49 protein-coding genes and 3 pseudogenes are annotated in these 56,267 nt (G+C 70.2%); 25 read left to right on the forward strand and 27 right to left on the reverse strand.

The window, feature by feature from the left end; translation table 11 throughout:
• Both ACFWVC_RS21705 and ACFWVC_RS21710 read left to right on the forward strand, forming a co-directional pair.
• Positions 1-371 (forward strand): integrase core domain-containing protein (locus ACFWVC_RS21705; protein WP_384288294.1); only part of this gene is annotated, 371 nt, incomplete at its 5' end.
• A gap of 355 nt (positions 372-726) precedes the next feature.
• A pseudogene (locus ACFWVC_RS21710) lies at positions 727-924 on the forward strand (transposase); the annotation flags it as partial.
• 551 nt (positions 925-1,475) lie between these two features.
• Here ACFWVC_RS21710 and ACFWVC_RS21715 read toward each other — a convergent pair.
• Positions 1,476-2,120, reverse strand: a complete 645-nt coding sequence (locus ACFWVC_RS21715) for a dihydrofolate reductase family protein (protein ID WP_384288297.1) — start codon at positions 2,118-2,120, stop codon at positions 1,476-1,478.
• A gap of 548 nt (positions 2,121-2,668) precedes the next feature.
• Here ACFWVC_RS21715 and ACFWVC_RS21720 point away from each other — a divergent pair.
• A complete protein-coding gene (locus ACFWVC_RS21720) occupies positions 2,669-3,025 on the forward strand; it encodes a peptidoglycan-binding protein (RefSeq protein ID WP_384288301.1) in 357 nt (118 codons plus the stop codon).
• 166 nt (positions 3,026-3,191) lie between these two features.
• On the opposite strand, the gene ACFWVC_RS21725 is transcribed toward ACFWVC_RS21720, so the two are convergent.
• Positions 3,192-3,374, reverse strand: a complete 183-nt coding sequence (locus tag ACFWVC_RS21725; protein ID WP_384288304.1) for a hypothetical protein — start codon at positions 3,372-3,374, stop codon at positions 3,192-3,194.
• A gap of 155 nt (positions 3,375-3,529) precedes the next feature.
• Between ACFWVC_RS21725 and ACFWVC_RS21730 the strand changes: the two genes are divergently transcribed.
• On the forward strand, positions 3,530-4,546 hold the full coding sequence (locus ACFWVC_RS21730) for an alpha/beta fold hydrolase (RefSeq protein WP_384288307.1): 1,017 nt from the start codon (positions 3,530-3,532) through the stop codon (positions 4,544-4,546).
• 383 nt (positions 4,547-4,929) lie between these two features.
• Here ACFWVC_RS21730 and ACFWVC_RS21735 read toward each other — a convergent pair whose 3' ends face one another.
• Positions 4,930-6,042 (reverse strand): hypothetical protein, encoded by a 1,113-nt coding sequence (locus tag ACFWVC_RS21735; RefSeq protein ID WP_384288309.1) that lies wholly within the window; start codon positions 6,040-6,042, stop codon positions 4,930-4,932.
• 524 nt (positions 6,043-6,566) lie between these two features.
• On the opposite strand from ACFWVC_RS21735, the gene ACFWVC_RS21740 reads away from it, so the two are divergent.
• On the forward strand, positions 6,567-7,460 hold the full coding sequence (locus ACFWVC_RS21740) for an SDR family oxidoreductase (RefSeq protein ID WP_384288311.1): 894 nt from the start codon (positions 6,567-6,569) through the stop codon (positions 7,458-7,460).
• A gap of 448 nt (positions 7,461-7,908) precedes the next feature.
• Entirely contained in the window at positions 7,909-8,379 is a 471-nt protein-coding gene (locus ACFWVC_RS21745; protein ID WP_384288313.1) for a hypothetical protein, read from the forward strand.
• Positions 8,380-8,409: 30 nt separating this feature from the next.
• Here ACFWVC_RS21745 and ACFWVC_RS21750 read toward each other — a convergent pair whose 3' ends face one another.
• Entirely contained in the window at positions 8,410-8,670 is a 261-nt protein-coding gene (locus ACFWVC_RS21750; protein ID WP_384288315.1) for a hypothetical protein, read from the reverse strand.
• Between the two features lie 71 nt (positions 8,671-8,741).
• Here ACFWVC_RS21750 and ACFWVC_RS21755 point away from each other — a divergent pair, with 71 nt between their 5' ends.
• Positions 8,742-9,221: a nuclear transport factor 2 family protein gene (locus ACFWVC_RS21755; RefSeq protein WP_384288318.1), complete on the forward strand. Its 480-nt coding sequence runs from the start codon at positions 8,742-8,744 to the stop codon at positions 9,219-9,221.
• A gap of 161 nt (positions 9,222-9,382) precedes the next feature.
• On the opposite strand, the gene ACFWVC_RS21760 is transcribed toward ACFWVC_RS21755, so the two are convergent.
• Positions 9,383-11,290 carry a hypothetical protein gene (locus tag ACFWVC_RS21760; RefSeq protein ID WP_384288320.1) on the reverse strand — a complete coding sequence of 636 codons (1,908 nt, stop codon included), beginning with the start codon at positions 11,288-11,290 and terminating at the stop codon, positions 9,383-9,385.
• Between the two features lie 407 nt (positions 11,291-11,697).
• Between ACFWVC_RS21760 and ACFWVC_RS21765 the strand changes: the two genes are divergently transcribed.
• Together ACFWVC_RS21765 and ACFWVC_RS21770 are read left to right on the forward strand one after the other, a co-directional pair.
• Positions 11,698-12,141: a hypothetical protein gene (locus ACFWVC_RS21765; protein WP_384288322.1), complete on the forward strand. Its 444-nt coding sequence runs from the start codon at positions 11,698-11,700 to the stop codon at positions 12,139-12,141.
• Complete coding sequence (locus ACFWVC_RS21770; protein ID WP_384288324.1) at positions 12,138-14,768, forward strand: tetratricopeptide repeat protein; 2,631 nt, start codon at positions 12,138-12,140, stop codon at positions 14,766-14,768. Before ACFWVC_RS21765 ends, ACFWVC_RS21770 begins: the two co-directional genes overlap by 4 nt.
• Positions 14,769-14,963: 195 nt before the next feature.
• On the opposite strand, the gene ACFWVC_RS21775 is transcribed toward ACFWVC_RS21770, so the two are convergent.
• Positions 14,964-19,613: a family 78 glycoside hydrolase catalytic domain gene (locus ACFWVC_RS21775; RefSeq protein WP_384288326.1), complete on the reverse strand. Its 4,650-nt coding sequence runs from the start codon at positions 19,611-19,613 to the stop codon at positions 14,964-14,966.
• A 433-nt stretch (positions 19,614-20,046) separates the two neighbouring features.
• Between ACFWVC_RS21775 and ACFWVC_RS21780 the strand changes: the two genes are divergently transcribed.
• The gene (locus tag ACFWVC_RS21780; protein ID WP_384288328.1) at positions 20,047-20,337 is read left to right on the forward strand and encodes a hypothetical protein; all 291 of its coding nucleotides are present in this window, start codon (positions 20,047-20,049) and stop codon (positions 20,335-20,337) included.
• 236 nt (positions 20,338-20,573) lie between these two features.
• Here ACFWVC_RS21780 and ACFWVC_RS21785 read toward each other — a convergent pair whose 3' ends face one another.
• Positions 20,574-21,365, reverse strand: coding sequence for an MBL fold metallo-hydrolase (locus tag ACFWVC_RS21785; protein WP_384288330.1), 792 nt, complete (start codon positions 21,363-21,365; stop codon positions 20,574-20,576).
• A gap of 77 nt (positions 21,366-21,442) precedes the next feature.
• Here ACFWVC_RS21785 and ACFWVC_RS21790 point away from each other — a divergent pair, with 77 nt between their 5' ends.
• Positions 21,443-22,045 (forward strand): CGNR zinc finger domain-containing protein, encoded by a 603-nt coding sequence (locus ACFWVC_RS21790; protein WP_384288332.1) that lies wholly within the window; start codon positions 21,443-21,445, stop codon positions 22,043-22,045.
• Positions 22,046-22,786: 741 nt separating this feature from the next.
• On the opposite strand, the gene ACFWVC_RS21795 is transcribed toward ACFWVC_RS21790, so the two are convergent.
• Positions 22,787-23,626 carry an SDR family NAD(P)-dependent oxidoreductase gene (locus ACFWVC_RS21795; RefSeq protein ID WP_384288334.1) on the reverse strand — a complete coding sequence of 280 codons (840 nt, stop codon included), beginning with the start codon at positions 23,624-23,626 and terminating at the stop codon, positions 22,787-22,789.
• Positions 23,627-23,738: 112 nt separating this feature from the next.
• Between ACFWVC_RS21795 and ACFWVC_RS21800 the strand changes: the two genes are divergently transcribed.
• Entirely contained in the window at positions 23,739-24,572 is an 834-nt protein-coding gene (locus ACFWVC_RS21800) for a helix-turn-helix domain-containing protein (RefSeq protein WP_384288336.1), read from the forward strand.
• Positions 24,573-24,731: 159 nt separating this feature from the next.
• Here the strand turns inward: ACFWVC_RS21800 and ACFWVC_RS21805 are convergent.
• Together ACFWVC_RS21805 and ACFWVC_RS21810 are read right to left on the reverse strand one after the other, a co-directional pair.
• A pseudogene (locus ACFWVC_RS21805) lies at positions 24,732-25,004 on the reverse strand (cupin domain-containing protein); the annotation flags it as partial.
• 83 nt (positions 25,005-25,087) lie between these two features.
• A complete protein-coding gene (locus ACFWVC_RS21810) occupies positions 25,088-25,990 on the reverse strand; it encodes a LysR family transcriptional regulator (RefSeq protein WP_384288338.1) in 903 nt (300 codons plus the stop codon).
• Between the two features lie 665 nt (positions 25,991-26,655).
• Between ACFWVC_RS21810 and ACFWVC_RS21815 the strand changes: the two genes are divergently transcribed.
• The 5 genes from ACFWVC_RS21815 (at position 26,656) to ACFWVC_RS21835 (ending at position 31,542) form a co-directional block, all read left to right on the forward strand.
• Positions 26,656-27,111, forward strand: a complete 456-nt coding sequence (locus tag ACFWVC_RS21815; RefSeq protein ID WP_384288340.1) for a nuclear transport factor 2 family protein — start codon at positions 26,656-26,658, stop codon at positions 27,109-27,111.
• A 308-nt stretch (positions 27,112-27,419) separates the two neighbouring features.
• Positions 27,420-28,853 (forward strand): aldehyde dehydrogenase, encoded by a 1,434-nt coding sequence (locus ACFWVC_RS21820; protein WP_384288343.1) that lies wholly within the window; start codon positions 27,420-27,422, stop codon positions 28,851-28,853.
• A 271-nt stretch (positions 28,854-29,124) separates the two neighbouring features.
• Positions 29,125-29,577, forward strand: a complete 453-nt coding sequence (locus ACFWVC_RS21825; protein ID WP_384288543.1) for a hypothetical protein — start codon at positions 29,125-29,127, stop codon at positions 29,575-29,577.
• 126 nt (positions 29,578-29,703) lie between these two features.
• Positions 29,704-30,570 carry an oxidoreductase gene (locus tag ACFWVC_RS21830; RefSeq protein WP_384288345.1) on the forward strand — a complete coding sequence of 289 codons (867 nt, stop codon included), beginning with the start codon at positions 29,704-29,706 and terminating at the stop codon, positions 30,568-30,570.
• Between the two features lie 303 nt (positions 30,571-30,873).
• A complete protein-coding gene (locus ACFWVC_RS21835; protein ID WP_384288347.1) occupies positions 30,874-31,542 on the forward strand; it encodes a hemerythrin domain-containing protein in 669 nt (222 codons plus the stop codon).
• A gap of 482 nt (positions 31,543-32,024) precedes the next feature.
• Here ACFWVC_RS21835 and ACFWVC_RS21840 read toward each other — a convergent pair whose 3' ends face one another.
• Positions 32,025-33,014, reverse strand: a complete 990-nt coding sequence (locus tag ACFWVC_RS21840; protein ID WP_384288350.1) for an aldo/keto reductase — start codon at positions 33,012-33,014, stop codon at positions 32,025-32,027.
• A 395-nt stretch (positions 33,015-33,409) separates the two neighbouring features.
• On the opposite strand from ACFWVC_RS21840, the gene ACFWVC_RS21845 reads away from it, so the two are divergent.
• Positions 33,410-34,267, forward strand: a complete 858-nt coding sequence (locus tag ACFWVC_RS21845; protein ID WP_384288352.1) for an NAD-dependent epimerase/dehydratase family protein — start codon at positions 33,410-33,412, stop codon at positions 34,265-34,267.
• 42 nt (positions 34,268-34,309) lie between these two features.
• Here the strand turns inward: ACFWVC_RS21845 and ACFWVC_RS21850 are convergent, their stop codons facing one another.
• The 5 genes from ACFWVC_RS21850 to ACFWVC_RS21870 all read right to left on the reverse strand — a co-directional run bounded on the left by ACFWVC_RS21850 (position 34,310) and on the right by ACFWVC_RS21870 (position 39,194).
• The gene (locus ACFWVC_RS21850) at positions 34,310-35,059 is read right to left on the reverse strand and encodes an SDR family NAD(P)-dependent oxidoreductase (RefSeq protein WP_384288354.1); all 750 of its coding nucleotides are present in this window, start codon (positions 35,057-35,059) and stop codon (positions 34,310-34,312) included.
• Positions 35,056-36,255 (reverse strand): cysteine desulfurase-like protein, encoded by a 1,200-nt coding sequence (locus ACFWVC_RS21855; protein ID WP_384288357.1) that lies wholly within the window; start codon positions 36,253-36,255, stop codon positions 35,056-35,058. Before ACFWVC_RS21855 ends, ACFWVC_RS21850 begins: the two co-directional genes overlap by 4 nt.
• A 158-nt stretch (positions 36,256-36,413) precedes the next feature.
• On the reverse strand, positions 36,414-37,763 hold the full coding sequence (locus ACFWVC_RS21860) for a hypothetical protein (protein WP_384288360.1): 1,350 nt from the start codon (positions 37,761-37,763) through the stop codon (positions 36,414-36,416).
• 222 nt (positions 37,764-37,985) lie between these two features.
• Positions 37,986-38,339, reverse strand: a complete 354-nt coding sequence (locus ACFWVC_RS21865) for a DUF1622 domain-containing protein (protein WP_384288362.1) — start codon at positions 38,337-38,339, stop codon at positions 37,986-37,988.
• 207 nt (positions 38,340-38,546) lie between these two features.
• Complete coding sequence (locus ACFWVC_RS21870; protein WP_384288364.1) at positions 38,547-39,194, reverse strand: cysteine hydrolase; 648 nt, start codon at positions 39,192-39,194, stop codon at positions 38,547-38,549.
• A gap of 623 nt (positions 39,195-39,817) precedes the next feature.
• Here ACFWVC_RS21870 and ACFWVC_RS21875 point away from each other — a divergent pair.
• Positions 39,818-40,255 (forward strand): hypothetical protein, encoded by a 438-nt coding sequence (locus ACFWVC_RS21875; RefSeq protein WP_384288366.1) that lies wholly within the window; start codon positions 39,818-39,820, stop codon positions 40,253-40,255.
• Positions 40,256-40,335: 80 nt separating this feature from the next.
• Here the strand turns inward: ACFWVC_RS21875 and ACFWVC_RS21880 are convergent, their stop codons facing one another.
• The 7 genes and pseudogenes from ACFWVC_RS21880 to ACFWVC_RS21910 form a co-directional block, all read right to left on the reverse strand.
• Complete coding sequence (locus tag ACFWVC_RS21880) at positions 40,336-41,106, reverse strand: phosphatase PAP2 family protein (protein ID WP_384288368.1); 771 nt, start codon at positions 41,104-41,106, stop codon at positions 40,336-40,338.
• A gap of 34 nt (positions 41,107-41,140) precedes the next feature.
• A complete protein-coding gene (locus tag ACFWVC_RS21885; protein WP_384288370.1) occupies positions 41,141-42,094 on the reverse strand; it encodes a YihY/virulence factor BrkB family protein in 954 nt (317 codons plus the stop codon).
• Between the two features lie 43 nt (positions 42,095-42,137).
• Positions 42,138-43,835: a diacylglycerol kinase family protein gene (locus ACFWVC_RS21890; RefSeq protein WP_384288372.1), complete on the reverse strand. Its 1,698-nt coding sequence runs from the start codon at positions 43,833-43,835 to the stop codon at positions 42,138-42,140.
• A gap of 227 nt (positions 43,836-44,062) precedes the next feature.
• Positions 44,063-44,851 (reverse strand): class I SAM-dependent methyltransferase, encoded by a 789-nt coding sequence (locus tag ACFWVC_RS21895; RefSeq protein WP_384288374.1) that lies wholly within the window; start codon positions 44,849-44,851, stop codon positions 44,063-44,065.
• Positions 44,852-44,969: 118 nt separating this feature from the next.
• On the reverse strand, positions 44,970-45,749 hold the full coding sequence (locus ACFWVC_RS21900; protein ID WP_384288376.1) for a hypothetical protein: 780 nt from the start codon (positions 45,747-45,749) through the stop codon (positions 44,970-44,972).
• A gap of 259 nt (positions 45,750-46,008) precedes the next feature.
• On the reverse strand, positions 46,009-47,217 hold the full coding sequence (locus tag ACFWVC_RS21905) for a PP2C family protein-serine/threonine phosphatase (protein ID WP_384288537.1): 1,209 nt from the start codon (positions 47,215-47,217) through the stop codon (positions 46,009-46,011).
• A 126-nt stretch (positions 47,218-47,343) separates the two neighbouring features.
• Positions 47,344-47,543, reverse strand: a pseudogene (locus tag ACFWVC_RS21910) (NAD(P)-binding domain-containing protein); the annotation flags it as partial.
• A gap of 14 nt (positions 47,544-47,557) precedes the next feature.
• On the opposite strand from ACFWVC_RS21910, the gene ACFWVC_RS21915 reads away from it, so the two are divergent.
• Both ACFWVC_RS21915 and ACFWVC_RS21920 read left to right on the forward strand, forming a co-directional pair.
• Positions 47,558-47,746: a hypothetical protein gene (locus ACFWVC_RS21915; RefSeq protein ID WP_384288379.1), complete on the forward strand. Its 189-nt coding sequence runs from the start codon at positions 47,558-47,560 to the stop codon at positions 47,744-47,746.
• 73 nt (positions 47,747-47,819) lie between these two features.
• Positions 47,820-48,869, forward strand: a complete 1,050-nt coding sequence (locus tag ACFWVC_RS21920) for an NAD-dependent epimerase/dehydratase family protein (RefSeq protein ID WP_384288382.1) — start codon at positions 47,820-47,822, stop codon at positions 48,867-48,869.
• Positions 48,870-48,899: 30 nt separating this feature from the next.
• Here ACFWVC_RS21920 and ACFWVC_RS21925 read toward each other — a convergent pair whose 3' ends face one another.
• On the reverse strand, positions 48,900-50,009 hold the full coding sequence (locus tag ACFWVC_RS21925; protein ID WP_384288384.1) for a sensor histidine kinase: 1,110 nt from the start codon (positions 50,007-50,009) through the stop codon (positions 48,900-48,902).
• Entirely contained in the window at positions 50,002-50,745 is a 744-nt protein-coding gene (locus ACFWVC_RS21930) for a response regulator transcription factor (RefSeq protein ID WP_384288386.1), read from the reverse strand. Before ACFWVC_RS21930 ends, ACFWVC_RS21925 begins: the two co-directional genes overlap by 8 nt.
• A 114-nt stretch (positions 50,746-50,859) precedes the next feature.
• Here ACFWVC_RS21930 and ACFWVC_RS21935 point away from each other — a divergent pair, with 114 nt between their 5' ends.
• The 3 genes from ACFWVC_RS21935 (at position 50,860) to ACFWVC_RS21945 (ending at position 53,209) form a co-directional block, all read left to right on the forward strand.
• Positions 50,860-51,621, forward strand: a complete 762-nt coding sequence (locus ACFWVC_RS21935; RefSeq protein WP_384288388.1) for a glycosyltransferase family 2 protein — start codon at positions 50,860-50,862, stop codon at positions 51,619-51,621.
• Between the two features lie 266 nt (positions 51,622-51,887).
• Positions 51,888-52,532: a DUF2064 domain-containing protein gene (locus ACFWVC_RS21940; RefSeq protein WP_384288539.1), complete on the forward strand. Its 645-nt coding sequence runs from the start codon at positions 51,888-51,890 to the stop codon at positions 52,530-52,532.
• Positions 52,529-53,209, forward strand: a complete 681-nt coding sequence (locus ACFWVC_RS21945; protein WP_384288390.1) for a class I SAM-dependent methyltransferase — start codon at positions 52,529-52,531, stop codon at positions 53,207-53,209. The genes ACFWVC_RS21940 and ACFWVC_RS21945 overlap by 4 nt, the downstream gene beginning before the upstream one ends.
• A 7-nt stretch (positions 53,210-53,216) precedes the next feature.
• Here ACFWVC_RS21945 and ACFWVC_RS21950 read toward each other — a convergent pair whose 3' ends face one another.
• Positions 53,217-53,642 carry a hypothetical protein gene (locus ACFWVC_RS21950; protein ID WP_384288392.1) on the reverse strand — a complete coding sequence of 142 codons (426 nt, stop codon included), beginning with the start codon at positions 53,640-53,642 and terminating at the stop codon, positions 53,217-53,219.
• Complete coding sequence (locus ACFWVC_RS21955) at positions 53,642-54,775, reverse strand: molybdopterin-dependent oxidoreductase (RefSeq protein WP_384288396.1); 1,134 nt, start codon at positions 54,773-54,775, stop codon at positions 53,642-53,644. The genes ACFWVC_RS21950 and ACFWVC_RS21955 overlap by 1 nt, the downstream gene beginning before the upstream one ends.
• Before the next feature lie 106 nt (positions 54,776-54,881).
• Between ACFWVC_RS21955 and ACFWVC_RS21960 the strand changes: the two genes are divergently transcribed.
• Positions 54,882-56,267, forward strand: a 1,386-nt coding sequence (locus ACFWVC_RS21960; protein ID WP_384288399.1) for a glycosyltransferase 87 family protein, incomplete at its 3' end; no start/stop codon positions are given.

Raw genomic sequence — 56,267 nt, forward strand, 5'->3', positions numbered from 1 at the left:
GGCAGCGGGGCTACCGGCCGAACGAGCAGGTCAACGGCTTGATCCACCACTCCGACGCAGGCAGTCAATACACCTCGATCGCCTTCACCGAGCGCTTGGCCGAGGCCGGCATCGCACCCTCGATCGGAACCGTCGCCGACGCCTACGACAATGCCCTGGCCGAGTCCGCGATCGGCTTGTTCAAGACCGAACTGATCAACCGAAACAAACCCTGGAAGACCTTCACCGACGTCGAGTTCGCCACCGCCGAATGGATCGACTGGTACAACCACCAGCGCCTGCACGGAGCCCTCGGCCACACCACCCCAGCCGAGTACGAAGACGCCTACCATCACCATCACACCCACGTCGACGAACCCGTCAGCGCGTGACATCCCGCTCGGCACCAAACCCGGAACGGTTCACGGCGACGAAAGCGGTGACTGAGGGATCGGTCAGCCGGGCCAGGAAGAACGCTTCAAGGACGTCCTGCTCGGGCGAGCCGATGAACAGTCAGAACGGTGTCCCGCATGCAGCTCGTGAACGATGCCGTTCAGGCTTGCAAGCACGGGAGCATCGTCGGAGGAGGCAGTTCGCATCTTGATCGTGGCACCCTGGGCCGCCGCCGCTCCAATCGCTGTCACGCGGTTGTCGTCTGGATGAGCGCCTACTGCTCGCCCTTCAACAAATCGTCAGCCCGAAGGGCCAACGTCAGTAGCTGACGGCCTTCAGGAAAGGCTGCCGGACATGCCCCGCGCCTACCCCGCTGAGTTCCACGCCCGCGCTGTCGCGTTGGTGCGGGCATGAACAGAGCAGAAGCAGACCGCCGTTGACCTCGGCATCCATCCGGTCACGTTGTCGAAGTGGTTGCGCAAGGACGACATCGACAACGGCCGGCGCCCTCGCAGGGTCACGGAGGAGTCCGCAGAGCTGCGAGCAGCGCGCCGACTACGAGCCTGCCCCACCAGGTCGGCACGGCCCTGCTCCGCCCACACGCCCGCCTCTGTCTGCGGCCCCCGCCGCCGCACGACCGCACCCGCCCGCGCCTTGCCGGGCCGGGCCGGGCCGGGCCGCTGACAGCGACGAGGGCCGAGAACCGGCGCGACCACGCCCCGCCGAGAGAATCGGCCACCGGTATGCCCCCCCCGCCCGCACGCCGCAAGCAGCCGGGCAGGGGCTCCCTCCCGGACCCGCCGAACGTCGTCGCCGAGCTGAGCGACCCATCCGCCCATCCACCAGGCCGGCCCCACACCACCACGGCAGTCCCGCGCAGGTCCAGGCCCTGCACCGCCACCTGCGCCGAGGCCATGCCCACGCCCCAACGCACCCGGATCCGGAGCGAGAAGGACATCCGCCGGAGCGGACGCCCCTCGATCCCCTGTGGGAGCACTCGGCCGCACAATGGGGCACGGACATGGGCATCCTGCTCGGCATCGGCCTGGTCCGCGGCTTCCTCGTACTGAGACTGCTGCGGCGCCACTCGAATGGTTCCGGTTTCACCTTCGCCAGAACAGGTGGTGCGTCACCCCGCTCGGACTGGGCACGACCTCCAGGTGGAACCGGTCCAGCAGCTCATCGGGGGACTCCCACAGCCGTAGCCCGGACCCGAGCCTCACCGGCGAGACCGCCACATGCATGGAGTCGACAAGGTCAGCGTCAAGGAACTGCCGCACCGTGGTGACCCCGCCGCCGAGCCGGACATCCTTGCCCCGCGCCGCTTCCCGCGCTCGTTCCAGGATCGTGGCCGGATCGCCGTCGACGAAGTGGAACGTGGTGTCGGAAAGCGTGAACGAAGGACGCTCGTGGTGGGTCATGACGAACACCGGCGTGTGGAACGGGGGCTCTGATCCCCACCAGCCGCGCCACTCATGGTCATGCCAGGGCCCGCGCTGCGGCCCGAACTTGTTTCGGCCCATGATCTCGGCACCGATGTTGCGGGCGAAATCTCGCGTGAAGTAGTCGTCCAGGCCCCGACTTCCTCCGGGATCCGTACGATTTGGCCAGCTCGCCGTCGCGCCCGCCCAGCCGAACAGCCTCTCGGGATGGTCACAACCGAACGGTCTCTCCAGACTCTGGTCCTCACCGGCACCGATTCCGTCACTCGAGATATTGAAGTTCATGACTCTCAGCAGCTGATCCACTTCTTCCCTCACCAGGTCCTGTCGCGTCACCGTATGGCGAAACACCACACAGCATGACGTCGAACACGCCCTGCCCGAATCGACAACAGCGTCATGCGCTTGGCTTTCGCACCTCCGGCCGCCGACCCTGGCCCCTCGGCGGGACTGATCGGCACGGCCTTGTCCGTGGCCTTGCCCGTGACCGCCGTGGTGGTACTGGCCGTGGGCACAGCCGTGGTCCCCCTTCGAGACGGACACCATCGTCACCCTGTCCGGTGAGCGCCTGGTCGCCACCCACTGCGGCCGGCACAACACGATCTCAGGCCTAAACATCACCCTCCGCAACCTCGCCACGGGGGCCTGCGTGCAGTTGCCGTCCCGCACCGGCGGACCGCACATCGACAAGGCCGCACCGGTACCCGCCGGGCCGGTCCTCCCCGAGCGGGCCGGCCGGCCCCGACGGCCGGACGCAGGCCGCGTACAGGTGTCGCGGTTCCAAGACGCGGGACAAGCCCGGCACCACCATCCTGGATACAGAGCCCGCCGGGCCGCCGGAAAGGAGAGCCCAAGTGATCCGTCGCACCTGCGCCACCCTCGGCACAGCATTGCTGATGGCCGGGGCCCTGGCGACGACATCGCATGACGCCGCCGCCGAGCAGACATGCGCCTACACCCCCGCCGCCGAACGACCCACGCTCACGCCCACAGACACGGGTCTGCCGGTGAAGCAGGCCCAGTGCTTGAGCAACCGGTGGGGCGGAGTACCGAAACTGCCCGTCAACGGCATCTTCGGCCCCGCCACCGTGAAAAAGATGAGGTGGATCCAGGGATGCCACGGCCTGGTCAGAAACGACGTCGTCGACCAAAACACCTGGCAAGCGCTGTACCACCCCGCATGGGACTGCTACGACCCATACCCCCAGTAACGTCGACCGGCCCCCCTCAATGCGCCACGGTCCGCAACCGACACCCACGCGCCTTGTACCCATCACGCACCCGACCGCCGCCACCGGCACCATCCACCGCGTCCACCATGACCACCCGCGCCCGCCATGCCTCGCGGTCGCATCCTCCTGGAGCCGCCGTCACCCGTCAGGCGCCGGTTGCGAGCTGATCGACTCGGGCTGGGGGCAGCGGCCAGTAGGTCCCGTCGAGCCATGACGCGACCGGTGTCTCGAGCACGGCCACGGCTTCCGACGTCCGCGCCGCCCACGCCTCCGGGTGGTGGATCGTCTCGGGCTCGGCGATCCTCGGCGCGCCGGCCGCCTCCGGCATGACACCCTCCAGACGTCCCGCCGACACACCGGCGGCCGGCGGCGAACCGCACGGACCGGCCGCATCCGACGGGTCCACCGCACCCGACCAGCCCGCCGCGCGCTGACCTCGCCGGCCTCCACCGCCGGAGGCGCATCGAAATGTCCCGTCCCGCCATGACCGCGCACACACTCACCACCCCGTCGCACACCACGTCGTACCTAGCGGCTGGCCCGGACGGGGGTCCACTGCTCCTCTTCGTGCACGGCTGGCCCGCCCTCGCCGCCACGTGGCGGAAACAGCTGACGCGCTTCGCCGCCCTGGGCTACCGGGTCGTGGCACCCGACCTCCGGGGCTACGGCCGCTCCACCGTGTACGGCTCCCCGGACGCCTACCGCCAGGAGAACGTCGTCCACGACATGCTCGAACTGCTCGACCACCTCGGACGCGAGCAGGCGGTCTGGATCGGCCACGACTGGGGAAGCCCAACCGTCTGGAACCTCGCCGGCCACCACCCCGACCGCACCGCGGCCGTGGCCGGCCTGGCCGTTCCCTACCGCACCCTCGAACTGGGCCTGACGGCCATGCTGCCGCTGGTCAACCGCGACCTGTACCCCGAAGACACCTATCCCATGGCGCAGTTCGACTACATGGCCTACTACGAGGAGCATCCCGAGCGGGCCACAGCGGTGCTGGACGCCGACCCGGGCAGCAGCGTCAGGGCGCTGTACCGGCGCGGCGACCCGATCGCGCCAGGCACGCGGGTCTCCCCGCGGGCCACGCTGCGGCGGGACGGCGGCTGGTTCGGCGGGGCCGACCGCGCCCCCGACCTCCCCCTGGACACGGCCGTCCTCACCGAGGAGGACGCCGAAGTCCTCACCGAGTCGCTGGCGCGCAACGGCTTCGCGGGACCCACCGCCTACTACCTCAACCACGAGGCCAACGCCGTGTACGCCCGGCAGGCGGTCAACGGCGGCCGCCTGGACCTTCCCGTCCTCTTCCTGAGCGCCGACTACGACGCCACGGCCGACGTCTTGACGACGCGCCTCGCCGAGCCCATGCGCGCGTACTGCTCCGACCTCACGGAGGCGCGCGTCCCGGCCGGCCACTGGCTCCAGCTCGAACGCCCCGACCTCGTGAACGCGCGCCTGGCCGACTGGCTGAGCCGCATCGGCATCACCCCGGCCCCATAAGCGAGGACTTCCAGGGCGGCGGTGCACCTCGGGAGAGGGGCAGTGGCCTACATCCGCAGTTCACCGCGGTCTCAGCGCGTGTTCTTGCGGACATGCCGCAGGGCCTGCACACCACAGAAGCGTCACGGAGATCAACAGGCACACAACCGTTGAAGAGGGGGGAAGGACACAGCGGAGCTCTGTCGGTCGTTCCACCCAGCAAGAACGCAAATCTCGTCGACGTCGGCCGGCCGGCGCTGCCGTTTCTTGACGATCTGCGGCTCGAGCTGCCCTCCCAGTCCCGTAAAACGCCGATCTCCATCGCTCCAGACTGGCACGACATCACGGGACGCCAGACGGAGTAAGGGGCGGTCACCCCTGGCCGCTTTCGGAGACTCCCGCCATCAGGCCGTTTCGGCGTAGCGCTCTCCCGCGTACGCCCGGATGACCGGGACCACCTTCTCCGGGCCTCCGGGCAGGCGGTCCAGCCGGACCAGGGCGTAAGCCGGATGGCCGTCGATCAGGTAGCTGTGCGGGGAGTCTGTGGCGGCGCCCGGCAACGGCCAGACCACGAGCCAGGGTCGCGTGTCCTTGCTGCCCGGGTACCGGGAGCCGACCGTGACCGCCGCGATCTGCGCCCAGTGGAAGTACTGCTCTTCCTCGGTGACTTCGCGCATGCCGATCCCGGAGGGGCCGATCCGCAGCCGCAGCGGCCGGAGCCATCGGAAGAAGGACCGGCCGGCGAGGGGCAAGCAGGCCACGGCCCCGCCCAGTGAGCAGAGCGCGATGAGGGATGCGAGACCCGCGGTGGAGTTGTGAATCAACTCCCAGAACGTGTACATGAGGACGACGGCCGCCGCGGCCCAGACGATGGTCCAGGTGCGGGCCTTGCGGGCGTCGACGACGAAGACCTGTTCGCCGCCCGGCACGCTCCGTTCGGGCCCCGACACGGTCACCGGGATCGGCGCGCGCACGGAGCGCGGGGCCGTCTCGAAGCGTGCGCCGGCGTGCTCGGCGAGTGCGGTGGTCAGCTCGGTGACGCTCTGGTCCAGGTCCTTGCAGTCCACGAGGGTGTAGCGGGTCCGGCCATCCCACGTGCTGTCCGCCTTCCGGGGCAGCGTGACGCCCGGCACGGTCCACAGGGTCAGCCGCCGCTTGGGCGGCGCGGGGTGCTCATCGATGTTCTGGCCGGTGTTGGGGGCGTGCCAGAGGGAGACCGCGTCGATCTGCTCCCAGGCGAGCTCGGCGTCGTGCAGCGTGATGCCGAACCCGTCGATCCGCAGCCGGAAGGGCCGCTTCGCCTTGCGCAGGTCGTGCCATCCCCGGAGGACCGCCACCACGGACATGAACAGGACGAACAGGGCGGGCGTCATGGTGTCGGCGCTGGCGTTGCCGGGTGTCACCTTGCCCTTCGTCGCGCCGGCCAGCCACACCAGGACGCCCGCCGTCACGATGGTCCCCCCGACGAAGAGCTGTCGGCCGCGCCGTCTCAGCGTCCGCTGAACTGTGAATTCCATTGTCCCGTCCCCTGCCTTGTCATCCCGCCCGGCACCTATGATGCGGCCCCGCATGCCCGGCTCCCGTTCCCGCCGACGCGGTGGTTGCGCAACCGTGACACCCGCGAGACAACGGCGCCAGGTCGTCGTCCCGGCGGCCCCGGCCGTTCATCCCCGCGCCGCTGCCCGGTGGGTTCCGGCCGACGGTGCAGGTGCCCGGCGGGCATGGGCCGGGGAGGCGAGCGCCGACCGGCCGCGGCCCCCCACTGGTGGCACGCCGCGAAACGGGTCGGCTGCGGCCGGCCCTGCCGCATCTGGTTCCAGGCTGTCGCGCGGGAGCGAGCAGGATCCTGCGGATCGAAGCAGGCAGCGCCAAGCCCGGCGAGCCCGGCACCTGCAAGGACTGCCGCGGTGCCCGACCTGGCGCCCATGCCTGCGCGGTCTCCGCTTCCGTGCGCTCCTGATGGCCGGTTCTGCGGGCTGCCAGGATCGGCGCGGGGGCGGTTCGGTTCCGGCCGCGCCAAGGGCTGTGACAAGGGGGGCGTATGACGCGGCGTTGGCTGGTGACGGGGTGTTCTTCGGGGTTGGGTCGGGCATTGGCGGGTGCTGTCGCGGAAGCCGGTGACCTGGTGGTCGCCACAGCCCGGCGGCCGGCCGTTCTGGAGGATCTGGCCGCCCGGCACCCGGGCCGGGTGACGGTCGCGGCTCTCGACGTGTGCGACCCGGAGGGCTGCCGGGCTGCGGTCGCGCACGCGGTCGAATGTTTCGGCGGGGTCGACGTGCTGGTCAACAACGCCGGAACGGGTCTGCTCGGCGCGCTGGAGGAGGTCTCGGACGATGAACTGCGCGCCCAACTGGAGGTGCTGGCGGTAGCCCCATGGCGCCTCACGCGCCTGGTGCTGCCGCTGATGCGCCGCCAGGGCTCGGGCCACATCGTCAACGTCTCCTCCGTCGCCGGCCGGATGGCGTTCCCGGGCCTGTCCGCGTACGTGGCCGGCAAATACGCACTGGAGGGCATGAGCCAGGCACTCGCCGCGGAAGTGGCACCGTTCGGGATCCGGGTGACCGTCGTCGAGCCCGGCGCGTTCGCCACCCGCTACGGCACATCTCTGACCGACGCCGCGACCTGCATCCCGGCCTACGCGCAGAGCACGGGCGAGACCCGGGCGGGCCTGCGGGGCATGAACGACAACCCCACGCTCAGCCGCCCCGAGACGTTCGCCACGCACCTCCTGCGACTGGTCACAGCCGACACCGCGCCCCTGCGCGTGCCGATCGGCCCCGACGCCTACGCCTTCCTCGACATGACCGAAACAGCCGCACGCGAGGAACTCGCCGCCGCACGCGCCTTCGTCACCGGCACCATCGAACCACCGCCGGACGGCACGACGCCCATCGCATCCGGACAGGCCGTCGCGCCCACGGCCCCGGGCCTGTAGCGACCGTGCCCGCACCGCCCCGGCCAACGCCATCACAGGCCGGTGCTCCGCATGGCGGCGGGGATGTTCTCCCGTCGTGCCTGCGGGAGGGCCCGCCAGGAGCGATGGCGGTCGGCAACGCGGAAAATACAAGCGGGGGTGGTCGCGCAGAGCAGCGCGTCTGAGCCCGGCAGACCTGGCGCTGCGTCACTCTTCGAGCCGATTGCAAGCTGACACGCCGTGCGCGCTTCAACGGATCTGGTTATGGTCGAGGGGCAGGCTGGACTGGCTATCCAACGAGGCACGGCCGCCCCTCTCCAGGGGCGGCCGTCTACTTTTGCGCGGGGTCGCCGCTCTTTCGCATGGGCTCTGACCGTGCTTTCGTGAACTGTTGATCTTGGTGGTAGCGGGCGGGTAGGTGGGGCATCATGGCGCGATGGATGATGCCGAGGCGACATGGCGGTCGTGATTGTCCGGACTTGCTCCGTCGAAGCGGGCCGCGGCGGAGTGGCTTCGGACGCAGTTCGAAGCTCTTGGTGCCGCTGATGCGCCGGACTGGGCGAGGTCGGAGGTCGATGAGAACCAGCCGCAACTGGCGCGCTTCATGCTGCTGCGTTCACTGTGGCGTGGCGCGATTGACGGCTGGGCCAGCCCGGGGGCCTTGGAGCAGGTGGCCGCGGCTCGGCGGCTCCTGGACGCGGGGGCGAACAGGGATGACGTGGTGCTCTTGGCTCGGGCCGTTGCCTACGAGGCGGTTTTCGCCGTGGTGGACGAGCTGGACGCCGGCGGAGACGTGAACGTCTCCGGCATCGATGTTGGCTGGGTGGTCATGGAGTCCGGCGAGGACGGATCACCCACCGGCCGTCGCCTCTCGGGTCTTCACGAGGACCTGCTGACGATGGATCCGAGTGGCCTCGACGGTGCAGACCTCTGGCGGTAGGTCGCCTGGCCAGAATGTGCGGCTGCGCCGTCAAGGTCGGGTGAGGATGCGTATCCGCGGGAGCCGGAACGAAGCCCGTCCGTACATGGCTCTCTTGGTCGTTTTCACGCGATTGACGTGTCGCTCGACAATGCCGGAGCTCCATTCGATGTCAGCCCGGCGGACCCAGTCGGGCAGTAGCCTGCCTCGACGGTTGCGGACCATGTCCGTGAACACTCTGGCCAGGTCACAGGCCCGCGCGATATCGGGACAGGCGAGGCGGACCTGGTCGAGTTTCTCGATCTCCTCCACATGCGCGCCCTGCCGGTGCTGATAGGGAAAAGCCGTTGCCCCGGGAGCTGTTAGGACTGATAGAAGGGCGCATGGACGACGAGATCATTCCCCCGGTCGAGCGGATGCTCGCGGAACACGCCTGTGAGCGCATCATCGTGGACTTTATCCACCGCCTTGACCTCGGCAACCCGAGTTCGGTGGCCGAGCTGTTCACGCCCGATGGTGTCTGGCACTGGCCTTTCGGGGACCGGTGCATCGAGGGGCGTGAGGCGCTGCGCGCCTACTTCGCCTCCCGCCCCGCGGACAGGCTGTCGCGTCGTCTGATGACGAACATCCTGGTCACGGTGGAGTCCGAGACCACAGCGCGAGCGGTCTCGTATCTGACGACGTACCGGGTCGACGGCTACTCAGGCGGGATGATCGAGCCCCGGCTCCCGGTGAACATCGGCCACTACGAGGACATCTTCCACAAGATCGACGGCGCCTGGTTCCTCGCCAGCCGAACCGTCTTCCTCCCCTTCGGCGGCGGCACCGAACGGCTCCCCGTCGCGGATGCATCACACGGCTGATGACCCCGGCTTTGTAGGGCCCGCCGCGACGTGCCTTCTCCGCGCCGTCGCAGACGACCTGTACGAAGTCCCCCACCACGACCACCCCGGCCTTGCCGCACTGAACAGGCAGTACCCGCGCGGCACATGCCGACCGTGCGCAGTTGGACAAGCTGGACTGTTCACTGTGCTTGTGCGAGCAGTCTCGTGGCGACCCGGCGCAGTTCTTCGTCCTCGTCCACGCGGGCGACCCGCTGCGGCGAGCGGGCGCACGCCTCCAGCAGCGGAAGAAGTTCGCGCGGTGTGATCCCGATGTCCGCAAGGGTGCGCAGCGCGTCCAGACGGTGCCAGGCGCAGTCCCCCAGGTCGGGTATGGTGTACGGCTGGGCCAGCTCGACCAGCAGGGGAACCACCGGGCCGGGATCGGCGGTGATGCGCCAGTACGCGTCGGCCGCTTCCACCCTGGCCATGCCGTCCCGCCCGGCGAACAGCTCCTGGACCTGCGCCACCAAAGGTGCCCCCAGCGGCCCGAGCCGGCCGACCGCAGGCAGGATCCAGTGCGGTGAGTCCCCGGCCAGCAGTTCACGCAGCAGCGCGATCGCGGCTGCGGGCCGGCCGGTGAGCAGCGCGTCGGAAACGGCCGCTGTAGCGCGCAGCACCTCATTAGCGCTGTCGCGTCCGGCCGCCGCCGCGAGCAGTTCCCGGGTGCGACTGTCCACGAGGGCCGGATCGAGAGTGCCCAGGAGCCGAGCCGCGCTGGCCGTGGGACGGTTACGGAACGCCTCGGCAATGTGGGGTGCGTAGGCGCGGGCAATGGGCGGGGTCAGTGCGTCGAGCACTGCCGGATCGCCGTGAGGCAGGTGTTCCTCCAGGGCCCGGTGCAGAAGCCGTGGAATGTTCGGCTCATGGTGGATGAGCAGCGCGGCGATCGCCTGGCCGGTGGGGACGGCATCACATTCCAGCACCCGCAGATCGCCGCACCGGCCCAGCGCAAGCTGCGCTGCATCGGCCGCCTCCGGCGCGTCGCGGCACGCCCGGTCCAGCAGCATGTCCCGCACGTGAGGGCCCGGATCCGCGGCCACGGGTATGCAGTCGGCGAGCTGCCGCATCAACCGGGCGTGGCGTGCCTGCGCCATCCAGTCATTGTCGGCCGTAGGGCGAGGCAGCGGCACCGCGCAGGCCACGGCAGCCGTGATCCGCGGTTCCTGATCGCGCCAGGCGGTACCCACCTTGTCAGCCAGGTGGGAACCGCGGTAGTCCACGTCGCCCGCCGCGATCCAGGCCTCCGCCACCGTCAGCGCTGCCTGCGGGTCCTGGACCAGCAACTCCCTGAGCCGGCTGTCGCCCGGCCCGGGATGCGGAAACGGTTCCTTGCGTCCCGTCGCCCAGTAGCAGCCGAGGTCCCTCGCACCGTCCACGGCGACGACGTCCACCAACGCAGCTGGGAATGGCCGCTGCGTGCGTTCCAAACCCAGCAAGGCAGCGGTCAGGCGGACTTCGGGCGCGTCATCTGCCAACGCCGAGACCTCCCTGCGCAGCACCGCCTCCTGATCCGGGTCTGTCAGCGCAATGGCCGTCAGGGCATCGGCCCGGGTCCACTGATCCGGATCAGATGCGCAAAGGTCACTCAGGGTGCCCTGGACGGCTGGACCGAGTGGCTGCGGGGCGACCACCATCAAACGGATCGTCTCCTGCCGCACCCCGGCATCCGGGTCGGTCAGGCATCCGGTCAGTGCCGGCAACTCGGCCACCACCGCGGCCCGCAACTGGCTGTCGAGCCCGGCGCGGCCGCCCTCCTGGCCGGAATCCGCGGCAAAGCGGGTCAGCAAATGCAGGATGGCCGCCCGGTAAGAGTCCACGTGCACAGCGAGATGCGCGAGGAAGGGAACAGCCGCGACCGTCGCCGGATACACCGACCCCTGATGATTGATGCTGTTGAAGAGCTCGTAGACCACCGACTCGCCGTCCTCGGTCTCCGGGTTCGCCTCCGTGTACAGCGCGCGAATCCACCCGGGCACCTCGCCGGCCGGACCGTACGCATGCTCCAGGACCGACCAGTCCACCAAATCGAGCTCTTCAGGAGGTCTCATGACCCCGAAACGTACCGGCCACCTCTGACACAGCCCCGGCCCGAACGCACCCACCCCCCGGCAGCTTCCTGCACGCCCTCAAGTGCGTGACCGGACCAGGAGAGCGGCGGTCACACCCCCAGCGTTTGCCCGTTGGCCGCCGTCAGGCCCCGTTCGCGACCGCCTGCAAGGTCAGCTCCCGGTAGGCCGGTCGAACCGGGCGGCGCACCCATGCCGTTCACGGTGGCGATGAGGGCGATCCGTTGGCGTCGCTGCCTGCAGTGCTGCGCGTGGCCTCGTAGCTTTCGCTGACGGGAGGTCACAGATCACTGCCTGTCGAAGTTCTGGGAAGCGTGATGGCAATCGGGTATAGGTTTTGGGGTGTCCGAGCAACGGAGGGGGCGGTCCGGGCAATGGATCCTGTGTCGTTGGTCGTCGCGGCGGTGGTGGCCGGTGCGGCGGCCGGGCTGAAGGAGCAGGCGCAGTCGGCCGTGCGCGATGCGTACCTGGGGTTGAAGAACCTGATCGTGCAGCGGCACGGGGTCGAGGTCGGCGCTGTGGAGCGGGAGACCGACTCGGAGGCCGAGCAGGAGTCGTTGCGGGAGGTTCTCGCCGACGCCGGCGTCGGCGAGGACGCCGAGGTACTCGGGGCGGCGCACGAGGTGGTCAAAGCCGTGCGCGAGCACGATGCGGCCGCTGCGAGGGCGGTCGGTGTCGACCTGAACGACGTCGATGCCGAGCTCATCAGGATCGTCAACGTGAAGGTTCGCGGTGTCGGGACCGGCGTCGACCTCAATCACGTGAGGACGCGGGGCGGCATCGTCATCGAGGGCATCCAGGTCGACGGAGGTAACTCCCCCGCCCACCCTTGACAGCGGCCGGCCCGGCCCCATTCGCCGCCCCCCTACTGGGGTTTCGCAATATCAAGGCCGGCCGCATCACCGTCACCGTTCACCAGCAGTTCACGGCGCCGCCGCCGTTACTGCCGGCGGAGAGCCGACCCAAGCGGGTCGGAGCGGTGCCGCCGGCGGCTGAATGCTTCCGGGAACGTGCCGTCGCGGCGGACTTGGACGCCGGTGGGACCGTGGTGCTGGTCGGGGACAGCGGTGTGGGGAAGACCCAGCTGGTCGTTGGACACGCCGAACGGCTGTGGGCCGGCGGTGAACTCGACCTGCTGGTGTGGATCACCGCCGGCTCGCGGGACGCGATCCGGCTCGGCTACCTCGCTGCCGCCAAGGCGTTGAACCTGGAGGCCGCGGGCGACGAGGCGGTCAAACGCTTCCTGACCTGGTTGACCGAGACACCCCGGCGGTGGCTCATCGTGTTCGACGATCTGTCCACGGCGGACGACCTGCGCGACCTGTGGCCGCCCCGGCACGCATCCGGGCGGACCGTGGTGACCACCAGCCTCAAGGACGTCGATGCGTTCGGCGAGGACGTGCACGTGGCGTTCGTGGGTGGGTTCGACGAGCAGGAAGCCGTGGAGTACCTGCACCAACGGCAGGCCAAAAGTCCACGTCGGACCGAGGGTGCGGCGGAACTCGCGAGTGAGCTGCAAGGATTCCCCCTGGTGCTGGCGCACGCCGCGAACTATGTGGCGAGCCGCGACACAACGTACGCCGAATACCATCGCCTGTGGTCGGCTCGCTACGAGCAGGTCACCCCTCGGCACGGGTGGCTCGCGGATACCTACATGCCGCTGCGGCCCGGCTTCGCATTCCACATCCCCGTGGTGACCACGTGTTCGTTGTCGCTCGACCTCGCGAGCGGGCTGACCCGTCCGGTGCTGGACCTGGCCTCGCTGGTGGACGGCGGCGCCATTCCCCTGGCGTTCTTCGGGACCTCGGCCGTCGCGCGGCACCTCACTGCCGGCCAGGGCAGAACCGTCGACGCGAACGACGTCCGAAGCGCGCTGGCCCAGGCGCACCGCTTGGGCCTCGTCACGATCGACGCGCATCGGATGCTTCGGCTGGAACCCTGGATGCGACGCGTCCTCCTGGAGTACCTCCAGATCACCGTCCTCGACGAGCGGGACAGAGCCACGCCGAACGACTGGATCTCGCCGAGGCCCGACCCGCCCGACATAGGTGAGCGCGCGGCAGGCGACGCCCTGGTGGAAGCGTGGCCGGACGCGCACAGCGACCCCGTGGGCAACCAGGTGTTCTTCGCGGCCGCGACAGCCCTGCGCGGCTGGGCCGACGACCATTTCTGGCTCAACGGCGGGCACCCGGTGCTGATCCGAGCCGGAATGGCGCTCAAGGAGGCCGGCCTGCTCGACTCCGCCGCTGTCTACTTCCAGTACCTGCGCGGCATGGCGCAACGCCGGCTGGGCGAAGACCACCACGAAACCCGGAGCATCCACGGCCACCTCGTGACCGTGCGCAGCTTGATCGTGCGCGGTGAAGCCACCGAACTTGAGGAACTGCTGGCAGAACAGACCCGGACGCTGGGTCCCCGCAACCGGGAGACCCTGGCCACCCGCAGCAAGGTGGCGCTCGCCCACGCCTCGGCCACACCGGGCGATCGCGGCAGCGCGGAAGCACTCGAGAACGTGCTCGCCGACCAGCGGCGAGTGCTGGGCCGCAACCACCAGGACACGCTGCTCACCCGCTACTTCCTCGCTTGCCTGCTGGTGCTTTCGGGCAACGTCAAGGGCGGGAGGAGCGAACTCCAGAAGGTGCTGAAGGACCAGCGGCGGGCGTTGGGGTTCGACCACGTCGACACGCTGCACACACGACAGATGCTCGCCCAGCTGCGCATGTCCCAGGACGACACGTCGGGTCTCGACAAGGTCATGCACGAGTTGATCGAGGACCAGAAGCGGGTACTCGGCCGTAACAGCGAGCAGACGCTGCTCACCCGGCACAACCTCGCGGTCGTCCGCATCGGACGCGGCGACACGGCCGAAGCCGCGACAGAGCTGGAAGAAGTGCTCGCGGATTTCACGAGGGTGTACGGCACGGACCATCGCGAGACGTTGGCGGTGCGGCGAACCCTCGCCGCCGCGTACAGGGAACTCGGCGACGAAGTGGGTGCGCTGGCCGAGCTGGAACTGACGATGAACTACGCGAACCGGGTGTTCTCACCCGACGACAAGGACTTCAAGAGCACCCGTGATCTGCTCGACCGCTGTCGGCACGGCGCCTACTGGCAGGTGATGGACGAGTACGAGCGGGAACGGGGATCCGATGAGTACCTTCTGTCGCAGATGAAGGGCATCATCATCTCCCGACATTTCCACAACGAGGCCGGCGCAATGGCGGGCTTGTGGGAATCCCTGTTGAGCCACCACACGGCGCCGAGGAACGCGGAGAGCACACTGTCGATCCGCCGCATCGCGGCCTGCTGGCGCGGGCTCGGCGGCAACGCGGCAGGTGCGGCGGCGGAGCTGGAGCAGATCCTGGACGGTTGCACGGAGGCGTTGGGGTCCGAACACCTGCTCACCCGGTTCACCCGCCGCAACCTCGCCTTCTGGCGAGCACAGGCCGGGCAGCCCTGAAACCCACCCGACGGCCTCATACTTCAGCCGTAGAGCGGACGAGACTGGCAATCAGGCCGGTGAACAAGCCGTTGAGGCCGTCGCCAACCCGCTCCTCGGCAGGGGGCGGTCGCCCGGGTCGGCACCTTGCCGTGCGTCGTGTGCCTGAGCACCCCGTCACAGGGGTGCTCAGGCACACGAGGTGACGCCGGCGACTCAGTCGACTGGCATCACCCACACGTCGGCGATCGAGGGGTCGTAGTCGGTTCCGGTGTCCTGGAAGCGGAGCCGCACGGTGCCGTCCGACGAGCCGGCGGAGGGTTCGACCACGAACTGGTGGGTGATGGTGCCCTGGCCGCCCTCGCTTCGCTTCAGGTCGACGCTGTGCACCACCTTGCCGTCGGCCTGGACGTCATAGGTTTTGCGCCGGGCACCGTCGAAGGTCTCGACGACGCGGACCACGAAGCGGCCATGGGTGGGTACGGCGGCGTCGAACTCGAACCAGCCACCCGGGTAGGAGGAGTGGGTGTAGCGCCGTGTCAGTCCGGCCTCGGTGTTCGTCCCTGAGTTCTGCGACGCCGTCAGCCCGTGGGCGGACTCCGACGGCCCGTCACCGAGGTCGATGTGGTCGCTCGACTGCGCGGGCGGGGTGGGCAGCGAGACCGTGATCGCGCCGGTCGCCTGCTCCGCCGCCGTCGAGCCCGTCGCCACGGTGACCGTGGCCTTCTGCTCGACGACGGTGAGCGGCACCGTCACGACGGCTTGGACCGTCGTCTTCTCCCCCGGGTCCAGGTGGTAGCCGACCGGGTCCGGCGTCGGCCAGCCGTCGGGGAGGGCGAGCGTGAGCTTGCCGGACTGCCCCACATCGGTGCGGTTGGTCAGCACGGCGGCGACGGTGGCCTCCTGGCCCGGCCCGGCCGGGTCAGGCGTGGTGGACACACCACTGATGGCGACGCCGGGGGCGACCGGCAGGCCCGCCGACACCGGCAGCGTCGCCGTTCCTCCCGCGTACTGGTAGGACACCGAGCCGGTGAGGTCGGCCACGGACGCCTGCGCGTCGGCCGCGACCGTGACGTCGTAGGCGTGCTTGAGCGTACTGCCCGCACCTGTGGTGGACGCGTGCCGGCCCACGGGCTTCACCGTCCAGCCGCTGGGTGCCCGCAGGGACGAATCGACCCCGGTCAGCGGCCGCTTGCCGGTGTTCTTCAACGCCACGGTCACGCGGACGACATCGCCCGGGAGGATCTCCTCGGCCGGCACGTCCAGTATGGCCACTGCGCCGACCAGGCGCGACGATGCCCGCGACAGGGTCTTCTCGATGCCGGTCAGCGCGTCACGCAGCGCCGTGGCCGCCGTCTTGTCGATGGCGCCCTGCTCGGCGTACGTCCGCGTCCACCGGTCGAGGTCCGCCACGCCGGCGAGCGCACGGTGCACCGCGGCGGCGGTCAGCCGCTCGTCCGCGCCCTGACCCTGCAGGCGCCACGCGGCTGCGAGCTCGGTCCGCATCAGGGCGGTGCGCACCTGCAGGTGACCCTTGGCGATCTTGCCGGCACCACGTACCTGCAGCGCGTCGACATCCTCGGCGAACGACGCTGCTTGCGCCCGGGCCGCCCCCAGGTCCCCGAGCACCGGGTCGACCGCGAACGCGTAGTGCCCCGAGCCGACCTCCAGCACCACGTCCCCGTCGGCCTGCTCGACGTAGGTCACGCCGTCGACCTCGCTGATCGGCGTGCCGCCCTCGGTGACCGCCCAGCGGTTCGCCGCCGGGATGCGCACCTCGGCGGTGGTGTTCGCCGGCACGGTGACGTCGAGCTTCATCGACCCACTGGTCGTGTCCCACGCGCTGCGCACCGTGCCGTAGGGCGTCTGGTGGCTGAAGTCGACGTGGTCGATGCCCTCACCGGGCTCCGGGGCGATGAGCACCTTGCGGTAGCCCGGCTCGGCCGCCGAGACGCCCGCCATGGTGCGGTACATCCACTCGCCGACCGCGCCGTACGCGTAGTGGTTGAACGAGTTCATCCCCACGTCGTTGAAGGTTCCGTCGGGGTTGATGGAGTTCCACCGCTCCCAGACGGTGGTCGCGCCCTTCCCGATCTCGTAGCCCCAGGACGGGTAGTCCTTGTGCTGCAGCAGCCGGTAGGCGATGTCGGAGCGGCCCGCCTGGGTGAGTGCCGGCAGCAGTCCGTCGACTCCGAGGAAGCCGGTCGACAGGTGGTAGTCGCGGCGCTCGAGGGTCTTGACGAACTTGGCGACGAGCGCGTCGCGCCGGTCGGCGGGGGCGAGGTCGTTGGTCAGTGTCAGGATGTACGAGGTCTGGCTGTCGCCCTTCACGGTGCCGTCGGCGCCGATGAACGCCGCCTGGTAGGCCGATCTGATGGCCTCGTAGCGCTGCTGGTACGCCGCCGCGTCGCCGTCCCGGCCGACGGCGGCCGCCATCTGGGCGAACTCCCGGGTGCTCTTGGCGACGAACGCGGTGTCGAGCACGTCGGCCGGGGTCGCGTCGTCGAGGTTGAGCCAGTCGAGATAGCCGCCGGCGGAGCGGATGTGGTTGGTGGAGTCGGCGTCGAGGAAGTCGACGTAAGCCTTCATCATGTCGTAGTTCTCGCGGATGACGTCGGTGTCGCCGTACGCCTGCCACACCGTCCACGGCACGTGCACGCCGGCGTCCATCCAGCCGGCCGACTCGTAGCCGCCGTCGAAGCGGCCGGGGACGACGGGGGCGACGCCGGGCAGCGAGCCGTTGGGACGCTGGGTGTCCCGCAGGTCCTGGAGCCACTTGGTCAGGAAGGACTGTGCGTCCATGTTGTAGACGGCGGTGCGGGCGAAGACGTCGATGTCGCCGGTCCAGCCCATCCGCTCGTCGCGCGCCGGGGTGTCCGTGGGGATCGACAGGAAGTTGCCGCGCATGCCCCAGACGATGTTGCTCTGCAGCTGGTTGACGAGGTCGGAGTTGGTGTCGAGGCTGCTGGTGAGGTCGCCGTCGGTGCCGACGACGACACCGGTCAGGTCCTTGGCCGCGGGAGCCTGGTCGACGCCGGATATCTCGACGTACCGGAAGCCGTGGAAGGTGAACGACGGCTCGAACGTCTCCGGCTGGTCGGTGGCGAAGGTGTAGTGGTCGGTCGCCTTCGCGGTGCGCAGGTTCGCGGTGTAGAGCGTGCCGTCGGGGTTGAGCACCTCGCCGTGCCGGATCGTCACCGTCTGGCCCGGCTTGCCCTTGAGCGTGAGGCGGACGTGGCCGACCATGTTCTGCCCGAGGTCGTAGAGGTAGACGCCGTCGGTCGGCGAGTCGATCCGCTTCGCGGTCCTGAGCTCCTGGGTGACCCGTACGTCGACCGCGGTCTGTGGCTCGAGTACGGTCGTAGGCTCGTCGCGGACGTCCGCCGCGGCCCAGTTGGCGTCGTCGAAGCCGGGCTTGTCCCAGCCGGCGACCTGCTTCGCCACCCGTGCGTCGTAGGACTCGCCGTCGAGCAGGTCGGCCTCGCGGGTCGGACCGCCGGTGGTGGTCCAGGTGCCGTCGGTTCGGACGGTGGTGCTGGTGCCGTCGGTGAACTCGACCAGCATCTCGGCGATCACCGAGTTGTCCTTGCCGTAGACGTCGGTGCCGAACATGGCGACCTTGCCGCTGTACCAGCCCGGTGCGACCTCGGCGCCGAGTACGTTGGCGCCGGCGCGGACCTGCCGGGTCACGTCGTAGGTCTGGTAGTCGATGCGTTTGTCGTACGCCGTCAGGCCGGGAGCGAGTTCGGCGTTGCCCACCCGCGCGCCGTTGAGCCGCAGTTCGTACACGCCGCGCGCCGATGCGTAGACGCGTGCCCGGGCGACCTTCTTGCCGCCGAGATCGAACTTCTTGCGCAGAAGCGGGACAGGCTCGTCGCGCCGCAGCCAGGCCTCGCCGCCCGCGCTGTCGACGCGCAGGCCGCCGTCGGTCACGGTGCCGGACGCGAAGGTGCGGTCGCCCGCCGGGAAGTCGGTGTCGACCAGGACGGTGCCGTCGGCGCCGGTGACCGTGACGTCGCGGACCAGACCGCGCTCCGCGCCGCTGGTGCGGAAGCCCATCGTGCCGGGGCCGTCGAACGTCGCATCGGTGCGCTGGTCCAGTTGCTTGCCGTCGACGGTGGTGGTGATCGTGGCGCCGTCGACGGCGATCGCGTAGTCGTGCTCGGCGGCGAAGTCGAAGCCGGCCGGGAACGGAGTCGCCTTGAGGACCGAGTAGTTGCTGTTGCGTTTCACGTGCGGGCGCAGCGCGTCATCGGCGTCGCTGATCTGCCACATGTAGGCGTTCTCGGTGTCCTGACCGCGGAAGTAGACGCCGAGTGCCCCGTTGATGTCGGAAGCGGTGAACTTGATCGTGTAGTCGGTCCACTTGGCGCCCAGCGCCGGTGTGTCCGCACCGATCCACGCGGCGGTCCACGGCCGGTCGCCCAGAGCGGTGCCGAACGTGGCGGGCGCGCTCCACTTGGAGGCGGTGCCCCGGTCGTCCCATACGCGGACGGACCAGACGTAGTCGGTCTGCGGCTTCAGCGCAGGGCCGCCGTAGCGGACGTCGACCGACTGACGGGAGGTGACCTTGCCGCTGTTCCAGACGTCGGGGTGGTCGAGGCGGTCGGCCGAAGTGGCGACGTGTATCTCGTAGGCCCGCTGCGTGACGCCGCGGCGCCCGGAGTCGAGTTGCCAGCCGAGGGTGGGCGCCGTCAACGGGATGCCGAGCGGGTCGTCAAGGGCGTTGACCGTCAAATCGCCGACGCTCGTTGCAGCGGCGGCGGGGGCGGATGGGGCGGCGGGTGGACTCGCTGCCGTCGTCGTCGCGGTTGCCACCACGACGAGGACGGATGCAGCGACCACCGCGGCGATCTGCTGACGCACGGGCGCTCCTCAAGAAGGGTACTGAAACGCTTCAATGACACCCTGGCGGCGATCACCCCTCCATGGCAACGAGTTGGACAGATTTGATGGAACAGATTCGAGAGATCATTGAATCGGTTTAAGCCGACGGGACCATCCACGTGGCGGCGGGCCGACCCGGTGGCCCGGCCCACGAGCCCATCGCCCACGCTGCGGCGGGTCTACGAAGACCTGCCGTCGGGGAGGCAGCCCGGCCCGGACGGGCTTGTTCGCGGGCGTTGATGTACACCGGCGCAGCACAGCACCTGGCAGGCCCCCTCTGGAAACTCGGCGGGCCGACCGGCTACTCGGGCTGCGGCACGCCTCCGCCCCACTTGGCGAACCGGCCCGGTCTCAGCACCAAAATCTTGGGTGCCCGCCGCGAACTGGTCGGCGCCGGGCGCGCCTTGACGCAGTGGGCACGGTTGTGGCGATGCGGCTCGACCGGGTCCGGCAGCAGACGCACCAGGTGAACACGGGTGACAGCCGTGGCTGGCCGTCGACGCACGCCTGGCAACTGGTGATGCCGGAAAAGGACGAGGCCGGAGCCGCCGAAAAGGTGGTCTCCCAGTTAACGGGCGCGGACGGAGGCGATGGCCAGGGGCAGCGCCTTGCCGTGGTCTACGACGGCGGGACCGACACGGTCAAGCTCTACGCCGACGGCTGCACCAACGCCCAGGCGACCGCGGACCTCCCCGACGGCTGACACAGCACCGGCGCCCTCCAGATCGGCCGGGCCACAACAGGTGACAACGGAACCTGAGCCAGAACCCGGGAAGCGGCGGCGGATGTTGACGAGTTCGGGCGTCATGAAGGGACCACAGTCAGCGGACTGCTCGCCCGTTGGGAGGTACTGACCATGCCGAAGGCGTGGTCCGGCGGTCCGCCGGACCACGGCCGTGAAGGGCGTCGAGTCCTGCCGTTCCCGTTTGCGGCCCGAAGTCAGTCTCGTCGGCCCCAGTCCAGGTGGTCGGCCAGACCGGCGGCAGTGAAGGCGGCTACCAGTTCCTCGCGGCCTTCGGTGAAGTGGGCCCAGCTGTCGTAGTGGACGGGCACCACGCGGCGGGCGGCGAGGAGTTCGGCGGCCTCGGCAGCCTGGGCGCTGTCCAGGACGATCAGCTGGTTGTCGAAGAGTTCGGGGAAGCGGGGGGCGCCGGCGAAGAGGAGAGCGGTGTCGATGGGGGCGAAGCGCTCGGCGATCTCCTTGACCACGTCGAGGGACGCGTTGTCGCCGCTGACGTAGACGGTCGGCAGGCCCTGTCCGGCCAGAATGAAGCCGACGACCTGGCCGGTGACCGGCTCGACCTTCTCACGCGGGCCGGGGCCATGGACGGCGGGGACGCCGGTCACGGTGACCGTGCCGCCGTCGGGGCGGTTCAGCTCGACGGATTCCCAGTCGGCCAGGCCCTTGGCCCGCTCCCCCAGGCGCTGTCCGCCACCGGGGGTGGTGAGGATGAGCGGGACGTCGGCGAGCAGGGCCCGGCCCGAGGTGTCGAGGTTGTCGGGGTGTTCATCATGCGAGAGCAGGACCACGTCGATGGGGCCGAGATCGGTGGGGGCCGCGCCGGAGGCGGCGGTCTTGGTCAGGAAACGGCCGTTGCCACGGGGGTAGTCGCCCGGGGAGTCGAAGGTCGGGTCGGTGAGGAAGCGCAGGCCGCCGTACTCGAAGAGGGCGGTCGGACCGCCGAAGACGCGGACGGGAAACGGGTTGGTCGCCGCGGGAAGGGAAGACATGGAGCACCTCACGGATGAGACGAGTTTAACCGTGATACGACCGTAGCCGCCTCTCACGGATGCAAGCAAGCCGTACCATGAGGAACGTGAAGGAGCCCTTGATCGGACAACCCGGCCTGCCGCCCGCAGAAGGCGAGGCGGAGCACCTCGCTCTCGCCCTCGCCAACAGCGCGATCGCGCTGACGGGCGGGCACACGGTCGATCTTCTGGGCTCGCCCGCGCAGGCGAACCACTGGCTGGCAGAACGCGGTCTCGCACCGGTCGACGCCGGCATGCGGGAGATGTGCGCGACGCAACTGCGCTCACTGCGCGAACACATCAGGTCGCTGTTCGCCTCTCGAGCCGCAGGCCTGCCCGCCCTCCCCGCCGCGATCGGAGCCGTCAACGACGCCATGACCCGCATCCCCACCGCCGCGTTGCTGCAGTGGGACGACCAGAGGGGTCCCTACCGCTCCACCCCCCACCCCACCACCGCGATCGTGGACCACGCCCTGGCCGTCCTCGCCGCCGACGCCGCAGACCTGCTCACAGGCCCCGACGCGGACCGCCTCACCGCCTGCGGCTCCGCTCCCTGCAACCGCTTCCTGCTCCGCCACGGCCGCCGCCACTGGTGCTCCACCCGCTGCGGCGATCGCGCCCGCGCCGCCCGCGCCTACGCCCGCCGCACCGCCTCCCCATGACGCCGCACCCCCCAAGCCGACGCACAGGACACCGGGGTAAGCCCGTTTCAGGGATCAGGGCGCAGCCGCCGTGCCGGGGGCAGTGGTCAGGGTGGTGGGGACGGCCACCACAGCGGTTTTCACCTGGTGGGGCTGCGGTGGCAGGCACGCGAGCAGCAGCGCGCCAACGCCGAGCATTGGCGTCGTGGCTTCCGTCGTGATGTGTACGTCCACTTCCTTCGGTGTCAGCAGACGCTCATGAGCGGAAGAGGGTGTCGGGAATGGTGCGGCAGCAGTCCGAGGCCCGGGCATGGCGGGGCATCGCGTGCCTTCGTCACCGCGGGCAAGACATCTTCGCTGGTCCATTCGCTGCCAATTCGACGAGCGACGGTGGCGGGAACGCGGAGGACTCTCGCAGGAATGAGCCTCCTGGGAGCCGCCTCATATGGATGACCTTCTCAGACTCTGCAGCACCACAGGTCAAGGTCGCCCGACTGCTCCGACGCACCCGCCGCCGTGGATGTCCGGCAGGCCGCCACCGCGGCGGCGGCCGGGGGCGGGGCTGGAAGATCCGCACCGCGACGTCGGGGGGATGGGCCTGGCACCGTACGCTCAGTGAACTCGACGCCGGTCAGGCCGGGTTCCACGGACCCGAAGGCCCGCCCGGCCGTTTCCCGGGTCGCGGCCGGTCACTGAACGGCAAGGCGAGCGGCAGCCGAAGGACGCCGCCGACTCACTGGTGAACGGTGAGTGTCATGGCGGTCACTTCTCTGCCGGGTTGCCCTGGGCGAGGCGGGAGATGTGGTCCCACTCCTCCAGCCCGGCGAGCCGGCCGGCGAACTCGGTGCGCAGCGCATCGAGACCGCCTGCGCCGAACAGCACCCGCAGCGGCGGATTCGGGGCGTCGGCCACTGCCAGTAGCGCCGCCGAGGTCGCGGCCGGATCGCCCGGGACGAAACCGCTCGCACTCGCACCGGCGTACAAAGCCTCCCGGGCGTGGGTGTAGGCCGGGTTCGGCTGCGATTGCGGAGAGGCTGCGGCCAGGCCGGTGGGGAACATGATCGGCTCGATCAAAGTGACGTGGATGCCGTACACCTCGACCTCGGCGGCCAGGGACTGGCTCATCGCTTCCAGGGCCCACTTGGAGGCCTGGTAGATGCCCAGCGCCGGGTAGGCGACCAGCCCGCCGATCGAGGAGACCTGCAGGATCCGGCCGGAGCGGCGCTCGCGCATCCCGGGCAGCACGGCTTGGGTGGTCCACAGCGCACCGAAGTAGTTGACATCCATCTGCGCGCGGGCCTGCTCGGCGCTGACCTCTTCGACCGCGCCGTGGAGCATGTGCCCGGCGTTGTTGACCAGGACATCGATGCTGCCGAACTGCCGTTCGGCAGCGTGGACTGCGGCGTCGACGGCAGCCCGGTCGGTGACGTCGAGTTCCAGCGGCAGCAGCCGGCTGCCGTAGCGGTCGGCAAGCGGTTTGAACACCGCTGCGTCGCGGGCGGTGGCGGCGACCTGGTCGCCGTGCTCAAGGATCGCCTCGGACCAGAGCGCGCCGAGCCCCCGGGAGGCGCCGGTGATGAACCATGTGCGGGCAGTAGCCATGCGATTTCTCCGTACGTGAGTCGGTGCAACCCAGCGTCGGTGGTTGGGCGCGCGGTAGGCAGAGTGAGGTTGTCCCTGGCTACCGCGTCGCCGGGACCGCAGACTTTTCGTCGTGGACACTCAGCAGCTCGCCCAGTTCCTCCGCATCCGGCGCGAGGCAATCAGCCCCGCCGATGTCGGCCTGGCCGCGGCCGGGCGGCGGCGTACGCCGGGGCTGCGCCGTGAGGAGGTGGCCGGGCTCGCCGGTATCTCGACCGACTACTACACCCGCCTCGAACAGGAGCGGGCCACGGCGACGCCGTCGGAGTCGGTGCTGCGCGCTCTGACCCGCGCGCTGCGGCTGAGCCTGGACGAACGCGATCACCTCTACCGGCTCGCCGGGCTGAACGTGCCGGACCGCCGGCGCGGCGACCGGCACGTCGCCCCAGCCCTGCTGGCCGTCCTCGACCGGCTCTACGACGTGCCCGCCCAGGTGATGACCGACCTCGGTGACACGCTGGTCCAGAACCACCTCGCCCGCGCCGTGTTCGGTGACCTCACCGGCCGCAGCGGCCCCGAAGCCAGCATCATCTACCGGTGGTTCACCGACCCCGGCACCCGCTGCGGGTACCCGGTCGAGGACCACGCCAACGAGTCGCGGGCCCTGGTCGCCGATCTGCGGGCCGCCGTCGGCCGCCGTGACGACGACCCCGCCCGCACCCTGGTCGACCAGCTGCGCCGCGACAGCCCCGAGTTCGCCGCATTGTGGGATCTGCACGACGTCGCCGTGATGCGGTGCCGCCGCAAGCGAATCCTGCACCCCGAGGTCGGCCTGCTCGATCTGGACTGCCAGTCATTGGTCGACGAGGACCGCACCCAGGTCCTCGCCCTGTTCTCGCCGGTCGCCGGTACCGCGACCGCTGAACGACTCACCCTGCTCGGCCTGACCAGCAAGCCCTACCCGTGAACCCGCACCCCGACGGCTCGCCAGGACCAGGTCCGGCACCGCGGGACCGCCTTCAGCCGCTAGGCAGGTCTACCACCGCGGATGTGATGGGCACGGTCATCGAGAGAAGGCCGGGACGGGTCGGCGTTGCCGCGGCACGTTCGGTTCAGGACAGGCGTCAGCAGCGCCGGGCCAGTGCTCCTCGTTGGCCTCGAACAGGACGCGGTCGCCGGGGCGGATGACCTCGATGGGTCCGCCGCGGCGCTGGCGCAAGCCGATCCCTTCGGTGGCGAAGACGGTTTGGCTCAGCGGGTGGCGGTGCCAGTGGGTGCGCGCGCCGGGCATGAAGTGCACGAGGTTGGCACTGCCCCGGGACGGGGCGGGAGCTGCGGCGACGGCGTCGATGCAGACGTCGCCGGTGAACCAGTCGGCCGGGCCCTTGATGGTGTTGATCCGGCGATGCTCCCATACACGAGGAGTCCGGACCCGGCGATGCAGGCGTGGAATCGACGCCGGCCGCCGGCACTCCGCGCCGATCAGCCGGACTCGGTGAGGTCGGTGGAAGCAGCCATCTCCGTTACCACGCGCAGTAGCCCGCTCAACGCGGGTGACGTGTTTCCGGGCGACCAGACCATCTCAGTTGGGGCGAACTCTCCGGTCAGCGGTACGAACACCACACCGGTGCGGCGAAGACTACTCGCTGACCGGGCCAGGCGCGTCACCCCGACGCCAGCCGCCACGAGGCCGAGCAGGCCTTGCACGCTCGCGTCCCGATGAACGACGTCGGGGGTGAATCCGGCCGCACGGAAGGAGCTGTCGAATGCCTGGTGCCAGGGTTCCCACGAGCTGCGTGGTGTCAGCACCCAGCGTTCGTCGGCCAGTTCCCCCAAGCCCAGTTCGGTGCGCCCCGCGAGCGGATGCTCCTCGGGCAGGACCGCGCACACCGGTTCGACGACCAGCGTCCTGGTCTTCAGGCCGTCCACCAGCGGAGGCCGGGTGAATGCGACGTCGTAGCGTCCCTTGAGCAGGCCGTCGACCAGCGGTGCGATCGTGGTTTCCTCCGTCGTCAACGTCAGACCCGGCAGCCGTTGTCGAACGGCCCGGACCACCGGCGGAAGCAGGTGGTTCGTGGTGGTGGCCAGGAAGGCGAGGCGCAGGGTACCGATATCGCCGCGCGCCGCCCGTGCCACGACCTCGACGGCCTCGTCGGCCCGGTCGAGTACCGCGCGGGCTTCGGGAAGGAAAAGGGCTCCGACCGGGGTCAGGCTGGTGCCCCGGGTGCCGCGGTCGAAGAGCTTCACGCCCAGCATGCGCTCGAGCAGGGTCATCTGCTGGGACAGGGACTGCTGGCTGATCATGAGCCGCTCGGCGGCACGCGTGTAGCTGGACTCCTCGGCGACGGCGACGAAGTATCTCAGCTGCCGAAGATCAGGTGTCACAGGAAGAGCTTACAACCGCGACAGGTAATCGGTGTTGGACGGCCATGAGGCCCCGAGACAACCATTGACCTCGGTGAATGAGGGATTGAAGGACACAGGAATGACACGCGGCACACAGGAACGCGGCAGGTTGATCACGGGCTGCTCGGTCGGATTCGGCCGGGATATCGCCTTGGCAACGCCGGCCTCCGGCGACCTGGCCATGGCCACAGCATTCCTCCGCGAAGGCCTGCCGACTTTACGTACACCGACGGTGACCGTGTCAGCACAACGATGCTGGACGTAAGGGAATCACTCTTCATGCGGACCGCGGTTACGGCGGCACTCTCCGTGTTCGGCAGCCGACATCGCAACCCGGAAGCCCCTCAGCCGCACCACATTCCCATCATGACCAGGACCGCCACGTCACTCTCCGATTACCCGGCCGGCTCAGCCACCTAGTCGGTCCCTTGTGACCACCGGCACACCGCAACTCGCTGGATCACGGCCAGTGCGCCTTGCGGCCCTGGTGCCCGTACGGCAGCGGCAGCAAACGCCTATCGAGCGAGGCGCGCGGGGCACCAGGTGCCCTGCCGCGCGAGCAGCGTCCACTCCCCGCGTCGAACCGAGCCTCAGGAAGCGCCACACGCCGCTGCCCGTCAACCCGTACACATGAAAGTCACACCATGATTCGCACTCCTCAAGAACTCAGCGACCGCATCGCGATCCGCGAACTCGTCGACGCCTACTCCCGCCACGCCGACCGACGCGACCCCGCACGACAAGCTGCACTGTTCACGAAGCACGCCCATCTCGCGACCTACTCCGGCGACCCCGCGACGAATTCGCCGGATGTGGAGCTGAACGGACGCGCCGAACTCCACAACGCCTTTGAAAGTCTGAAGAACCACACTGCGACGACCCACCTCAACGGTCAGAGCACGATCGATGTGGACGGCGATCGTGCCACCGGCGAAACCTACTGCCTCGCACATCACCTCTCGGAGCACGAGGGCGAACGCATACTCATGGTGATGGCGATCCGATACTTCGACGTATTCGTTCGCGTCGACGGCACCTGGCAATTCGATGATCGTGCACTGATCATCGATTGGGTCGACAGCCGAACCTCACACTCCTGACCCCACGGTCCAGCCCGCTCCAGCGTCCCTGGGGCGACGACTCCGCGCCGTTCATGGCCGCACCGCCGGCGTACCGGCATTCAATCTGTGAGGCGTGACCGGGCGCTGATCCTCCACACCACCGCGCGAGCCGGTATCGACCGGCAGACCCTGCGTGGCCGACCGTGGTTCCGCGCCTTCGGCCCGCGGCCGGGGTGGAGACGCTCCAACCTCAGGACGTCTGACCGTTCAGGCGACAAGGCGGTTACCCGCCTCAAGTCGACAGCCCCCCAACTCCTTTGAGCCCGAAACTCGGAAAGCATGCCAACGTGATCATCTATGACAAACTCTTCATCGGCGGCGCGTGGGTGAAGCCCAGCTCGGCAGAGCTGCTCGACATCCGCTCACCGCACGACCAGTCCTTGGTCGGACGTGCCGTGCAGGCCACCTCGGCCGACGTCGACAAGGCAGTGGCCGCCGCCCGGAACGCCTTCGACCACGGGCCGTGGCCGCTGACCACCCCCCAGGAACGGCAGGACCTGGTCGCCCGCTTCAACGAGCTTCACGCGGCGCGAGCCGCCGAAGCGGCCAGACTGATCAGCGCGGAGCGGGGCGCCCCTATCTGGTTCACCAGCTACCTCCAGACCGCGCTCGCGGGCCAGACGGACGCCTACCTGCGTGCCGCGGCGGCCTTCGGCTGGGAGGAGGCCCTCGACTCGTCCGGTGTGGCCAAGGGCTTGGTACGCCGGGAGCCCATTGGGGTGGTCGCCGCCGTGATCCCGTGGAACGCCCCTCATCAGTCGGCACTGACCAAGCTCGTCCCAGCCCTGCTGGCCGGCAACACGGTCATCCTCAAAGCCTCACCGGAGAACTCCCTGAGCGTGCTCATGCTCGCAGAGATCATCGCAGAGGCGGGATTTCCCGAGGGCGTGGTCAGCATCATGCCCGCGGACCGCGAGACCAGCGAGTATTTGGTCGCCCACCCTGACGTCGACAAGATCTCCTTCACCGGATCCACGGCTGCCGGAAGGCGGATCGCAGCGATCGCGGGTGAACAGCTCAAGCGGGTCAGCTTGGAGCTGGGCGGTAAGTCGGCCACGATCATCCTCGAGGACGCGGACCTCTCCGCCGTCACGGACGGCATCAAGTTCGCCTCGTTCGCCAACAATGCGGAAAATTGCCAGGCGCACACCCGAATCCTCGCTCCGAGAAGCCGTTACGAGGAGGTCGTCGCAGCGCTCAAGGCGACAGTGGAAAATCTCGTGGTGGGAGATCCCGCTGATTCAAGCACCTTCGTCGGCCCGATGGTAAGGGCGGACCAGCAGCGGCGGGTCCGATCGTACATCGAGCTGGGCATCACAGAGGGTGCCCGACTGGTCACCGGCGGGCCGGATGTGCCGGAAGGACTGGAGGGCGGCAACTACGTCAAGCCCACCCTGTTCGCCGACGTCGACAACCGCATGCGGATCGCGCAGGAGGAGATCTTCGGTCCCGTTCTCGTGGTGATCCCCTACGAGGACGAGGAGGACGCAATCCGGATCGCCAACGACTCGCCCTACGGCCTCGGCGGCGGTGTTTGGACGGCTGACACCGACCACGGTGTTGACATCGCCCGCCGAATCCGCACCGGATTCTTCATGGTGAACGCCGCGCCGGTGAGCTTTGAAGGCCCTTTCGGCGGCTACAAGGCCAGCGGCATCGGGCGAGAATTTGGCTCGGCGGGCCTCAGCGAATACGTTGAGCACAAAACGATCAATATCTGACCGCGCCGCGTCGGTGGTTCACCCTGCCTGCGCCGCAGCTGCCTGAAGGGTCCGTGGTCCGCACGGTCTCCGGGCCGGACCCGCGCGACTACGCTGACGCACTGGTGCAGGGTTCTGGAATGCCCGCCGAAGTCGCAGCCGTAATGGCAGCCTCCGCGATGCTCGACGGTCCTGGCACGGCCGGCCACCTGAAGCCCTCCCCGTAGCCAGCTTGGCCCGCGTTACGAAGTCTCAAGGACGGGGTGCGGTTGCGGTCCTCTGACCTCGGATAATGCGGTCTGTCAGCTCAGGCTGGCCGCGAGACCGGGTCGGCGCCCAGCCACACCAGCCGCACCACCGCGGCCTTGGGGGTCTGGCCCATTGGACGGAGGCGGTCCTCGGCCAGGAGGTCGAGTCCCACGTAGCGGCGGGCCCCGGTCCTTTCGTCGTTCTGTTCGGCGAGGACGGCACCGACCAGGACTTCTCCTGCCGACCATGTGACTACTGGGCGTTCAGGTCCCGCTGCCGCTCGCTGCCCCTGATCGCCACACTGGGGCAGCGGGCGGACTGCACCCATTTCAAGCAGGTGCTGGACAAGATCCGCGTCCCCAAAATCGGACCGGGCAGACACCACAAGAAGCCCGACAGTCTCATGGCGGACAAGGCCTACATCAACGGCCCGTGCCGCCCGTACCTGCGGCGCGGGGGCATCTGGCACACCATCCCGGCGAAGACCGGCAGGTAGCTGGACTCCTCGGCGACGGTTACGAAGATCTCAACTGCCGGAGCCAGGGGTCACAGGTAGGGCCTACAACTGCGACAGGTAGTCGATGTTGGACGGCGCTGGGTGTCGAGGCCAACGATTGACGCGGTGAACACCCCTTTGAAAGGCATGCGAATGACGAACGACACGCAGGGCCGCGTCTGGCTGATCACGGGCTGCTCGACCGGGTTCGGCCGGGAGATCACGCTGGCGGCGCTGGCCGCCGGCGACCGGGTCATGGCCACCGCGCGCCGTCCGGAGGCGCTCGCCGACCTCGCGCAGGTCGGCGGTGACCGGATCAGCTCGGCGGCACTCGACGTGACGGATCCGGCATCCATCCAGGCCGCGGTGAAGGCGACGCAGGCCGCGTTCGGCCGCATCGACGTCCTGGTGAACAACGCTGGGTTCACCATGCTCGGCGCCGTCGAGGAAACCTCCATGGACCAGCTGCGATCGCTGATGGAGGTCAACTTCTTCGGTATGGCGGAGGTCACCAAGGCGGTGGTTCCCGTGATGCGCGAGCAGGGCCGCGGGACGATCGTGCAGATGAGCTCCCAAGGCGGCCGGATGACCTACCCGGGGCTGGGCGGCTACGACGCGTCGAAACACGCGGTTGAGGCCCTCAGCGAGTCGCTGTCGAGTGAGCTGGCGCCGCTGGGCATTCGGGTACTGATTGTGGAACCCGGTATGTTTCGCACCAAGATCACCAAGAACATGGTCCTGGCTCCCGAGAACCCGGCATACGCGGCGACTTCGGGTGGCCTCCGCCAGATGGTCGCGGGAGTTCAGGGCAATGAACCAGGTGACCCTGCGAAGGCCGCGGCGGCCATTCTCGAGGTGCTCGACGCCGAGAACCCGCCCCTCCGTCTCGCACTCGGCGGTGATGCGGTCGACGCCATGCGTGAGCACCATGAGGCCCTGCTGTCCGACATGGTCACTTGGGACGCGTTGAGCCGCTCGACGGACATTTCGTGACGGCGCAGGCGCCGACAACTCGCCCCCGAGGACAAGTTCAGCTCGGACGGCTGGCGGCGCACCGGGGACCTCGGCCGATGCGCCCGGATGGGCGTCTCACGCTCACGGACAGGGTCAGGGATGTGATCCAGTCCGGTGGTGAGTGGATCTCCTGCGTCGAACTGAGGCTGAACTCCATCGCGGTTCCGTCCACGCCGAGCGCTGTAATCCCCTGATTTCCCGAATGCGGCTGCGATCGACCTGGGCGCCTCCCTTGGCCCGCATGCGGGCCGACCGGACGCTGCTGACACCCGAAGGAAAACAATGACCGACACTCACGGCCGCGCCGACATCCGCGACATGCTCGTCGTCCATGAGGCCTTCCGCAGGGCCTACGGCAAGATGCCCGGACTCGTCCTGGCCGTCTCCCCTGGCGACACGGCCAGGGCCGCCGTTGTGGCAGACCATATCGAGTTGATCAAGGAGTTCTTGCATCTACATCACAAGGGCGAGGACGAGTTGCTGTGGCCGAAGCTCATAGCGCGGGCGACGCAGGATGTGGCCCCGACGCTGGCGCTCATGGAAGAGCAGCACACTCAGATCGACGGCCTGATCGCCAAATGCTCTTCCAGTCTTGCGCGGTGGAGAAGGAATGCCGCCGCATCCGACCGTGACCAACTCGCTGCGGCGCTACGGGCGCTCGGTGAGGAACTGACAGCGCACTTGGCCCTCGAGGAGGCGGAGGTGCTGCCCATTGTCGACCGGTACGTCACCGCGGCCGAGTGGCACGAGCTGGGAGACCATGCCATCAACGGCCTTCCCAAGAAGAAGCTGCCCATCGTGTTCGGCATGCTGGCTTCTCTTGCCGAACCGGCGGTCGTCACGCTGATGCTGGCCAGCGCTCCCCTCGTGCCGCGCGTCATCATGCCTGTGCTGGGGCCGCGAGCCTTCGCGTCGCACGCCAGGAAGATCTATGGGGCCAGCGGTTTCTGAACCGCAGGCACGCATGGCACAGATGATTTGTGGATCTCGCGGGCGATGTAGCGCTTGAGGCAGCGAATGATCTCGCGGCGGCTCTTGCCCTCCCGCGTACGCCGTTCCAGGTAGACCCGGGTACGACTCACCACTGGCGACAGCGAGGAGGCCGGCGCGGTGGTTCCAGCGGGCCGGCTCCGCGGGAAACGCCACGGCCATGTATCTGGCGGGGGCGGCCCGTCACCGCAGGCGCATCCAAGGCCGCTGATCCGCCGTCGCATCACGACGGCGGATCAGGCACGCCCGACAGCCTCCGCCCCGCCGGCTGACCGGTCACATCACGAACCCAGTTGTCACTGCCCGGGGTCGGGCGGCCATCGCCGTCGAGTCCGAGGAAGGCCGAAACCGCCTGGCCCCGGCTGGTCTTCGTCGCACCCACCGAGGCCGGTGCGTTTTCGTTCCCGGTGCCGATCACCGTGCGGACCGGCACCGCGATACGACTAGAGGTCCACGACCGCCATGCCGGCCTCGTCGTAGCGCTGTCCGGCGACCTCGGGGAGTTCGGCGTCGATGCGCTCGAGATCGTCCTTCGTCAGCTCGACATCCACCGCGGCGACGTTCTGCTCCAGGTAGGTACGGCGCTTGGTGCCCGGAATCGGCACCATGTGCTCCCCCTGCGCCAGCACCCAGGCGATCGCGAGCTGCGCCGGCGTGACGCCCTTCTCTCCGGCGATCTCCTTCACCTTCTCCGCAAGCCTGAGGTTCGCCTGCAGGTTGTCGCCGGTGAAACGGGGTCCCGTGCGCCGGTAGTCGCCCTCGTCCAGGTCCTCCGGAGAGGAGAACCGGCCCGCGAGGAAGCCGCGTCCCAGCGGCGAGTAGGGCACGAACCCGATCCCGAGCTCACGGCAGGCGGGCAGCACCTCGGCCTCCGGGTCGCGGCTCCACAGCGAGTACTCGGTCTGCACGGCGGTGATCGGATGGACGGCGTTCGCACGGCGGATCGTCTCCGCCGACGCCTCGCTCAGGCCGATGTGACGCACCTTGCCCTCCGCCACCAGTTCCGCCATCGCCCCGACGGTCTCCTCGATCGGCACATTGGGGTCGACACGGTGCTGGTAGTAGAGGTCCACGTAGTCCGTGCCGAGCCGCTTGAGCGAGCCCTCGATCGAACTGCGTACGTGTTCCGCCGAACCGTCCTGCCGCCCGATGGTGCTCATGTCCCCCGGGGCGGCGTTGTCCATCCGGAAATTGAACTTCGTGGCGATCACGTACTCGTCGCGGTGTCCCTTGACCGCGCGTCCGATCAGCGACTCGTTCGTGAGCGGACCGTACATCTGGGCGGTGTCGAGGAAATTGACACCCATCTCGAGAGCCCGCTGGATGGTCTTGGCGGCCTCGTCCTCATCGGCTGTGCCGTAGAAGGCGGACATCCCCATGCAGCCCAGACCGATGGTCGAGACCTCCAGGTCCCGAAGCGTGCGCTGCTTCATGTTCGTCCCAGCCTTTCGTCGCGATTTTCGTTGTGCTGTTGGATGAGCTCGGAGCTCGCCTCGCCCCGTCCCGCCCGGCGAGCCGTGCCCGTCGCCTCCCGGCAGCCGCGCCGGTCCAACCGGGCTCCACGACCTCCATGGAGCCGCCGATCTCGTGAATCGGTATCTCGGCGGCGCGCTACGTACACGCTGTGAACACTAGGACTTCGCGTGCGCTCGAAGTCAAGGGACGCCTTCGGGCACGATCGCTCCCCGGTCCGGACCGCCGCTGCCCCGCCGGCAGCAGCCTCTCCCCCGCAACTTGTCCGACCAGCGGACGCCGCTGCCATCGCGCGGCCGTGGGAGCGAGGATGGGCAGGCAAGCGGGGCGAACGCTGGACTTGGGAGCGGAGCGCATGAGCACAGTCGCCGTCACAGGGGCCACCGGGAAGACCGGCCGGGTCGTGGTCGCGGATCTGGTGGAGCACGGGTACGACGTACTGGCCGTGGACATCGCGGTGGGACCCGCCGAGCGAGCGTGGGCGAACGGACTCGGCGTCCCGCTGCTGTGCGCCGACCTCACCGACTACGGTCAGGCCGTGGACGCCCTCAACGGAGCCGGAAGCGTCGTCCACCTGGCCAACATCCCGGCCCCCGGCCTCCACCCGGCCGCGCACACTCTCACCACCAACACGACGATGAACCACAACGTCTTCCTCGCCGCCGCGCACAACAAGCTGAGCCGCGTCGTGTGGGCGTCCAGCGAGACCACCCTCGGCCTGCCCTTCGATGTCCCGCCCCGCTACGCCCCCGTGGACGAGGACCACTATCCGTTTCCCACGTCGACCTATGCCCTGTCCAAGGTCCTCGGCGAGACCGCGGCCGAGCAGATCTCCGGTTGGTCGGGCATTCCGTTCGTGGCCCTGCGCCTGTCCAACGTCCACCTGGTGGAGGACTACGCGCTGGTGCCCGGATACTGGGCCGACCCGCACGCGCGCAAGTGGAACCTGTGGGGTTACGTGGACGCACGCGACGTGGCGCAGGCGTGCCGGCTCGGACTGACCGCCGCCGTCACGGGCGCGTCCAGCTACGTCATCGCCGCGGCCGACACAATCATGGACCGCCCCTCCGCGGAACTCCTCGCCACCGTCTTCCCCGATGTGAAGCCGACCCGCGAGATCGGCACGTACGAGACGCTGCTCAGCGTGCGGCGGGCCCGTGAGGTGCTGGGGTACGAGCCGCGGCACTCATGGCGGGACACCGTCGGCAACTGAGGCGCCGGGCAGTGCGCCGGGGGCGGGCCCCCGGCGCAATGGTCAGCTGCGCAGGTAGGAAGCCCCGTTGACGTCGACGATGGTGCCGCTGGCGAACACCGCCTCCGGCGAGGCCAGCCACAGCACCGCGGCCGCGACCTCCTGCGGGTGGGCAACCCGCCCGAACGGCGACTGCCGGCGCACCGCCTCGCCGTCCGGGCCTTCGAGGACCGAGCGGGCCATGTCGGTGTCCACGAAGCCCGGCGCCACCGTGCTCACGCTGATGTTCCTGTCGGCCAGCGCGACGGCCATCGACTGCCCGAAGGCGTTCAGCGCCGCCTTGGACGCGCCGTACGCCGGGCAGTCGGGTTCGCCGCGGAACGCCCCGCGGCTGGAGACGTTGACGACCGCACCGCCACCCGCCGCTACCAGGTGCGGCACCGCGCAGAACGTCGCGTTGGCCGCGCCGGTGAGATTGGTGCCGAGCGTCGCCGACCAGGCCGCCTGCCACTGTTCGTACGAGGTACTCGACGGCGGGTGCGCCAGGAACACGCCGGCATTGTTGACCAGCACGTCCAGGCGCCCCAGATCCGCGGCGGCCGTGTCCACGGCCCGCCGTACCGCCTCCGCGTCGGCCATGTCCGCCCGGACGGTGACGTGCCCCTCGCCCGGAAGTGACGCGGCCACCTGCTCGGCCTCCCGCGCGGACCTGTTGAAGTGCACCGCGACCCTGTCCCCGGCCTGCGCGAACGCCTCGGCGACGGCTTGGCCGATGCCCCGGGAAGCGCCCGTGACCAGCACGCCGCGGTTCACTTGGCCACCTCCGCGACACCGTCGATCAGCCGCTGCACGTCCTCGCCGTCGACGTACGGGGCGATCCCGGCACGCACCGCGCCGGTGTCGCCGAGCCCCAGCAGCCGCGATGCCTCCAGCGCGTAGAAGTTGCCCGCGGGGGCGTTCACACCGCGCCGCGCCAGCCGCTCGTAGACCTCCCGGCCGGGCACTCCCGCCACGGAGAAGAACACCGTCGGCGTACGGCGTGCCGGCGCGCCGTACAGCCGCACCTTGCCGATGCCCGACAGCCCTTCCAGCAGCCGTCCCAGCAGCTTCTCCTCGTACGCCTCGACCGCTCGCATCGACTCCAGCACCCGGCTGCGCCGCTCGCCCGCGGAGGACGCCAGTGAGGCGATGTAGTCCACGGCCGCGGTGGTGCCGGCGAGCATCTCGTACGGCAGGGTGCCCAGTTCGAAGCGTTCCGGCACGTCGTCGGTGGAGGGCAGCAGCTTGTCCGGGTGCAATTCCTCCCACAGTCCCGGGTCGGCGACCACGACACCGTGGTGGGGGCCGAAGAACTTGTAGGGCGAGCACGAGAAGAAGTCGGCGCCCAGGGTGGCCAGGTCGACCGGCGCGTGCGGCGTCAGGTGCACCCCGTCCACGTACAGCAAGGCCCCGGCCTCGTGGACGGCCGCGGCGATCGCCGCTATGTCGGGACGTGTGCCCAGCACGTTCGACGCCCCGGTGACCGCCACCAGCCGGGTTCGGCCGGAGAGCTGTTCCCGGACCGCGTCGACGCTCAACTCCCCGCTCCCGGGGTCGAAAGCGACCCACCGCACCACCGCACCCGCGGACTCGGCCGCCTGGATCCACGGCCGGATGTTGGCATCGTGGTCGAGACGGGTGACGACCACCTCGTCACCGGCAGTCCACTGCCGCGCCAGGGCCCGGGAGACGTCGTACGCCGCCTGCGTCGCCGACCGGGTGAAGACCACGCCGCGCGGCTCGCAGCCGAGCAGGTCCGCCATGGCCTGCCGCGCCTCCTTGACGACGTGCTCGGCACGGCGCTCGGCGGCTGTCACCGCGCCCCGGTTGGAGATGCCCGAGCACATCGCCTCGGCCATCGCCTCGGCGACCTGGCGGGGCACCTGTGAGCCACCCGGCCCGTCGAAGTGGGCCACCTTTTCCCTCAGCGCGGGGAAGTCGTCACGGATTCGCAGGACATCAAGATGCATGCGCCTATCCTGCCGGAGCGCGGATTCGGCGCGGACCGGGTCACACGGAGCCGGACCCGCCGGCCGGGCGGATGCCGGCCGCCCCGCTTCGGCCCAGCCGACTACCGCGCGCGCCACGCGGCCGCCACGCCTCGTACGCGGGGGGCCATCGTCGCGCTTCAGCCGTCGAAGCCCCCGCCGCCGAAGTCACCGCCGCCCCCGCCGCCGCCAAAGTCGCCGGGGTCGAAATCGGCGCCGGAGTAGTCGCCGCCCTGCTGGTCCGGGGCCGCGCCGTCGCCGACGGTGTCCCCGTAGGCGTAGGGAGTGGACAGGGCGCTGCCGAGCAGCGTGCCCGCGAGCAGGCCCGGCAGCAGACCGCCCCCGTAGTAGCCGGAGGCCCAGGGCGCGTACGCCGGTCCGGCCTCCCAGTACGGGCGGGGGCCGTGGGGTGTGCCGACCTGGCGGGCCATCGGCGCCTCGCCGTCGGCGAGCCGGGCGGCGTCGGCCGCGCACACCGGCACGACGCGCTCGGCGCCACCGCCCTGCGGGGTCCACGGCACGTCCTGCACCGAGGGGCCGTGGCGGGGGTCGAAGAAGCACGGCGGGCGACGCTCGGGCGGGGGGCGGCCCTCGATGCGAGCGTCGAGCGCGGCCAGCGCGAAGCGGCCCTCCTCGAGGGCCCGGCTGACGCCGCGGACGTCTTCTGGGGTACGCGCCCGGTCCATGGTGCCCTTCGCGGTGTCGTAGGCGTCCAGGGCCCGGGTGTACTCGGCCCGCATCGCGTCGTCAGCCGCGGGGCCGTTCGGCTCGAAGGCGATCCGGCTCAGCTCCTCGCCGAAGGCGGTGATGTCCTCGTCCACCACGGGCCGCAGCTCGTCGAGGCGGAGCCGGTCACTCTCCTCCCGGCGGCGCTTGGCGCGCCGGGAGAACACGAGGGCGCCGCCGCCTGCGACGAGTACGAGCACACCGAGGGCGACCAGCACACCGAGCCCGCCCGACCCCCCGTTGGTGGAGTCGGCGCCCCGCCAGCCGTCGGGTGCGGCCCCACCGGCCTGCGGCAGGGCCTGCTCCACGAAGCCGGTGACCATCGCCGCGGGATCGCCGGGGGCGGAGCGCTGGACCGCGCCGGTCAGGTTCTCCACCGCGTTGCGCGACATGACGGCGCGGTCGGCACCGGCGTCGAAGCGGTCGCCCAGGGCGACGGCGTACACACCGGTGATCCCGACCTTGGTACGCAGGTCCTGGAGAGCGGTCGCGCGGTCGAATCCGCCGTCGGCCGGGAGCACCGCGACGAAGACCGGCTTGTCCGCCTTCTCGATCTTCCGGGCGAGGGCGTCGGCCTCGGCCGGCCTCAGCACGTCGCGGGCCCGGGGGTCGACGTAGACCGGACCGCCGCGCAGAGCCGCGGCGGCGGTGTCGAGGCCGTCGGCGGCGCGTGCGACCGAGCCCGTCGCGAAGCCGAGGCAGAGAACTGCACAGATCACGGCGAGTACCGGCACAAGGCGGAGAATCCGCCGTACGGTCCCCATGACTACGACGTTAACGCAGATAGGACGCGCGCGACGGCGTCGGCAGCCCTTCCCCCAAGCGTCCGCGTTGTTCTCCTACGGGCTGAATCCGATCGCAGCGACTTACCATCACCTCTCAGGGCCACAGTGATCTTGACCGTCGGGCCGGCGTTCATCGGCGCAGGACGCTTCCGACAAGATGGGGGATGGCGCTGCCCTGGTGGCCGCCGGTGCCACGCGGGGTCAGTCTTCGGCTTCGGTCACCGGCTTTTGCCATGGCCACCGCCCGGTGATCTCGAGCTCCAGAGAAAAGCTCAGGAAGGTGCGGATGCCCACGATCACGGCCAGCACGCCGACGCTTGCGTACGTCGGTGCGACGGCGATTGTACGGATAATATCTCCGGCTACGAGGAACTCCAGCCCCAGCAGGATCGACCGCCCGACGCGACGGCGATAGCCGCGGTACACACCCGCTTGCCGGCGACTGAGCCGGACAGCCGCGAGGACCGTCGCCAAAAGCATTCCCACGACTATGACGGCTACGCCCGCGGCGTCAACGGCTCGACCGACCAGCTCCACGATGTGCTGGAACTCCACAGTATCCCCTATCGCGCCGACCCGAATCCGCTCGTTTGTGGTCCGCAGCCTTTCCTGCTACCGACACTTCGTTCCGAGTACCGGATACAGTCGGGGCTGGACGTGTTTCCACGGCATTCCCCCACGCAGAGGACAGGCACCATCGACGGCGCCCATCGAAAGCGTAACCAACGGAGGTGGCGAAGGCCTTTCCGGGCTGCGAGCTCCTCAGCGCATTCCATCGAGTGCTTCGTCAGTCGTCAGCAACGCATGGGCGAAGAAACGGTAGTTGATGATCGCCGCCTGATAGCCGTCGCCCCAGACCGGGTGTCGGGGTCCAGCTGTTGCATCCCTGACCACGGCGACCTCAAATCCCTCCTCGATGAGGTGACGCATGTGGGACTCGACGCACATGTTCGCCAGCATCCCGCCGAGAATAATCCTTTGCATTCCCCGCTTGCGCAGTTGCAGTACCAGGTCATTGGTTTCCGGTCCGAATACCTTGTGCGGGCTGGAGACCACCGTTCTGCCGTCTTCGATATAGGGCTTGAAGCGGTCCAGCCAGTCTGCTCCAGAGTTTCGGAACCCAGTCAGATCGAGCTGTCCCGTCCGTGCGAACGTGTGGGTCTCCAGCTCGCTCGTCTCGAGCGGCCCGTTCATTCGCCATCCGCTGTCGGTCGGGTAGAAGTAATGGGGCGAGATGAAGACCTCATATCCGCCCGCCTTCGCCGCCTCGAAGATTCTCTCCATATTCTCGACGGTCCCATTCTCTGTGACGCTCGCCCCCACAACGTCCCAGTTCGCTCCGTCCTCGCTCAGCACGTCGTTCTGTGGGTCAATGAACACAACCGCCGTGTCGGTCTTCTTGATTTCCACCTGGCGCTCCTCACGCGATAACACACCACCGGTGCGACAAGTACTCGGTACAGCGGATGTCCTCCCGAAGCACATTGCGGGCCGATGACGCGAGGTCTCTTCCTCAGCCGGGGCGGCGGATTGTTCCGCCACCAAGCGACATCACTCGAGTGCCGTGCTCGTCTTCGGTGTGCGTGCCCTGAGGAGGCGCCGTCTCGATCATTCGGCCCTGCGTCCACTTTGCCCCATCGCGGGATGTTCCGCATCGGTGAATTGCTGCACTTCGGTCGCCGGACCCCGTCCTCCCGCGGTCGAGAACTTCCCCCAGGTCGTCGGGGCTTCGGTTGCCGGAGTTCTTGCGGTGATCGGTTCATCCATGTCTTCTGGCGATACGGAACCCACCGCAGATGCGCGCCAGTCACCGTCCGCCCTGTTGTGACTTGATGACGGCGAGAGGCATATCACCCAAACGATCAAGGGCTTCCGAACGTCGGCGCCGCCCCGGCTTCAGCGGGAGGGGGCTGCGTTCGCGACCGGTCCGCCGGGGCGGGGCCACCTTTCACGAGAGTTGGCGCCGCGGCCGTCCCGGCCTGGGGCCGAGGGAGTTGCCGCCGCGGCTGCCCCAAGGCGGTTACCCTGCGGCCGTGTTCGACGGATTCGAGATGACGGAGGCGTACGCCTCCTCGATGGTCACGGTCATCCCGGTGATGCTGCTCATCGGGGCTGTGGAGGGCGCAGGTCTGATCAGGCGATGGAAGGACGATCCCGGCAAGATCAAGGACTGGGAAGTGGCGGCGCTACCCCTGTACCTGGGGGTGGCGTTCAGCCACGTCGTGGTCGAGATCGTGCTGATGGTCTGGCTTGCCACCCCGCACGTCCGGCCGAAGTCGCCGTTCCTCGCGCTGTCCACTGCCTCCGTAGCGGGCGTGGGCTTCCTGTCGCTCATCGCCGCGATGGTCTCGCCGGCCGTCGACCTGTGGGAAGTCCTCCGAGCTCGCCGCGCCGGCCTGAGGGGCGAGTCCCGTACCGCCGGCACAGGTGCCCCGGAAGCGACAGAGGCGCCCGATTCCGCGGACGGGTGACGAGGCGTCGCGCGCAGAGGGCACGCGTTCCCCGCGAACGGGGCTTCGCCGGTACGCCGGAAGGGCGCGGCCGCGGAGGTTCAAGGTCGCCAGGTGTCGGAGGGTGGTTCGGGGTGGGACCGGGTGAGTTCCGGCTCCAGGCCCTGCGCGGGCGTGGTGAGGGGGCGTCCGATGTCGGCGCGCCAGGCCTGGAAGGTGAGTGTGGTGGCGGTGACGACGACCAGGCCCAGCAGCCAGCCACCCATCACGTCGCTGACCCAGTGCACGCCCAACGCCACTCGGGTCCAGCCGACGCCCAGTACCGTGATTCCCGCCAGGGCCCACGGCAGCGGGCGCCAGGCCCTGGGCACCATGGGAAGCAGGGCCAGCACCAGAACGGCACAGGAAGTAGTGGCCGTCATGGCATGGCCCGAGGGGAAGGAGAAGCCGGGAGCGTGGGCGACCGGGTCCGGCAGGTGAGGGCGGGCGCGTTCCACGGTGTTCTTGGCGAGCAGCCCGGTCAGCCCGCCGGCGACGGCGGTGACGGCGGCCCAGGCCGCGAGGCGCCAGGCCCGACGGGTCAGCAGCCACACCACCGTTGCGGCGACCAGCGTGCGCAGGGTGACAGGGTTCCAGACGACGTCGGTGAGGAACCGCAGGATCCGCACCAGGCCGGGATGGTCCACGGCGGTGCGGTGCAGATGGCCGGCGGCGCCCTGGTCCAGGCGGCGCAATGGCGGCCATCGGGATTCCACGAGCAGTACGGCGAGAGCGAAGGGCACCGCCGTGATGGCGGTGACGGTCGTGGCGGCCACCAGCCGGGCGCCGAGACGGGCGTCGGGTCCGAAGTGGCGGGTGAAGTGCGGTGTCATGGGCGCGGTGTCCTTCGCTGTCTCGGGCGGGTCGTCACACGCCGGGGTCGTCGCCGGCCGGTGGCTTGACGCCGGCTCGCATCGCCTCCAGTTGCGCGGCGAACGCCAGCCCGAGGAAGAGCGCGATCGACGTGAGATAGGACCACAGCAACAGGGCGACGAAGGCGCTGAGCGGCCCGTACATGCTGGTGAAGGATCCGCTCGCTCCGACGTACAGGCTCAGGGCCCAGGTCGACGCGCTCCACAGCAGCAGGTAGACCGTCGCCCCGAACGCGAGCCAGGTGTAGCCGGGTTGGGCGCGGCGCGGTGAGCGGCGGAAGATCGCGCTGGTGGCCAGCATCGCGAGGAGGATGCCGAGGGGCCAGCGCAGGACGTCCCAGGCGCGGGTGGTGGCGGTGCCCAGGTGGTAGACCTGCGCGAGGGCATGGGTCAGGTCGGCGCCCAGAACAGTGAGGACGAAGCTGAGGCCCAGCGGCGCCCCGGCCAGCACGGCCATCACCAACCCCCGGCTGTACTTCCGGAGGAAGGGACGGTCGCGTTCCACGCCGTAGATGCGGTTGGCCCCGCGTTCGACCTGGCACAGGCCGGTCGTGACGTTGACGACGGAGAACAGCAGCCCGAGCCACAGGGCGGCCTGGCCGGCGCCGTCGGTGTGCCGGCGGCTTTGCCTCAGGGCGTCGTCCACCACGTCCTGGCTGGGTCCGCCGGCGATCCGGCTGATGGTCAGTTCGGCGACGCGGCCGATGTCGTCGGTGTGCAGAACACCTGACAGGCCGATCACGGCGATGGCCAAGGGGACGATCGACAGGACCGTCTGCAGGGCCAGCGCCCGGGAGTGGCTGAAGCCGTCGGCGTAGCGGAACCGCACGAAGGAGTCGCGCAGCAGGGCCCAACCGCCGTATCGGCGCAGTGCCGCCCACGCCTCGTCCCCGGAGAGTTCGTCGCCTCGCACGTCGGCTCGTTGCGGGACGCGGGTGGCTGTGCCCATGGTTCTCCTGACCTCGTGATGTCCGTGCGGATGGTGAGGGGCTTCAGCCGCCGGAGGTGACGGCGCGGTCGCCGGGGGTGCGGGCGTCGGCAGGCTCCAGGGCACGGCCGGTGGCGGGGAGGTGGATGCGCAGCGCCGCCGGTTGCACCTGGGCGGTCAGCCGGGTGCCGTCGGCGACGACGTCCCCGTCGAGTTCGCGTGCCTGGGGCGTGGCGAAGGCGATGTCGATCCGCCGGGCCTGGAAGTACTCCAGTGCCCCGTGGGCCACCAGCGGGCCGATCGTGGTGCCGGGACTGCGGCGCTCCGCGCGGCGGCGGGGCAGCATGCGCGCGCCCAGATATCCGGCGGCAGCCGCCCATCCTGCGGGGCCACGGGGGTTGAGCAGCACCAGCTCCAGAAATCCGCTGTCGGGGCGTGCCCGGGGCAGCAGCGGCAGCCCGCCTTGGAGGGCGCCCACATTACCGATGAGGACCATCCGTGCCCGGCGCCGCAGCTCCGGGCCGCCGTCCAGCCGGATCGTCAGGCGCATCCGCGGGTCGGTGAGATGGCCGATCCCCGAGAGGGCGTAGGCGCTCCAGCCAAGGCGCGCTTTGAGGCGGTCGGACGCGTCGCGCACCATGGCGGCGTCGAGGCCGGCGCCCGCCATGACGGTGAAGCAGGTGGCGGGCAGCCCGTCGCCGTGCACCCGGCCCACGTCGATGCCGGCGGGCGCCCCGGCCAGTGCCTGCTCCAGTGCGGTGGCCGCATCGGTGGGCAGGTGGAGGTTGCGGGCCAGCAGATTGCCGGTGCCGCAGGGCACGATGGCCATCGCAGTGCCCGTGTCGATGAGGGTTCCTGCGCAGGCACGTACGGTGCCGTCGCCGCCGCAGACCACGACCAGGGCGGTCTCGGGTACCGCGGCCAGCGCCGCCAGTTCACCGCTGGGGTGCTCCGCCGTGGTGGACGTCCACTGCTGGTCGGTATAGCCGTGGCGGCTCAGGACGGCGCGGACCTTCCCGGCCAGCTCGTCAGGGCAGGCGTGCGGATGCCGTACGACGACCACTCGGCGGCCGCCGGGGCCCGCAGCAGCGTCGGCGCGGAAACGGCGGCCGGGCGGCCGGCCGGTGAAACCGACGGCAGGCGGCACGGCCCGGGTCATGACGAACAGGGTGCAGGCACCGTTGAGGAGACCGCCGATGACGTCAGTGGGGTGGTGCATCCCCGCGTACAGCCGTGAAAACGCCACAGTGGCCGGAATGAGCAGCAACGCCACCACCGCCGGCAGCCGCCACGGCCCCCGCAGCCCGGCCACCGCGAGTACCGCCAGCCCTCCGTAGAGGGCGAGCGCGGCTCCCACGTGTCCGGAGGGAAAACTCGAAGTCGGCGGCGCCTGCTCCAGATGCACAACGTCCGGACGGGACCGGTTCACGCACACGGTGACCAGGACGAAGACCGCCGACTGCGCGGCCACCGCTCCCCCCAGGAAAAGCGCCTCACCCCACCGCGGGCGTCGCGGGAGCACGAGCAACGCCACCATGCAGACGAAGGTCACCGCGATAACGCCCTGCGTACCGGCGATCGTCGACAGCGCCTGCGCGACGGCATCGCCCACCTCGGTGCGGTGTGCGGCCAGAGCCCGGTTCACCCCGTCCTCCAGCGACGATGGCCGGCCGGCTGCCCACGGGCCGGTGACCAGCGCACCCAGCGCCACGAGCAGCACCCACTGAACGGGCAGCAGCAGGAGCCAACGTGGCCGTATCACGGCCGCACCGCTATCAGTCCTCATGGATGGCGTGTTACCCGCCCTCGGCAGGTAATGGCGCTCCCCCGCCCTCGGGCCGAAAGGTCGCTGCCGCGAAGGTCACTTGCAGCGCTGGGCGGGACTGGGTCGCGGACACGAAGCGAGCGTGCTCGGCCGGCCGCCGGCAGTTCTTGCGCTCGCTGTTGTGAACCACGGATCCGACAAGGTCGCGAAGCTGTAGTGGAGTACTAATCCGCCTGCAGGACGAAGAACAGGAAGCACAGGAATCGGGGCTGGGCCGCGATGGCCTCGGGGAACAGTTCCCGGGCGGCGGGGTCGGGATCCGGCTCGCTGATGACCGTTATCCGGAAGCCTGCCGCGGTGAACGCATCGGTCATCGCATGCAGCGGCCTGTGCCAGAGACTGATCAGGGCGGTCTGGCCGTCCATGGTCCACTCTTCGGTCCAGTTGGTGGTGTCGAAATAGCCGTACTCGGCGGCGCGGCCGACTTGGCGGTGCATGGTGGCGACGACGAAGGGATGGTCGACGGACGCGATCAGTCGTCCGCCGGGCTTGAGTACGCGTCGCAACTCGGCCAGCGCCGGCTCCCAGTCCTCCAAGTAGTGAAGCACCAGGGACGCGACGACATCGTCGAACGTGTCGTCGGCGTAGGGAAGGGGGCTGCCCAGGTCGGCCACCTGCAAGTCAGCACCCTCGCCGAGCCTGCGCCGGGCCAGCTCCAGCATCCCGGCACTCGCATCGAACCCGCTCACGAGGGCGCCGCGGTCGCGCAGCGCCGCGAACAGGGCCCCGGCGCCGCAGCCGGCGTCGAGAATCCGCCGGCCGGCCACGTCCCCGGCGAGGGCGAGCATCGCGGGACGCTCGTAGTGGGCATTGATGAGGTTGGTTTCGTTTTCGCTCGTGTACGCCTCGGCGAAGCCGGTGTAGTCGTTGATCTTCGGCTGATCCACCGTCACAGCGGGCGGCGAGGTACGCCCGGTGTGGCTCGCGTGCCCTTGTTGCTCGTCAGAAGTCATGGTGCGAGGGACGTCGGCCGTATCACCCCGGTTCCTGGCGGCGGAAGAGCATGACGCTTGCCCCTGCCCGACCGATGGGCAGGCCCGTTCTGATCCGATCCCCTGACCATGCAGGTGGTCAGGTGCGTCCTTCCGTGGCGAGCCGCACCAAAACCTCTATGTCCGGAACCTCAAGGGCTGGTATCCGCAACCACTGGTACGGCCAGCCGTACTGGCCCGCGTTCCTGTCGCGGAATTCCATGCGCAGGCGTGAGCCGAGATCGTCTTCGAACATGCTGACGGGGACATAGCTGTAACGCAGGGAGGTGATGTCCTCCCAGGGCACTGCCGTGCCGTCGTGAAGCAAGCCGTCCGCGGTGGCGGTGAGAGGACCGAACTCCACACGGCCACCCTCCGCCAGGGTGGCTTTGGCCTCAGCCACATGCAGTTCGGTGACATGGTCGCGTATGCGCTCAAGAAGCGGCCAGATGGTGGAAGGCGGATGGTCGGCGATCACGCCCGTTACGAAGACCGACTTCGGTGTGACCACTGGCGGGTCTGTCAGCCGCAAGGCCACGACGGTGCCGTCAGTGAACGCCAGCCGCTGCACGTGCACCCACCGAGTGACCACTGTGTCGTCCACGGCGGGGTCCACCTCCATGTCGTTGGCGGTCCAGATATGGGCGACCTCGGCCCAGGGGTACACCCGTTGCGCAGCAGCACCGTGCCCCCCGTCGCCGTCATCATCGGCCAGCGTGAGACCAGCATCGTGAACGGACAGTGTCACCGCCCTCAGTCCGTCAGAGCCCTCGATCTGCCCGGGCAAGGTCCCGTGCACCGGCCCCATGGAAGCGCCCTGCCTCTCGGCAACCGCCTCGACGCCCTTCGCCTTCCGGGCCTTCCCCCACCAGCGGGCCATCCGTCGCCCCTCCCCTGAGTGCAACCCCGGTCACCGGTTGCGACGGCATCCCGCTCAGCACCCTACCGACGACGTCATCCCCAGCCCCAGCCCCTTTCACTCGGTCATCAGACCGGTGGCACCTGCGCCACCCACGAGAGGACCGCATCCCGTGGATCCTAGACAGCGGCTCGACCGGAGTTCCATGACTCCGCAGGTGGCGGAGGCCTCCAGTGACGACTCGGCAGGGGATCTCTCATCCGCCCTGTCGGGGGTCGGACTACGGCTGCTGCTTCCTGCGGCCGGCGGAGGCTTGCTGGATGTCTGCGCCGGAGCTGACGTGCCGCTGGGTCTCCTGGGGGCCGTGCCAGTCCAGACACATGACGGTGGCGTCGTCTTCGAGCCGGCCGCCGGCGGCGTCCCTGACTGCGGACGTCAGCGTCAGCGCGGTCTCCCGCGGATGCAGGTCCCGGGTGCGCTCCAACAAGGCCGGCAGGTCGACCTCCTGTCCATGATGCTCGAGCATGCCGTCCGTCAGCATGAGCAGACGGTCGCCGGGGCGCAGATCAATGTCCTGAACCCGGTAGGGGTGCGGCACATGGACGGACAGCCCGAAGGGGTGGTCCACCTCGCAGGTGATCACCTCTGCGACCCCCTTGCGTATGCGCAGTGGCCAGGGGTGACCGGCGTTGACGAACTGGGCCTGCCCGGTGTGGAGACTGATACGCAGAAGCTGCCCAGTGGCGTGGCCATGGCCGTGCTCGCCCAGTGCCTTGTCGGCCCGACAGGCCTGCTCGGCCAGGTCGGCTCCTGCACGCCGGGCGCCCCGCAGCGCGCCCACCAGGACCGTGGCGGCCAGAGCGGCGTCGATGTCGTGACCCATGGGGTCGGTCACCGACAGATGCAGGGAGTCCCGGTCCACGGTGTAGTCGAAGGTGTCGCCACTGAGATCTTCGGAGGGCTCCAGACTCCCGCACAGTGTGAACTGCGCAGCCTCGCACGACAGCGACGGGGGCAGGAGTTGATACTGGATTTCTGCTGCCAGGGTGGGCGGCCTGGAGCGTTTGCCCCAGGTGTAGAAATCGGTGAAGCGCCCGTTGGCTATCACTACATAGGCCAGGACGTGGGCGGCTTCCCCGACCGCATCAAGGACATCTTCGCAGGGGGCAGCCGGCATGAGCAGGTCCAGCAGTCCGATGGCGTCCCCCCGGTTCGTAACCGGCACGATCACCCGCTGCTCTCCGCCCGTCACCTCCTGGTACAGCCGCTGGGTACGGATCACCTCCTCGTAGACGCTGCCGAACAAGGGGATCCGTTCCGCTTCCCGCTCTCCCCCCACTGCCCCGGCGGTGGACAGCCGCGCCACCGCCTTCCCCGTCAAGTCCACGATGAGGAAAGAGACCTTCGTAGCCTGAAAACGCCGCCGCAGGCTCTCCGCGACCACGTCGACAGCGTCCGCCGGCGCCGCTGTCTCCGCCGCCGTCAGCAGCCGGGGAAGTCCACTCTCTCCACCACTCACGGCCGCGGCCCCTTCCACCCGCCCTCACTCCAGCTTGGCCAGGGCAGCGGTGATCGTCAATCCCTGCCCACTCACGGTAAAGATCGGCACAGTGAGCTCCGCGGCACTGCCCTCCGGCACGGTCGGCGCGTAGCGCCCTGCTTGTGGAAGCCGAGCGGGTGGACGCAGTCCACCAGGAGCTTGCCGGCCAGGTCCGTCCGCAGCGGCTGCCGGATCTCAGCGAGGCCGTCCCACAATACGGCGACGCTCACGACGTCGCTGCGCCGCGCGCACTCGGCGTTGTCAGCGCCCTCCACACAAGGTGATCGTCATGCGCGCTGTAACGCTGGACACCGTCCCCGCCGCCCCCGCGGTGACCGAGGTCGACACTCCGAGACCGGAGGCCGGTGAACTGCTGGTGAAGGTGGCCGCCTCCTCCGTGAACGGCTTCGACGCCGCCACGGCGGCCGGTTACGGACTGCTGGACTGGGCAACAAACGCGGATACGCCGGGCGCCTGAAATTCCTTACTGACCGCTGACGGCCGGGCCCGTAACCCGCCGTGAGGCGGTTTCGGTCCCTAATGTCGGCCTCATGCTGGTACTTGTCACTGGAGGGGCGGGCTTCATCGGCTCGCACATCGTCACCGCCCTCACCTCGGCGGGCCATGGCGTTCGGGTCCTGGACGCGCTGCTGCCCGCCGCGCACCGTACGGCGCCGCCCGTGCCGGAGGGGGTGGACTGGCGGCAGGCCGATGTCCGTGACCGGGCGGCGGTCGAGGAGGCCCTGCACGATGTGGACGCGGTGTGCCACCAGGCCGCAATGGTGGGGCTGGGCAAGGATTTCGCCGATGCGCCCGACTACGTGGGGTGCAATGACCTCGGCACTGCGGTGCTCTTGGCGGGCATGGCGCGGGCGGGGGTGCGACGGCTGGTGCTCGCCGGTTCGATGGTGGTGTACGGCGAGGGGCGGTACGAGTGCGCGCGACACGGCGTCGTACGGCCGGGACCGCGCCGGGTGGCGGATCTGGATGCCGGCCACTTCGAGCCGCCGTGCCCGCGATGCGGCGAGCCGCTGGCCCCGGGGCTGGTGGACGAGGACGCACCCGCCGATCCACGTAACGTCTACGCGGCCACCAAACTCGCCCAGGAGCATCTGGCCGCCGCCTGGGCGCGTGCCGCGGGCGGACGCGCGGTGTCGTTGCGCTATCACAATGTCTACGGACCCGGCATGCCCAGGGACACCCCGTATGCGGGGGTCGCGTCGCTGTTCCGCTCGGCGCTGGCGCGGGGTGAGGCGCCAAGGGTGTTCGAGGACGGCGGGCAGCGGCGGGACTTCGTCCATGTGCGGGACGTCGCCGCCGCGAACGTCCTGGCGATTTCGGGTGCGGGCGAGGTCTCCGAAGGGCGCCTGCGGACGTACAACGTGGGCAGCGGCGACGTCCACACGGTCGGCGAGCTGGCATCCGCCCTGGCGGTTTCCCGCGGAGGCCCGGCACCGGTGACGACCGGGGAGTACCGGTTGGGGGACGTCCGGCACATCACGGCGTCGTCGCGGCGGCTGCGGGACGAACTGGGCTGGAAGCCGGAGATCCCGTTCGCCGACGGAGTGGCGGAGTTCGCGTCGGCGCCACTGCGGGGCTGACGGCGCGGGGGCCGGGCACGGGCCCGGCCCTCAGACCGCGGCGGGAAGACGGACCTCGAAGCTGCAACCGCCCGGCACGTTGCGGACGGCGGCGCGGCCGTGGTGGGCTTCGACGATGCCCCGAACGATGGCCAGCCCGAGCCCCGCTCCGGCCGGAGGGGTGCGGGCATCGGTGCCGCGCCAGCCCGTGTCGAAGACCCGGGGAAGTTCTTCCGGCGGAATGCCACCGCAGCCGTCGGTCACCGACAGCACCACGGAGTCGGCCTCGCGGCGGGCCGCTACGGCGACCGTGCCGTCGGCCGGTGTCCGGTGGATGGCGTTGACGAGGAGGTTGGCCAGGACGCGGGTCATCTCGCGGCCGTCCACCTCCACCGGTACCGGCTCGACCCCGTGGCCGACCAGCGAGACCCCGTGCCGGCGGGCGAGCGCGTCGGCGCCCGCGATGGCGTCGCCCACCAGGTCGTAAACGGACATGCGGGCGGGCGCGAGGCTGAGCACTCCGGCCTGGATACGGGAGAGTTCGAAGAGATCGCCGACCATGCCGCTGAGCCGTTCCACCTCGGCGCGGATCTGGCTGTGGTAGCGCGTGGGGTCGGCCGCGACCCCGTCCTCCAGGGCCTCGGTCATGGCACGCAGTCCGGCGAGCGGGGTGCGCAGGTCGTGGGAGATCCAGGCGACCAACTCGCGGCGGGATGCCTCCAGGGCGCGTTCGCGCTCCCGGGACTGGGCCAGTTTGGCACTGGTGGCCGCTAGTTCGCGGCCCAGTTCGGCGAGTTCGGCGGTCGGCGCGTTGGGCGGGGCGGCGAAGGTGTCGCTGTCGCCGAAGGCGCGGGTCGCCGCCGTCAGCGCGCGGCTGCCCGCCACCACCCGGCGCCCGAGCAGCACCGCCATGGCCAGGGAGATCACCGCCGCGATCGCGCATACGGCGGTCACCACACCCAGGTCGTGGCCCGAAAGGAACATCGCCTCGGCGACCGACAGCGTGCCCGCGAGCATCGCCGCGACGGTCGCGGCCGCCACGACGGCGAGCGACGTGGCCACCGAGCGCTCGCGCAGCAGCCACAGCGCGCCCGCGCCGAGCAATCCGGCCGCCACGGCGCCGAGGGTCGCGTAGGCGAGGATGAGCAGCAGGTCATGCATGGTCGGGGCCCTCCGGCGCCTTGGTGTCGCCGGGTGGGTCGAAACGGTAGCCGACGCCCCAAACGGTGCTGATGAACCGGGGTGTGGCCGGGTCCGTCTCGATTTTCTCGCGCAGCCGTCGCACATGGACGGTGACGGTCGACAGGTCGCCGAACTCCCAGCCCCATACGCGGCGCATCAGTTCCTCGCGGCCCAGGACCCGGCCGGGGTGCCGGAGAAAGAAGGCGAGCAGGTCGAACTCGCGCACGGTCAGGGCGAGTTCAGTGCCACTGCGGAGGGCGCGGCGGGCAGCCGGGTCCAGGGCGAGCGGGTCCGCCCGCAACCAGGACCCGGCGGCGGCCGGGGGCGAGCCCGCGCGGCGCAGTACGGCGGTCACGCGCAGGGCCAGTTCGCGCGGGCTGAACGGCTTGGTGACGTAATCGTCGGCCCCCACCTCCAGACCGAGGATCCGGTCGTCCTCGTCGCCGCGGGCCGTCAGCATCACCACCGGCACACGGCCCTGTTCCTCCCTGATGCGGCGGCACACCTCGAACCCGTCGAGGCCGGGCAGCATCAGATCCAGAACGACCAGGTCGGGACGGATCGCGGCCGCTTGGGCCACGGCGGAGGGGCCGTCGGCGGCCCGGTTCACCGTGTAACCGGCGCGGTCCAGGTAGGTGGCGACGATCTCCGAGACGGTCGGGTCGTCGTCCACCACAAGGACGCGGGCCGCGGGCTCTGCTGTCGTGGTGCTCACGGCGCCGAGTCTCGCACCGGGATCGCCACAGGACCGGGGGGCGCTCGCCGCTGTCCGCGTTTCGTAAGAGTGCGCTATCCGAAATGCCCGGTTCGCGTTCGTAAGGTGTCCAGGGTGACCAAGCCTTCCACGCCTCCGGCCGACGCTCCCGTCGGCAATCGTGATCTTCCCGTCGATGTCGTGCTGCCGTGCCTGGACGAGGCCGAGGCCCTGCCCTGGGTGCTGGAACGCATTCCTCCCGGCTGGCGCGCCATCGTGGTCGACAACGGCTCCACCGACGGCTCCGCGGAGCTGGCCGCGTCGCTCGGCGCGTACGTCGTCCGCGAGCCGCGCCGGGGTTTCGGCGCCGCCTGCCACGCGGGGCTGACCGCCGCGACGGCGGACGTGGTGTGCTTCTGCGACTGCGACGCCTCCCTTGACCCCGGCCTGCTGCCGTCCGTCGCCCGGGCGGTGCTGGACGGCGGCGCCGACCTCGTGCTGGGACGCCGGCGGCCGACCGTGCGCGGGGCGTGGCCGCCGCACGCGCGGCTCGCGAACTGGGAGCTGGCCCGCATGATCCGCCGCCGTACCGGCCTGCGGCTGCACGACCTCGGTCCCATGCGCGCCGCCCGGCGCGAGGCCCTGCTCGGCCTCGGGCTGACCGACCGGCGCTCCGGCTACCCGCTGCAGATGCTGGTGCGGGCCGCCGACGCGGGCTGGCGGGTACGCGAGACGGACGTGCCGTACACCCCGCGTGTGGGCCGTTCCAAGGTCACCGGAACCTGGCGCGGCACCTGGCACGCGGTACGCGACATGCGGGCAGTGCTCGCCGAGCCGGCGCGGGGGCGACAGCCGCGGCCGCCGGCGCCCGCGGACAGAACCGGAGAGGCACGATGAGCCGACCGCACCGGCACCCCGCCCCTGGTCCGGGCAGCGTCCGCCACGCGACACCCCCACACGCCCGGCCGTCCGCGCCTTCGGCTCCGTCGGCCGATGCCCCCACCGGACATCCGGCGGCCCAAGGCGCGGCCGCGGGTGACCCGACCGGCGGGGGGCACGCCATCGGCCACCACGCTGCCGGGCCCGCCACGCGCCGCCTGCCCCAGGACAGTTCGACCAGCCCCGCCGAGCCCCATGACGGCGCGGCAGACCGGGTCACCCTCCTGGTCATCGCCAAGGAACCGGTGCCCGGCCGGGTCAAGACCCGGCTCACGCCCCCTTACGCCCCCTGGCAGGCAGCCGTGCTCGCCGAAGCGGCCCTCGCCGACACCCTCGACGCGGTGCTGCGGACCCCGGCCCGGCGCAGAGTGCTGGTGCTGGAGGGCATGCCCGGGCGCTGGCTGCCACCCGGCTACGCGGTCGTGCCGCAAGTGGCGGGGGGACTCGACGAACGGCTCGCGGCGGCCTTCGCCGGCTGTCACGACGGGCCCGCGCTGCTGATCGGCATGGACACCCCACAGGTCACCCCGGAACTCCTCGCCCCCGCGCTGACACCCGGCGGATGGGAGGGCTGCGACGCGTGGATCGGCCCGGCCGCCGACGGCGGATTCTGGGCACTGGGTCTGGCCGAGCCTGCGCTGGCCCCCGCACTCATCCGAGGTGTGCCGATGTCCACCGACCGCACCGGAGAGATCCAGCGGCGCCGCCTGGCGGACGCGGGCCTGCGGGTACGCGACCTGCCGGCCCTGCGGGACGTCGACACAGCGGCCGACGCCGCCGAAGTCGCGGCAACCGCACCCGGCTCACGCTTCGCTGCTGCCGTGGGCCGGTTCACGGGCAGTGCCGGGCTGACGGACACCGCGCGATGAGCGGCACCGAACTGGCCGAGCCGGCCGCGCTGCGGAACGAGCCTGCCGAACCCTGGGTCGACGACCCTTACGGGCAGGCGCTGCGCGCCGGGCGAGGACCGCTGTTCCTGCGGCGCTCCGACGGATGGATGCTGCCACTGGACGTGGAGCGCTGGTGCGCCGAACCGGACGGGGCCGACACCGCCTTGCTCGATCGCTGCCGGGGCCCGGTGCTGGACATCGGGTGCGGTCCCGGCCGACTGGTCGTGGCCCTCGCCGGGCATGGGCTGGCAGCCCTAGGTGTGGACGTCAGCCCGGCCGCGGTCGCGCGTACCCGGGACGCGGGCGGTCCGGTGCTGAGGCGTTCGGTCTTCGACCGGCTACCGGCCGAGGGACGCTGGGGCACCGCGCTGCTCGTGGACGGCAACGTGGGGATCGGCGGCGACCCGCCCGCTTTGCTGGACCGGGTCCGCGCACTGGTGGCCCCCGGCGGACGCCTGCTCGCCGAGGCCGCCGCGCACGACGTCGACGAACGTCTCACCGTCCGGGTCCAGGACGCCGGCGGACGTCACGGCCGCGAATTCCCCTGGGCCCGCCTCGGGCCTGCCGCGCTGGTGCGTCTCGCGGCCGCCACGGGCTGGACGCCTGCCGACCAATGGAGCGCCGGCGGCCGCATCTTCATCGAGTTGCGGAGCTGACGCAGGCTCACCCGGAGCCGTCACGCCCGGCAGGATCGGCGCGGCTGGGGCGTAGCAGCCGCTTCAGGGCGTACCGGGCCAGGGTCACGACGGCGACGGCACCGAGGGCGATCAGCAGGTTCCGGCCGTAGTCCGAGGGCAGGACCGAGGCGTTGGCGCGGGGCCCCGGACGGAGCAGCACGGGAAGGGCCACCGCCGTGAGGCAGGCGGTGGCGATCAGTGCGCCACGGGCGGAACGCAGCAGCCGCGGCGGCAGGAGGGCACCGGCCGCGAGGGTGACCGGGACGACGACACCGTCGTGCAGGACCACGGCGCCGACGATCCACCACAGCACGTCCATCGGCCTGCCCACCTGTGGTGCCGTCAGGAGCACGGCGCCCAGCACCATCGCCGCTACCCCTGCCGCGCCCGCGACGAAGCGCAGTGCCTTCATCACAGCACCTCCAGCCGGACAACCCACTTGGTCTGCAGGACGCCCGGCCGGTTCGGGGCGATGACACGGGCCGGGAATCCGTGGTCGGGCGAGAGCGGCTCGCCGTTCAGCCGAAGGGCGAGCAGGGTGAGCGGATCGCGGGCGTACGAGCTGCCCATCTCCGTGACCGCGTAGGCACCGCCGCGCTCCAGTGAGGTCACCCGGACCCGCGCACCGTGCGGGGCCCCGGCCCGTTCCAGGAGATCGGCGACCCGTACGCCGGTCCAGTGCGCGCTCTTGCTCCAGCCCTCGACGCACGCGATCGGCAGCACGGCCGCGTACTGGCGCATGGCTCGCAGTTCCTCCAGCGTCAACTCGTAGGGGCGGGGCCCGTCCACCCGCAGCCGCCAGCCCGCCAGGCGTTCTGCGGAGATTCCGGCGGCAGCCGCGGTGCGGTTGACCGGCAGGCCCTGCGGGCCGTGATCGGGGTGACGGGGCGCGAAGAGGTCGAAGTCCTTGAGCGGGGTGAAGGACTGCCCGACGGTCGTCAGCGTCACGGCGCCGACAGCCGCGCCCACCGCCGTGAAGAACGCCCGCCGGTCCGGCCCGTCGGCGTCCGCCAGGGGGCGCCGCCAGTGCGAGGCGATCTGCGGCGCCTTGACCGCGACGTGCAGCAGCAGCGCCCCCACCGCCAGCCAGGCCAGTGCCCAGTGCGCCTGCTTGAAGTTCCACGGCCACGGATACCACTGCGCGGTGTTCAGCAGGCCGGTGACCAGCTGCAGCAGCACGCTGCCCACCAGCACCCCGATGGAGGCCCGCTCCAGCGCGTGCACCACCGAGCGGACGGGCGGCCACGCGAACAGCCGGGGATAGACCGTCCACAGTTTCGCGAACAGCAGCGGGATCGCCGCGATACCGCTCGCCACATGGAGACCCTGGGTGAGGCGGTAGCCCCACGACGGCCGGCTCGGCAGCAGATCCACCGCCCATCCGGGCGGCTGCTGAAGGTAGTGGCTGACCAGACCGGTCAGGAAGGCCACAACGATGGCGACACCGAGCAGCCGGCCGATCACCGTGGCCGTACGGGCGTCGTGCAACCGCCCCCTGAACACGGGCAGCGGCGGGCGCGGAAGGCTCCTTCTCATGCCCTCCATCACACCGCGCCCCACCCGCTGAACGAGGCCTGGAACTCCTTACGGAACGCGGACGGAGCGGCCGCGCGTGATCTCGTGCGGGGCCCTGGGATGTCACGGTTGCGGCGTGGGAATCCGTCTGCGCATCGCCGTCACCGCCGCTCTGCTCACCGCGCTGGCCACGGCCGTGGCCGCCGCCGTGCATACCGGCGGCGTGCGCGCCGATCCCGGCCGCGTCCTCCTCTGGTACGGCGTCGCCTGGGCCCTCTTCGCGGCCGCTGCCCGGACCGTGCGCAAGCTGCCCTTGCGCGCGGCCACCGCGCTGATCCTGGCCGGAGGCGCGGCTCTGGCCGTCGCCGCGCTGACCGCCCCGCCGAGCACCAGCAGCGACATGTACCGCTATGCCTGGGACGGGAAGGTCCAGGCCGCCGGAGTCTCTCCGTACACGTACGCGCCCGACGCACCGCAACTGGCACCACTGCGCGACAGCTGGCTCTTCCCCCCACAGGCCGCCTGCCAGGACGCCACCCTGGTACGGAAACTGGAACTGCACACGGCGGGCTCCGTCTGCACCCGGATCAACCGCCCCACCGCGCACACCATCTACCCGCCGGTCGCCGAAGGCTGGTTCTTCGCCGTGCACCAACTCTCCCCGGGCGGCGGCCGCCACAAGGCCATCCAGACCGGCGGCGCCCTGCTGGCCCTGGGCACCACCGCCGCACTGCTCGCCGTACTGCGGCGCCGCGGCCGCGACCCGCGCGCGGCCGCGCTGTGGGCCTGGTGCCCAGCCGTCCCCGTCGAGGCCGTCAACAACGCCCACATCGACGCCCTCGGTGTGCTGCTGACCGTCCTCGCCCTCGGCACCGCCACCGCCGGCACCCGGCGCGGAGCACTGCTGGGTGCCGCCATCGCCGTGAAGCTGTACCCCGTGCTCGCGCTGCCGGGCGCCCTGTCCGGAACTCGGCCGCGTCACACCGCACGGGTGCTGTCGGCCGCCGTCGCGGTCATCGCGCTCGGCTACCTGCCCTACGTCCTCGCTTCGGGCGCCGGCGTGCTCGGCTACCTGCCCGGCTACCTCCACGAAGAGGGCTACGAATCCGGCAACGTCCACCGCTTCGCCCTGCTGCGCCTCGTGCTCCCCGACGCGGCCGCCGGCCCCGCCGCCATCGCTCTGCTGCTCCTCACGGTCCTGTACGTGCTGCGCCGCGGGGACCCGGCCCGGCCCTGGAGCGGAGCTCTCCTCGTCACCGGCACCGCCCTGCTGCTCACTTCACCCGCCTACTCCTGGTACGCACTCCTCGTCATCGCCCTCGTCGCCCTGGACGGCCGCTGGGAATGGCTCGCGGTCCCGGCCGCCGGTGCGGCCCTCTACCTCGGCGGTGCGCTGTGGGGGAGCAATGTCCCCCTCCAGACGCTGGCGTACGGCATCGCCGCGCCGGCCGTTCTCGCCGGCGCGGCTCTGCGCGCCCGCCGCACCCCGGTCCGCCCGGTATCAGGCGGGCAGCCTCCGGCG

This window comes from Streptomyces sp. NPDC058691 (genome assembly GCF_042714775.1).
In the GTDB taxonomy this organism is placed as follows: Bacteria; Actinomycetota; Actinomycetes; order Streptomycetales; family Streptomycetaceae; genus Actinacidiphila.

Bases quoted from the DNA above. Each gene is read 5' to 3' on its own strand.
- ACFWVC_RS21855 (WP_384288357.1), bottom strand. From the start codon at position 36,255: ATGCATCTTGATGTCCTGCGAATCCGTGACGACTTCCCCGCGCTGAGG.
- ACFWVC_RS21725 (WP_384288304.1), bottom strand. From the start codon at position 3,374: ATGCCGGAGGCGGCCGGCGCGCCGAGGATCGCCGAGCCCGAGACGATC.
- ACFWVC_RS21835 (WP_384288347.1), top strand. From the start codon at position 30,874: ATGACCGACACTCACGGCCGCGCCGACATCCGCGACATGCTCGTCGTC.
- ACFWVC_RS21895 (WP_384288374.1), bottom strand. From the start codon at position 44,851: ATGACTTCTGACGAGCAACAAGGGCACGCGAGCCACACCGGGCGTACC.
- ACFWVC_RS21950 (WP_384288392.1), bottom strand. From the start codon at position 53,642: ATGAAGGCACTGCGCTTCGTCGCGGGCGCGGCAGGGGTAGCGGCGATG.
- ACFWVC_RS21915 (WP_384288379.1), top strand. From the start codon at position 47,558: ATGCGCGCTGTAACGCTGGACACCGTCCCCGCCGCCCCCGCGGTGACC.
- ACFWVC_RS21815 (WP_384288340.1), top strand. From the start codon at position 26,656: ATGATTCGCACTCCTCAAGAACTCAGCGACCGCATCGCGATCCGCGAA.
- ACFWVC_RS21840 (WP_384288350.1), bottom strand. From the start codon at position 33,014: ATGAAGCAGCGCACGCTTCGGGACCTGGAGGTCTCGACCATCGGTCTG.
- ACFWVC_RS21925 (WP_384288384.1), bottom strand. From the start codon at position 50,009: ATGCATGACCTGCTGCTCATCCTCGCCTACGCGACCCTCGGCGCCGTG.
- ACFWVC_RS21955 (WP_384288396.1), bottom strand. From the start codon at position 54,775: ATGGAGGGCATGAGAAGGAGCCTTCCGCGCCCGCCGCTGCCCGTGTTC.
- ACFWVC_RS21785 (WP_384288330.1), bottom strand. From the start codon at position 21,365: ATGTCTTCCCTTCCCGCGGCGACCAACCCGTTTCCCGTCCGCGTCTTC.
- ACFWVC_RS21825 (WP_384288543.1), top strand. From the start codon at position 29,125: ATGCGGTCTGTCAGCTCAGGCTGGCCGCGAGACCGGGTCGGCGCCCAG.
- ACFWVC_RS21755 (WP_384288318.1), top strand. From the start codon at position 8,742: ATGGACGACGAGATCATTCCCCCGGTCGAGCGGATGCTCGCGGAACAC.
- ACFWVC_RS21900 (WP_384288376.1), bottom strand. From the start codon at position 45,749: ATGGCCCGCTGGTGGGGGAAGGCCCGGAAGGCGAAGGGCGTCGAGGCG.
- ACFWVC_RS21885 (WP_384288370.1), bottom strand. From the start codon at position 42,094: ATGGGCACAGCCACCCGCGTCCCGCAACGAGCCGACGTGCGAGGCGAC.
- ACFWVC_RS21920 (WP_384288382.1), top strand. From the start codon at position 47,820: ATGCTGGTACTTGTCACTGGAGGGGCGGGCTTCATCGGCTCGCACATC.
- ACFWVC_RS21740 (WP_384288311.1), top strand. From the start codon at position 6,567: ATGACGCGGCGTTGGCTGGTGACGGGGTGTTCTTCGGGGTTGGGTCGG.
- ACFWVC_RS21845 (WP_384288352.1), top strand. From the start codon at position 33,410: ATGAGCACAGTCGCCGTCACAGGGGCCACCGGGAAGACCGGCCGGGTC.
- ACFWVC_RS21760 (WP_384288320.1), bottom strand. From the start codon at position 11,290: ATGAGACCTCCTGAAGAGCTCGATTTGGTGGACTGGTCGGTCCTGGAG.
- ACFWVC_RS21880 (WP_384288368.1), bottom strand. From the start codon at position 41,106: ATGACACCGCACTTCACCCGCCACTTCGGACCCGACGCCCGTCTCGGC.
- ACFWVC_RS21795 (WP_384288334.1), bottom strand. From the start codon at position 23,626: ATGGCTACTGCCCGCACATGGTTCATCACCGGCGCCTCCCGGGGGCTC.
- ACFWVC_RS21790 (WP_384288332.1), top strand. From the start codon at position 21,443: ATGAGGAACGTGAAGGAGCCCTTGATCGGACAACCCGGCCTGCCGCCC.
- ACFWVC_RS21730 (WP_384288307.1), top strand. From the start codon at position 3,530: ATGACCGCGCACACACTCACCACCCCGTCGCACACCACGTCGTACCTA.
- ACFWVC_RS21945 (WP_384288390.1), top strand. From the start codon at position 52,529: ATGAGCGGCACCGAACTGGCCGAGCCGGCCGCGCTGCGGAACGAGCCT.
- ACFWVC_RS21860 (WP_384288360.1), bottom strand. From the start codon at position 37,763: ATGGGGACCGTACGGCGGATTCTCCGCCTTGTGCCGGTACTCGCCGTG.
- ACFWVC_RS21735 (WP_384288309.1), bottom strand. From the start codon at position 6,042: ATGGAATTCACAGTTCAGCGGACGCTGAGACGGCGCGGCCGACAGCTC.